This is a genomic window from Nocardioides sp. FY1077, assembly GCF_058681775.1.
This window is the reverse complement of record NZ_JBZWDB010000003.1, coordinates 905,732-961,559: the sequence shown is the minus strand read 5'-3', so window position 1 is coordinate 961,559 and position 55,828 is coordinate 905,732. Positions and strand designations below refer to the sequence as shown.

At 74.5% G+C, this 55,828-nt stretch carries 53 protein-coding genes, 1 tRNA gene and 2 pseudogenes (1 of these 56 only partly in view); 32 read left to right on the top strand and 24 right to left on the bottom strand.

Annotated features, from left to right (window positions below; genetic code table 11):
• Window positions 1-143: 143 nt before the first annotated feature.
• The 5 genes and pseudogenes from rpsM to rplQ all read left to right on the top strand — a co-directional run.
• Complete coding sequence (rpsM, locus tag AC4OR8_RS14160; protein ID WP_492166205.1) at window positions 144-518, top strand: 30S ribosomal protein S13; 375 nt, start codon at window positions 144-146, stop codon at window positions 516-518.
• 68 nt (window positions 519-586) lie between these two features.
• A complete protein-coding gene (gene rpsK / locus AC4OR8_RS14155; RefSeq protein WP_492166204.1) occupies window positions 587-994 on the top strand; it encodes a 30S ribosomal protein S11 in 408 nt (135 codons plus the stop codon).
• Window positions 995-1,020: 26 nt separating this feature from the next.
• Window positions 1,021-1,629 carry a 30S ribosomal protein S4 gene (gene rpsD / locus AC4OR8_RS14150; protein ID WP_492166203.1) on the top strand — a complete coding sequence of 203 codons (609 nt, stop codon included), beginning with the start codon at window positions 1,021-1,023 and terminating at the stop codon, window positions 1,627-1,629.
• 118 nt (window positions 1,630-1,747) lie between these two features.
• Window positions 1,748-2,764, top strand: a complete 1,017-nt coding sequence (locus tag AC4OR8_RS14145; RefSeq protein WP_492166202.1) for a DNA-directed RNA polymerase subunit alpha — start codon at window positions 1,748-1,750, stop codon at window positions 2,762-2,764.
• Between the two features lie 74 nt (window positions 2,765-2,838).
• Window positions 2,839-3,411 (top strand): annotated as a pseudogene (gene rplQ, locus AC4OR8_RS14140) (50S ribosomal protein L17); the annotation flags it as partial.
• Between the two features lie 423 nt (window positions 3,412-3,834).
• Here the strand turns inward: rplQ and AC4OR8_RS14135 are convergent.
• The 3 genes from AC4OR8_RS14135 to AC4OR8_RS14125 are packed head-to-tail and all read right to left on the bottom strand — an operon-like array spanning window position 3,835 to window position 5,439.
• Entirely contained in the window at window positions 3,835-4,800 is a 966-nt protein-coding gene (locus AC4OR8_RS14135) for a ketopantoate reductase family protein (protein WP_492166201.1), read from the bottom strand.
• Window positions 4,801-4,805: 5 nt separating this feature from the next.
• Window positions 4,806-5,039, bottom strand: a complete 234-nt coding sequence (locus AC4OR8_RS14130; protein WP_492166200.1) for a hypothetical protein — start codon at window positions 5,037-5,039, stop codon at window positions 4,806-4,808.
• A 37-nt stretch (window positions 5,040-5,076) separates the two neighbouring features.
• Complete coding sequence (locus tag AC4OR8_RS14125; protein ID WP_492166199.1) at window positions 5,077-5,439, bottom strand: GntR family transcriptional regulator; 363 nt, start codon at window positions 5,437-5,439, stop codon at window positions 5,077-5,079.
• A gap of 50 nt (window positions 5,440-5,489) precedes the next feature.
• On the opposite strand from AC4OR8_RS14125, the gene AC4OR8_RS14120 reads away from it, so the two are divergent.
• Window positions 5,490-6,389, top strand: a complete 900-nt coding sequence (locus AC4OR8_RS14120) for a PfkB family carbohydrate kinase (RefSeq protein ID WP_492166198.1) — start codon at window positions 5,490-5,492, stop codon at window positions 6,387-6,389.
• A 164-nt stretch (window positions 6,390-6,553) separates the two neighbouring features.
• On the opposite strand, the gene AC4OR8_RS14115 is transcribed toward AC4OR8_RS14120, so the two are convergent.
• Window positions 6,554-8,248, bottom strand: coding sequence for an NAD(P)/FAD-dependent oxidoreductase (locus tag AC4OR8_RS14115; protein WP_492166197.1), 1,695 nt, complete (start codon window positions 8,246-8,248; stop codon window positions 6,554-6,556).
• Between the two features lie 61 nt (window positions 8,249-8,309).
• On the opposite strand from AC4OR8_RS14115, the gene AC4OR8_RS14110 reads away from it, so the two are divergent.
• The 3 genes from AC4OR8_RS14110 to AC4OR8_RS14100 are packed head-to-tail and all read left to right on the top strand — an operon-like array spanning window position 8,310 to window position 10,478.
• A complete protein-coding gene (locus AC4OR8_RS14110) occupies window positions 8,310-9,026 on the top strand; it encodes a hypothetical protein (protein ID WP_492166196.1) in 717 nt (238 codons plus the stop codon).
• Between the two features lie 11 nt (window positions 9,027-9,037).
• Window positions 9,038-9,868 (top strand): tRNA pseudouridine(38-40) synthase TruA, encoded by an 831-nt coding sequence (gene truA / locus AC4OR8_RS14105; RefSeq protein WP_492166195.1) that lies wholly within the window; start codon window positions 9,038-9,040, stop codon window positions 9,866-9,868.
• Entirely contained in the window at window positions 9,861-10,478 is a 618-nt protein-coding gene (locus AC4OR8_RS14100; protein ID WP_492166194.1) for a class I SAM-dependent methyltransferase, read from the top strand. Before truA ends, AC4OR8_RS14100 begins: the two co-directional genes overlap by 8 nt.
• Window positions 10,479-10,572: 94 nt before the next feature.
• On the opposite strand, the gene AC4OR8_RS14095 is transcribed toward AC4OR8_RS14100, so the two are convergent.
• Genes AC4OR8_RS14095 through AC4OR8_RS14075 form a run of 5 tightly spaced genes read right to left on the bottom strand, consistent with a single transcriptional unit; the run spans window position 10,573 to window position 15,588 of the window.
• A complete protein-coding gene (locus tag AC4OR8_RS14095) occupies window positions 10,573-11,922 on the bottom strand; it encodes an ABC transporter substrate-binding protein (RefSeq protein ID WP_492166193.1) in 1,350 nt (449 codons plus the stop codon).
• A complete protein-coding gene (locus AC4OR8_RS14090) occupies window positions 11,919-13,121 on the bottom strand; it encodes a branched-chain amino acid ABC transporter permease (protein WP_492166192.1) in 1,203 nt (400 codons plus the stop codon). Before AC4OR8_RS14090 ends, AC4OR8_RS14095 begins: the two co-directional genes overlap by 4 nt.
• Complete coding sequence (locus AC4OR8_RS14085; protein ID WP_492166191.1) at window positions 13,121-13,999, bottom strand: branched-chain amino acid ABC transporter permease; 879 nt, start codon at window positions 13,997-13,999, stop codon at window positions 13,121-13,123. Before AC4OR8_RS14085 ends, AC4OR8_RS14090 begins: the two co-directional genes overlap by 1 nt.
• 31 nt (window positions 14,000-14,030) lie before the next feature.
• Window positions 14,031-14,735 carry an ABC transporter ATP-binding protein gene (locus AC4OR8_RS14080; RefSeq protein ID WP_492166190.1) on the bottom strand — a complete coding sequence of 235 codons (705 nt, stop codon included), beginning with the start codon at window positions 14,733-14,735 and terminating at the stop codon, window positions 14,031-14,033.
• Window position 14,736: 1 nt separating this feature from the next.
• Window positions 14,737-15,588, bottom strand: coding sequence for an ABC transporter ATP-binding protein (locus tag AC4OR8_RS14075; RefSeq protein WP_492166189.1), 852 nt, complete (start codon window positions 15,586-15,588; stop codon window positions 14,737-14,739).
• Between the two features lie 234 nt (window positions 15,589-15,822).
• Between AC4OR8_RS14075 and AC4OR8_RS14070 the strand changes: the two genes are divergently transcribed.
• Window positions 15,823-17,061, top strand: a complete 1,239-nt coding sequence (locus tag AC4OR8_RS14070) for a PucR family transcriptional regulator (RefSeq protein ID WP_492166188.1) — start codon at window positions 15,823-15,825, stop codon at window positions 17,059-17,061.
• A 44-nt stretch (window positions 17,062-17,105) separates the two neighbouring features.
• On the opposite strand, the gene AC4OR8_RS14065 is transcribed toward AC4OR8_RS14070, so the two are convergent.
• The 5 genes from AC4OR8_RS14065 to AC4OR8_RS14045 form a co-directional block, all read right to left on the bottom strand.
• Entirely contained in the window at window positions 17,106-18,044 is a 939-nt protein-coding gene (locus tag AC4OR8_RS14065; protein WP_492166187.1) for an alpha/beta hydrolase, read from the bottom strand.
• 68 nt (window positions 18,045-18,112) lie between these two features.
• Window positions 18,113-19,264: an acyl-CoA dehydrogenase family protein gene (locus AC4OR8_RS14060; protein WP_492166186.1), complete on the bottom strand. Its 1,152-nt coding sequence runs from the start codon at window positions 19,262-19,264 to the stop codon at window positions 18,113-18,115.
• A 41-nt stretch (window positions 19,265-19,305) separates the two neighbouring features.
• Complete coding sequence (locus tag AC4OR8_RS14055; RefSeq protein ID WP_492166185.1) at window positions 19,306-20,058, bottom strand: SDR family oxidoreductase; 753 nt, start codon at window positions 20,056-20,058, stop codon at window positions 19,306-19,308.
• Between the two features lie 677 nt (window positions 20,059-20,735).
• The gene (locus AC4OR8_RS14050; RefSeq protein WP_492166184.1) at window positions 20,736-21,875 is read right to left on the bottom strand and encodes an acyl-CoA dehydrogenase family protein; all 1,140 of its coding nucleotides are present in this window, start codon (window positions 21,873-21,875) and stop codon (window positions 20,736-20,738) included.
• Between the two features lie 18 nt (window positions 21,876-21,893).
• The gene (locus AC4OR8_RS14045) at window positions 21,894-23,045 is read right to left on the bottom strand and encodes an acyl-CoA dehydrogenase family protein (RefSeq protein ID WP_492166183.1); all 1,152 of its coding nucleotides are present in this window, start codon (window positions 23,043-23,045) and stop codon (window positions 21,894-21,896) included.
• Window positions 23,046-23,284: 239 nt separating this feature from the next.
• Here AC4OR8_RS14045 and mfd point away from each other — a divergent pair, with 239 nt between their 5' ends.
• The 3 genes from mfd to AC4OR8_RS14030 are packed head-to-tail and all read left to right on the top strand — an operon-like array spanning window position 23,285 to window position 28,314.
• Entirely contained in the window at window positions 23,285-26,875 is a 3,591-nt protein-coding gene (gene mfd / locus AC4OR8_RS14040; protein WP_492166182.1) for a transcription-repair coupling factor, read from the top strand.
• Between the two features lie 27 nt (window positions 26,876-26,902).
• Window positions 26,903-27,607 carry a SurA N-terminal domain-containing protein gene (locus tag AC4OR8_RS14035; RefSeq protein WP_492166181.1) on the top strand — a complete coding sequence of 235 codons (705 nt, stop codon included), beginning with the start codon at window positions 26,903-26,905 and terminating at the stop codon, window positions 27,605-27,607.
• Between the two features lie 26 nt (window positions 27,608-27,633).
• Window positions 27,634-28,314, top strand: a complete 681-nt coding sequence (locus AC4OR8_RS14030; protein WP_492166180.1) for a MazG nucleotide pyrophosphohydrolase domain-containing protein — start codon at window positions 27,634-27,636, stop codon at window positions 28,312-28,314.
• On the opposite strand, the gene AC4OR8_RS14025 is transcribed toward AC4OR8_RS14030, so the two are convergent.
• The 3 genes from AC4OR8_RS14025 to AC4OR8_RS14015 form a co-directional block, all read right to left on the bottom strand.
• Window positions 28,311-29,786 carry an amidase gene (locus tag AC4OR8_RS14025; protein ID WP_492166179.1) on the bottom strand — a complete coding sequence of 492 codons (1,476 nt, stop codon included), beginning with the start codon at window positions 29,784-29,786 and terminating at the stop codon, window positions 28,311-28,313. The genes AC4OR8_RS14030 and AC4OR8_RS14025 overlap by 4 nt on opposite strands.
• 92 nt (window positions 29,787-29,878) lie before the next feature.
• On the bottom strand, window positions 29,879-32,566 hold the full coding sequence (locus AC4OR8_RS14020; RefSeq protein ID WP_492166178.1) for an esterase-like activity of phytase family protein: 2,688 nt from the start codon (window positions 32,564-32,566) through the stop codon (window positions 29,879-29,881).
• Between the two features lie 97 nt (window positions 32,567-32,663).
• Complete coding sequence (locus AC4OR8_RS14015; RefSeq protein WP_492166177.1) at window positions 32,664-33,500, bottom strand: class I SAM-dependent methyltransferase; 837 nt, start codon at window positions 33,498-33,500, stop codon at window positions 32,664-32,666.
• 176 nt (window positions 33,501-33,676) lie between these two features.
• Here AC4OR8_RS14015 and eno point away from each other — a divergent pair, with 176 nt between their 5' ends.
• The 11 genes from eno to AC4OR8_RS13960 all read left to right on the top strand — a co-directional run bounded on the left by eno (window position 33,677) and on the right by AC4OR8_RS13960 (window position 41,182).
• On the top strand, window positions 33,677-34,954 hold the full coding sequence (eno, locus tag AC4OR8_RS14010) for a phosphopyruvate hydratase (RefSeq protein WP_492166176.1): 1,278 nt from the start codon (window positions 33,677-33,679) through the stop codon (window positions 34,952-34,954).
• Between the two features lie 15 nt (window positions 34,955-34,969).
• Window positions 34,970-35,614, top strand: a complete 645-nt coding sequence (locus AC4OR8_RS14005; protein WP_492166175.1) for an FtsB family cell division protein — start codon at window positions 34,970-34,972, stop codon at window positions 35,612-35,614.
• Window positions 35,611-36,096 (top strand): DUF501 domain-containing protein, encoded by a 486-nt coding sequence (locus AC4OR8_RS14000; protein ID WP_492166174.1) that lies wholly within the window; start codon window positions 35,611-35,613, stop codon window positions 36,094-36,096. The genes AC4OR8_RS14005 and AC4OR8_RS14000 overlap by 4 nt, the downstream gene beginning before the upstream one ends.
• Window positions 36,081-37,010, top strand: a complete 930-nt coding sequence (locus tag AC4OR8_RS13995) for a Ppx/GppA phosphatase family protein (protein WP_492166173.1) — start codon at window positions 36,081-36,083, stop codon at window positions 37,008-37,010. The genes AC4OR8_RS14000 and AC4OR8_RS13995 overlap by 16 nt, the downstream gene beginning before the upstream one ends.
• A gap of 151 nt (window positions 37,011-37,161) precedes the next feature.
• Complete coding sequence (locus AC4OR8_RS13990; RefSeq protein WP_492166172.1) at window positions 37,162-37,518, top strand: hypothetical protein; 357 nt, start codon at window positions 37,162-37,164, stop codon at window positions 37,516-37,518.
• 62 nt (window positions 37,519-37,580) lie between these two features.
• Complete coding sequence (locus tag AC4OR8_RS13985) at window positions 37,581-38,348, top strand: uracil-DNA glycosylase (RefSeq protein WP_492166171.1); 768 nt, start codon at window positions 37,581-37,583, stop codon at window positions 38,346-38,348.
• Window positions 38,345-38,872, top strand: coding sequence for a glycine cleavage system transcriptional repressor (locus AC4OR8_RS13980; RefSeq protein ID WP_492166170.1), 528 nt, complete (start codon window positions 38,345-38,347; stop codon window positions 38,870-38,872). The genes AC4OR8_RS13985 and AC4OR8_RS13980 overlap by 4 nt, the downstream gene beginning before the upstream one ends.
• The gene (locus AC4OR8_RS13975; protein WP_492166169.1) at window positions 38,869-39,453 is read left to right on the top strand and encodes a peptide deformylase; all 585 of its coding nucleotides are present in this window, start codon (window positions 38,869-38,871) and stop codon (window positions 39,451-39,453) included. Before AC4OR8_RS13980 ends, AC4OR8_RS13975 begins: the two co-directional genes overlap by 4 nt.
• A 34-nt stretch (window positions 39,454-39,487) precedes the next feature.
• Window positions 39,488-39,560, top strand: a tRNA-Leu gene (locus tag AC4OR8_RS13970).
• Window positions 39,561-39,655: 95 nt separating this feature from the next.
• On the top strand, window positions 39,656-40,039 hold the full coding sequence (locus AC4OR8_RS13965) for a VOC family protein (protein ID WP_492166168.1): 384 nt from the start codon (window positions 39,656-39,658) through the stop codon (window positions 40,037-40,039).
• Window positions 40,040-40,312: 273 nt separating this feature from the next.
• On the top strand, window positions 40,313-41,182 hold the full coding sequence (locus AC4OR8_RS13960; protein WP_492166167.1) for a Bax inhibitor-1/YccA family protein: 870 nt from the start codon (window positions 40,313-40,315) through the stop codon (window positions 41,180-41,182).
• 94 nt (window positions 41,183-41,276) lie between these two features.
• Here AC4OR8_RS13960 and AC4OR8_RS13955 read toward each other — a convergent pair whose 3' ends face one another.
• On the bottom strand, window positions 41,277-42,359 hold the full coding sequence (locus AC4OR8_RS13955) for an SGNH/GDSL hydrolase family protein (protein ID WP_492166166.1): 1,083 nt from the start codon (window positions 42,357-42,359) through the stop codon (window positions 41,277-41,279).
• A 70-nt stretch (window positions 42,360-42,429) separates the two neighbouring features.
• Here AC4OR8_RS13955 and AC4OR8_RS13950 point away from each other — a divergent pair, with 70 nt between their 5' ends.
• The 5 genes from AC4OR8_RS13950 (at window position 42,430) to AC4OR8_RS13930 (ending at window position 47,749) form a co-directional block, all read left to right on the top strand.
• A complete protein-coding gene (locus AC4OR8_RS13950) occupies window positions 42,430-43,839 on the top strand; it encodes a cystathionine beta-synthase (RefSeq protein ID WP_492166165.1) in 1,410 nt (469 codons plus the stop codon).
• Between the two features lie 201 nt (window positions 43,840-44,040).
• Entirely contained in the window at window positions 44,041-44,682 is a 642-nt protein-coding gene (locus AC4OR8_RS13945; RefSeq protein WP_492166164.1) for an ABC transporter permease, read from the top strand.
• A 1-nt stretch (window position 44,683) separates the two neighbouring features.
• Window positions 44,684-45,892, top strand: a complete 1,209-nt coding sequence (locus tag AC4OR8_RS13940) for a betaine/proline/choline family ABC transporter ATP-binding protein (protein ID WP_492166163.1) — start codon at window positions 44,684-44,686, stop codon at window positions 45,890-45,892.
• Window positions 45,889-46,740, top strand: a complete 852-nt coding sequence (locus tag AC4OR8_RS13935) for an ABC transporter permease (protein ID WP_492166162.1) — start codon at window positions 45,889-45,891, stop codon at window positions 46,738-46,740. Before AC4OR8_RS13940 ends, AC4OR8_RS13935 begins: the two co-directional genes overlap by 4 nt.
• A 1-nt stretch (window position 46,741) precedes the next feature.
• Complete coding sequence (locus tag AC4OR8_RS13930) at window positions 46,742-47,749, top strand: glycine betaine ABC transporter substrate-binding protein (RefSeq protein WP_492166161.1); 1,008 nt, start codon at window positions 46,742-46,744, stop codon at window positions 47,747-47,749.
• Here AC4OR8_RS13930 and AC4OR8_RS13925 read toward each other — a convergent pair.
• Window positions 47,746-48,252 carry a GNAT family N-acetyltransferase gene (locus tag AC4OR8_RS13925; protein WP_492166160.1) on the bottom strand — a complete coding sequence of 169 codons (507 nt, stop codon included), beginning with the start codon at window positions 48,250-48,252 and terminating at the stop codon, window positions 47,746-47,748. The genes AC4OR8_RS13930 and AC4OR8_RS13925 overlap by 4 nt on opposite strands.
• 41 nt (window positions 48,253-48,293) lie before the next feature.
• On the opposite strand from AC4OR8_RS13925, the gene AC4OR8_RS13920 reads away from it, so the two are divergent.
• A complete protein-coding gene (locus tag AC4OR8_RS13920) occupies window positions 48,294-49,163 on the top strand; it encodes a hypothetical protein (RefSeq protein ID WP_492166159.1) in 870 nt (289 codons plus the stop codon).
• On the opposite strand, the gene AC4OR8_RS13915 is transcribed toward AC4OR8_RS13920, so the two are convergent.
• Together AC4OR8_RS13915 and AC4OR8_RS13910 are read right to left on the bottom strand one after the other, a co-directional pair.
• Window positions 49,136-49,513 (bottom strand): YchJ family protein, encoded by a 378-nt coding sequence (locus tag AC4OR8_RS13915; RefSeq protein WP_492166158.1) that lies wholly within the window; start codon window positions 49,511-49,513, stop codon window positions 49,136-49,138. The two genes, AC4OR8_RS13920 and AC4OR8_RS13915, sit on opposite strands and share 28 nt — an antisense overlap.
• Window positions 49,510-50,346 carry an adenylate/guanylate cyclase domain-containing protein gene (locus AC4OR8_RS13910; protein ID WP_492166157.1) on the bottom strand — a complete coding sequence of 279 codons (837 nt, stop codon included), beginning with the start codon at window positions 50,344-50,346 and terminating at the stop codon, window positions 49,510-49,512. The genes AC4OR8_RS13915 and AC4OR8_RS13910 overlap by 4 nt, the downstream gene beginning before the upstream one ends.
• A gap of 52 nt (window positions 50,347-50,398) precedes the next feature.
• Here AC4OR8_RS13910 and AC4OR8_RS13905 point away from each other — a divergent pair, with 52 nt between their 5' ends.
• Both AC4OR8_RS13905 and AC4OR8_RS13900 read left to right on the top strand, forming a co-directional pair.
• Window positions 50,399-51,787, top strand: a complete 1,389-nt coding sequence (locus AC4OR8_RS13905; RefSeq protein WP_492166156.1) for a P-loop NTPase family protein — start codon at window positions 50,399-50,401, stop codon at window positions 51,785-51,787.
• Window positions 51,780-53,843, top strand: a complete 2,064-nt coding sequence (locus AC4OR8_RS13900) for a vWA domain-containing protein (protein ID WP_492166155.1) — start codon at window positions 51,780-51,782, stop codon at window positions 53,841-53,843. The genes AC4OR8_RS13905 and AC4OR8_RS13900 overlap by 8 nt, the downstream gene beginning before the upstream one ends.
• Window positions 53,844-54,026: 183 nt before the next feature.
• Here AC4OR8_RS13900 and AC4OR8_RS13895 read toward each other — a convergent pair.
• From AC4OR8_RS13895 to bla, 3 genes and pseudogenes are all read right to left on the bottom strand, one after another.
• Window positions 54,027-54,152, bottom strand: a pseudogene (locus AC4OR8_RS13895) (DUF2695 domain-containing protein); the annotation flags it as partial.
• A gap of 120 nt (window positions 54,153-54,272) precedes the next feature.
• Window positions 54,273-55,178 (bottom strand): cobalamin-binding protein, encoded by a 906-nt coding sequence (locus tag AC4OR8_RS13890; RefSeq protein ID WP_492166154.1) that lies wholly within the window; start codon window positions 55,176-55,178, stop codon window positions 54,273-54,275.
• Window positions 55,175-55,828, bottom strand: the 3' portion of a protein-coding gene (gene bla / locus AC4OR8_RS13885; protein WP_492166153.1) for a class A beta-lactamase. 315 nt of this gene lie beyond the right edge of the window; only the last 654 of its 969 coding nucleotides appear in the window; its start codon lies beyond the right edge, outside the window — the gene reads right to left on this strand; its stop codon occupies window positions 55,175-55,177. Before bla ends, AC4OR8_RS13890 begins: the two co-directional genes overlap by 4 nt.

The window sequence follows — 55,828 nt, the reverse complement described above, 5'->3', positions numbered from 1 at the left end:
ACGTGATCGCTCAACCGCCACCGCCGCGGTGAACCACCTCCGGAGCAGAGGCCGGAGCCCGGGACGACGTACGACGTCGTCACCCCACCGGGACGCGACACGACCGAAAACCCCTGTGGACCAACCGAAGGGACCGCCTGAGAATGGCACGCCTCGTTGGAGTCGACCTCCCGCGCGACAAGCGCATCGAGATCGCTCTCACCTACATCTACGGCATCGGCCGTACCCGCGCCCACCAGCTGCTCGCCGAGACCGGGGTCAGCCCCGACCTCCGCGTGCACCAGCTCGGTGACGAGGAGCTGGTCAAGCTCCGCGACGCCATCGAAGCCAACTTCAAGATCGAGGGTGACCTCCGTCGCGAGGTCCAGGCTGACATCCGTCGCAAGATCGAGATCGGCAGCTACCAGGGTCGCCGCCACCGCATGGGCCTCCCGGTCCGCGGCCAGCGCACCAAGACCAACGCGCGCACCCGCAAGGGCCCCAAGCGCACGGTTGCCGGCAAGAAGAAGGCCAAGTGAGCCGACGGCCCGCGCCGTCCCGCCTGCCCTTCCTCCCCTCCACGACCAGCTACCTCAGGAGTTAAGACATGCCTCCCAAGAGCCGCACCGCGGCCGGCGCCAAGAAGGTGCGCCGCAAGGAGAAGAAGAACATCGCTCAGGGCGAAGCCCACATCAAGAGCACGTTCAACAACACCATCGTCACCATCACCGACCCCACCGGGGCCGTGATCTCGTGGGCCTCCGCCGGCACCGTCGGCTTCAAGGGCTCGCGCAAGTCCACGCCGTACGCCGCGCAGATGGCTGCGGAGGCCGCCGGTCGCCGCGCCATGGACCACGGCATGAAGAAGATCGACGTCTTCGTCAAGGGCCCGGGCTCGGGTCGTGAGACCGCCATCCGGTCGCTGGGTGCCATCGGCCTCGAGGTCGGCACCATCCAGGACGTCACGCCCACCCCGCACAACGGCTGCCGCCCGCCCAAGCGCCGCCGCGTCTGACCCGAGACAGAAAAGGAGACTGAACCATGGCCCGTTACACCGGACCCATGACCCGGAAGTCGCGCCGTCTCGGTGTCGACCTCGTCGGTGGCGACCAGGCTTTCGAGCGTCGTCCCTACCCGCCCGGCGCCCACGGCCGCGGCCGCATCAAGGAGAGCGAGTACCTCCTCCAGCTGCGTGAGAAGCAGAAGGCCCGCTTCACGTACGGCGTGATGGAGAAGCAGTTCCTGAACTACTACAAGGAGGCCTCGCGCCGCCAGGGCAAGACGGGTGACAACCTGCTGCAGCTCTTGGAGTGCCGCCTCGACAACGTGGTCTACCGCGCCGGCTTCGCCCGCACGCGCCGCCACGCCCGCCAGCTGGTCTCGCACGGCCACTTCCTGGTGAACGGCCACAAGGTCGACATCCCGTCGTTCCAGGTGACCGCGCACGACATCATCGACGTGCGCGAGAAGTCGCTCGAGACCACGCCGTTCATCGTGGCTCGTGAGACCCACGGCGAGCGCGTCGTCCCGGCGTGGCTCCAGGCCCTGCCCGAGCGCATGCGGATCCTCGTGCACTCGGTGCCGGTCCGTGCGCAGATCGACCTCCCGGTGCAGGAACAGCTCATCGTCGAGTACTACTCGAAGAAGTGACCTCCGCGTGCTGCCCGTGGCCCCGGCCGCGGGCAGCACGCACCCGTACGACCTTCCTCGTCACACCTCGCAGTTCGGGCCCGTCATATAGCGGGTGGGCCCGGAAAGGAAAACACCAGTGCTCATCGCACAGCGCCCCACCCTCTCGGAAGAGTCCGTCGACGAGTTCCGCTCGCGCTTCGTCATCGAGCCCCTCGAGCCCGGCTTCGGCTACACGCTCGGCAACTCGCTGCGTCGCACCCTGCTCAGCTCCATCCCCGGCGCCTCGGTCACCAGCATCAAGATCGACAGCGTCCTGCACGAGTTCTCGACCATCGACGGCGTCCGCGAGGACGTCACCGAGCTGATCTTGAACCTCAAGGGCCTCGTGGTCTCCTCCGAGCACGACGAGCCGGTCACCATGTACCTGCGCAAGTCCGGTGCCGGCGACGTCACCGCCGCCGACATCGCGCCGCCCGCCGGCGTCGAGGTGCACAACCCCGACCTGAAGATCGCGACCCTGTCCGACAAGGGCAAGATCGAGATGGAGCTGGTCGTGGAGCGTGGCCGCGGCTACGTCTCGGCCGTGCTCAACAAGGGCGCCGACAACGAGATCGGCCGGATGCCGGTCGACTCGATCTACAGCCCCGTGCTGAAGGTGACCTACAAGGTCGAGGCCACCCGTGTCGAGCAGCGCACCGACTTCGACAAGCTCGTCATCGACGTCGAGACCAAGCCTTCGATCCGCCCGCGCGACGCCATCGCCTCGGCCGGCAAGACGCTGGTCGAGCTGTTCGGCCTGGCCCGTGAGCTGAACGTCGAGGCCGAGGGCATCGACATCGGCCCGTCGCCGGTCGACGAGCAGCTGGCCGCCGACCTCGCCCTCCCGGTCGAGGACCTGCAGCTGACCGTCCGGTCCTACAACTGCCTCAAGCGCGAGGGCATCCACACCGTGGGTGAGCTCATCAGCCGCTCGGAGCAGGACCTCCTCGACATCCGCAACTTCGGTGCGAAGTCGATCGACGAGGTCAAGGCCAAGCTCGTCGAGATGGGCCTGTCGCTCAAGGACAGCGCGCCCGGCTTCGACCCGCACGCCGCCCTCGCCGCCTACGGCGACGACGACGACGACGCGTTCGTCGAGGACGAGCAGTACTGATCCCCACCCGACCGGCACCCTGCCGGTCGACCTACCCGGGTACCTCGCACGGCTCGGGAGAATGAGAGAGAACCATGCCGAAGCCCAAGAAGGGCCCCCGCCTCGGCGGTAGCCCGGCCCACCAGCGCCTCATCCTGTCGAACCTGGCCACGGCCCTGTTCGAGCACGGCCGGATCACCACCACCGAGTCGCGGGCGCGCACGCTGCGCCCCTACGCGGAGAAGCTGATCACCAAGGCCAAGAAGGGCGACCTGCACAACCGCCGCGAGGTCCTCAAGACCATCCGCGACAAGGGCGTCGTGCACGTGCTGTTCACCGAGATCGCGCCGACCATGGCCGAGCGTCCCGGCGGCTACACGCGCATCACCAAGCTCGGCCCCCGCAAGGGCGACAACGCCCCCATGGCGGTCATCGAGCTCGTCACCGACGCCTACACGCCCACGGCGCCGCGCACCCAGGCGGCCCCGGCCGCCGCGGCTGCGCCCGTCGAGGCCGAGCCGGTCGAGGTCGAGGCCCCTGAGGCCGAGGTCGAGGCCGTCGAGGTCGAGGCCGTCGAGGAGGCGCCCGCCGAGGACGCCGCCGTCGACGACGCTCCTGTCGCGGAGGCCCCCGCGCCCGCCGCGGAGGAGACCGCCACCGAGGAGGCACCCGTCGAGCTCAGCGACGAGGCCTCGCCCGAGGGCAGCGTCATCGCCGAGGAGCAGGCCGAGGCGGCTGCCGCCGACGAGGCCCCTGCCGAGGCCGACACCACCGAGGACGACACCAAGGCCTGAGCCTGGTCCTCACCGCAGCACCTCGAGGCCCGTCACCCTGTCCGGGGTGGCGGGCCTCGTTGCGTGCGGGTTTCACCGGATATCCGGTGAAACCCTTGGTTGTCGACCGAGGCTTCGGCCGACAACCGAGGGTTTGGGCTGACAACCCCGGCCGGGAGCGGGTCCGGGCCGACAGGTACGCCGGGCGGGCGCGGCCGCGAGCGTCCGACGTCCGGGCGCAGCCCCAGGGGGCATGACCGCCGCGGACGGCGACCGCTCCCGGTCCGGCGGGGGCCGCGTCGAGAGGCCCGGACAGCCCTACGCAGGAGCGAGCCGCGCGAGCAGGTCGGCGGCGTCGAGGGAGCGAGGCGGGGCGCCGGTGCGGGCGAGGGCGGTGACGACCTCCTGCACCAGCGCGTTGGCCGGGGTCGGCACGCCGTGCAGGCGCCCGAGCAGCACCACCTCGCCGTTGAGGTGGTCGACCTCGACGGCGCCCGTGCCGCGGGCCAGGCTCTGCCAGGTGGAGCTGCCGGCCTCGTCCCGCCGTACCAGCGGGCGCAGCAGGTCGCCCCGGCGCTCGCGGTCGGCGGCCGCGCTGACCACCTCGACGCCCGCGGCGGCCAGCACCTGCTCGCCCTCACGGCGCACCCGCTCGACCAGCGCGTCGGCGGCGGGTGACTCAGCGCAGGCGGCGTCCACGCCGTTGCCGAGGTTCATCAGCAGCTTGCGGTGCTTCCAGGCCATCACGTCGGGGCGCACGACGCTGTCGAACCCCGCGGCGCGCAGGTCGGCCGACACCTCGTGGTCGACGTCGTCGGCGCCCAGCGGGTAGCGGCCCACGTCGAGCAGCCCCGGGCGGCCCAGCGAGTGCACCAGGACCTCGCCGGGGTCGAGGTGGCTGGCCGGCATCATCACGCACACCGCGTGCACGCGGGCGTGGCGCCGCAGCACCGTCCGCTCGTTCGAGACGCCGTTCTGCAGGCACACCACCGGCGTCGTCGCCGGGACGTGGGGGCGCAGGTCGTCGAGCGCGGCGAGGGTCTGGTGCGACTTCACCGCCAGCAGCACCACGCTGTCGTCGCGCCAGCGCACCTCGCCCGGGTGGGCCACCACCGGCACGGCGACGCGTCGCTCGTCGTGCCCCACCCACAGCCGCAGGCCGTCGCGCCGCAGCGTCTCGAGCGCGGCACCGCGGGCCACCAGCGTGACCGGACGACCCGCCTCGTGCAGGAGCGCGGCCACCACGGCACCGATCGCGCCCGCCCCGACGACGACGTGGTGCACGGCCGTCAGTCCCGGCCCGGGGTGCGCCGCAGCACCCGCGAGACGCCGAGCACGGCCAGGCCCATCACCAGCACGGCGGCGCCGACCACGGTCAGCACGGTGTTGTCCTGCGAGAGCCCGACCAGGAGCAGCACGACGCCCACCGCGGCGTCGGAGACCGACACGGCGGCCAGCGTGGTCGCGGTGCGGGCACGGCGCTCGGCGTCGGTGGGAGGAGGGCCTGCGTCGGGGGTGGTCATGTCCTCATCATGGCGCCGCCCCCCGGCCGGGGCGCGCTCACCCGGCGGGCCAGGCGCCCTCGAGCAGCCGCACCGCCTCGGGCAGCGACAGGCCCAGGCGGCGCGCCTCGGCGGCGTACGTCGCGGCGGCGGCGCGGGCGTCGGCCGAGGAGGCCGCCGACCCGGAGGCCACGAAGGTGCCGCGGCGGCCCTCGGTCACCACGACCCCGTCGGCCTCGAGCTCGCGGTAGGCGCGGGCCACGGTGCCGGCCGAGACCCCGAGGTCGGCGGCCAGGGCCCGCACGGTGGGCAGGCGGGTGCCGGCGGGCAGGTCGCCCGACGCGGCTCGGCGCGCGAGCTGGGTGCGCAGCTGCTCGAAGGGCGGGTCGGGGGCCCCGGGGTCGAGGGGCAGCACGGTCATGGCCGCACCGTAGCGCGCGGGGGACGGGCCGCGTCTGGTAGAGACGGGGCATGCAAGCACAGGTGCTGGTGGTGGGTGAGTCGCTGGTCGACGTGGTGCACCGCGCCGACGGCGAGACCGTCGAGTACGCCGGCGGGAGCGCGGCCAACGTCGCGGTGGCCCTGGCCCGGCTGGGCCGCCCGGTGCGCCTGGCCACGGCGTACGCCGACGACGCCCACGGGGCGCTGGTGCGCGCCTACCTCGACGCCGCCGGCGTCGGGCTGGCCGCCGACCCCGCCGCCGTCGACCGCACCGCCACGGCGGCCGCGACGATCGGTGCCGACGGGGCGGCGTCGTACGAGTTCGACCTGGAGTGGCGACTGCGCCCGGTCACCACCGACCCGGCGCCCACGGTGGTGCACGCCTGCTCGCTGGGCGCGGTGCTCGCCCCCGGCGCCGCCGACGTCGTCGCGCTGCTGGAGCGGCTGCGGCCCACCACCACCGTCACCTACGACGTGAACGCGCGCCCCGCCATCACCGGCACCGGGCCCGACGTGGTCGGCCAGGTGGAGCGCGTCGTGGGCCTCGCCGACCTGGTGCGCGCCAGCGACGAGGACCTCGAGGCGCTGTGGCCCGACCTCGACCTCGCCGAGGCCGTCGCCCACCTGCTGGGTCTCGGCCCCTCCGCGGTGGTGGTCACCCGCGGCGCCGACGGTGCGTCGTGGACGTCGGCCGCGGGCGAGGTGGCCGTGGCCTCGGTGCCGGTGGAGGTCGCCGACACCATCGCCGCCGGGGACACGTTCGGGGCGGCGCTGCTCGACGCGCTCGCCGAGCGCGGGCTGCTCGGCGGGCGGCTGGCCCCGGTGGACGACGACGTGGCGACCGCCGTCCTCGAGCGGGCCGCGCGCGCCGCGGCCGTCACGGTCTCCCGCCCCGGCGCCGACCCGCCCTGGCGCCACGAGCTCGGCTGACCGGCTCGTCGACCGCGTGGTGTCACCGCGGTCGACGGACGGCCGGCCGAGGCCGGGCTGGGACGTCGGACCCGCACCTGTCGGCCCGGACCCGCACCTGTCGGCCCACGCGACGGCCGACAGGTGCGGGTTTCGCCAGCCGGCTGGTGAAACCCGCCCCGAGGTCAGGTGGCGGTGAGCCACTGGTGCACCAGCGGCACCACCGAGGCGCCCTCGCCGCTGGCGGCGGCGACCCGCTTCATCGACCCCGAGCGGATGTCGCCGGCGGCGAAGACGCCGGGCACGGTGGTGGCCAGGTTGGCCGGGGGGACGCCGTCGGTCCACCACTCGCGGGGCACGTCGCGCCCGGTGAGCACGAAGCCGCGGCCGTCGCGGGCGACCTGGGGCGGCAGCCACTCGCAGTGCGGCTCGGCGCCGAGCAGCAGGAACAGCCCGCCGGCGGCCACCTCGACGCGCGAGCCGTCCTGGGTGTCCTCCAGGAGCAGCCACTGCAGCCGGCCCTCGCCGCCGCCGTCGGCGACCGCGGTGCAGGTGCGCACCGACACCCGGGGGTTGTGCTCGATCTCGCTGATCAGGTACTGCGACATGGTCTCGGCCAGGGCGGGGCGGCGTACCAGCACCGTGACCGACCGGGCGAAGCGGGAGAGGTGCACGGCCGCCTGGCCGGCGGAGTTGCCGCCACCGACGACGAAGACGTCCTGGCCCTCCATCTCGCGCGCGGCGGTGAGCGCGGCGCCGTAGTGGACCCCGCGCCCGACGAGCTGCTCCAGCGGCTCCACCCGCAGCTTGCGGTAGGCGACCCCGGTGGAGACCACGACGGAGCGGGCCCGCACGGCGCCGCCGTCGGTGCGCAGCAGGTGGGGCTCGCCGTCGTGCCCGGGCTCGAGGCTCTCCACCGACCAGCCGGTGTAGAACCGGGTGCCGAAGCGCAGCGCCTGGTTGCGGGCGCGCTGCGACAGCCGCATGCCGGAGATGCCGCGGGGGAAGCCCAGGTAGTTGCGGATCATCGAGCTGGTGCCGGCCTGGCCGCCGATCGCCTCGGCCTCCAGGACGACGGTCGACAGGCCCTCGGACGCGCCGTACACCGCCGCGGCCAGCCCTGCGGGGCCGCCACCGACCACGCACAGGTCGACGACGTCGGTCACGTCGACGTCGGCGGGGGAGCCGTACAGCGACAGCGCGACGTCGCGCACCGAGCGGGCCGCGACCACCTCGCGGCTCAGGGAGTAGACCAGCGGCAGCGCCGCGCCGGCCGGGGCCAGCTCGCGCACCTTCTGCCCCACCTCGCTGTCGGGGTGGTAGACGCGGGTGGGCATGCCCATGCGGTCGAGGTAGTCGCGGATGTCGAGGGTGAGCCGGTCCTGCTCGGCCGAGACGATCTTCACCGAGACGACCTCGGGGTCGGCGACCGTGGAGCCCCAGTCGGAGAGCAGGTCGGTGACCGCGTGGTGGAACTCCTCGTCGCGGGTGCCGCGCGGCATCAGCAGGTAGGCGTCGTACTTGCCCGTGGCCATGCCCGCGCGCAGCGGCGCGGCGTCGGGGACGAACCGCTCCCAGTGGGCGGCGATCATCCGGCGCGCGGTGGGGACGACGGCGCGCCAGCGGCTGAACGCCGCGAGCACCGGGGCGTCGGGAAGCACCGACTCGCTGACGAACAGCGCCACCGTGCCGCCGTCCTCGCGCACGCCGGCGGCGACCTCCTCGGCCTGGGCGCACGACGTGGCGGTGCGCAGGTCGTACTCGCTCTCGTAGCGGCCGAAGTGGCCGCGCAGCTCCTCGGCACGCGTCTCGGAGACCAGCACGATGACCGGCACGGTGGGGTGCTGCACGGGGACCACGGTCGCGGGGGACTCGCTCACGCGGGCAGCCTAGGCGTTCGGGGTGAACCGCTGGTGTCCCGGCGCGTGGTCGGGTGGTGCGATGGTCCTCTACGCCGACAACCCCGCCCGCCGGACCGTGCAGGTGGTCTGCGACCTCCTCGTCGTGCTGTGGGTCGTCCTCGCGATCTGGGTCGGCGCCCAGCTCACCGACGGCATCGGCGGGGTGGCCGACCAGGTGCGCTCCGTCGACACCGCGGGCACGAGCCTGGCCGACGGCCTGACCAGCGCCGGCGACACCCTCGACGGGACGCCGGTGGTGGGCGACGAGGCCGCGGCGCCGTTCGAGCGCGCTGCCGAGGCCGCCGCCGGCATCGCCCAAGCCGGCTCCGACGGCGCCGACGCCGTCGACCGGGTGGCGTTCTGGTCGGGCGTGGTGGTCGCGGTCCTGCTCGTGCTGGTGGTGCTGCCGTGGTGGCTCCCGCCGCGGCTGCGCTTCGTGGTCGCGGCCACGCTGGCCCGCCGCTACCTGCACGGCGGGGGCGACCCCGACCTGTTCGCGCTGCGCGCCCTGGCCCGCCAGCCGGTGCGGGTGCTGGCGCGGGTGCCGGACGCCGCCGCCGGCTGGCGCCGGGGTGACCCCGCCACCGTGCGGGCGCTCGCCGCGCTCGAGCTGCACGAGCTGGGCCTGCGGCTGCCCGGCGGGCCCCCTGCGGGCCCGCCCACGAGCCCGCCCACCGGCCCGCCGCCGGCGCCGCCGACCGGCCTGCCCGTGGCCCCGCCCCGGTCGCCGGGAGGACCGCCGCCCCCGGCGCCCTAGGATGACCCACCGTGCGGCTGCGGATGGACCTCTCCTACGACGGCACCGACTTCCACGGCTGGGCCCTGCAGCCGGGCCTGCGCACCGTGCAGGGTGAGGTGGAGGCGGCGCTGTCCACGGCGCTGCGCACCGGGCGGGTGCCGGTGGTCTGCGCGGGGCGCACCGACACCGGCGTGCACGCGCGCGCCCAGGTGCTGCACCTCGACGTCGACGAGGCGCTGGTGACCGGCTCGACGGGCCGCTCGCCGGAGCCGCCGCTCTCCGCGCTGGCGCGGCGGGTCAACGGCATCGTCGGCGACGACGTGCAGGTGCGGGGGCTCGTGGAGGCGCCGCCGGGGTTCGACGCCCGGTTCGGCGCGCTGTGGCGCCGCTACGCCTACCGGGTGGCCGACGACCCGGGGCTGGTCGACCCGCTGCGCCGCCGCGAGGTGCTGGCGTGGTCGCGCGAGCTCGACCTCGACGCGATGAACACCGCCGCCGAGGCGTTCCTGGGCCGCCACGACTTCGTCGCGTTCTGCCGGCGCCGTGCGGGCGCCACCACCATCCGCACGCTGATGGACCTGCGCTGGTCGCGCGACGAGGGCGGCCTGGCGGTGGCGCTGGTGCGCGCCGACGCGTTCTGCCACTCGATGGTGCGCTCGCTGGTGGGCTGCCTGCTGGCCATCGGCGACGGGCGCCAGGACGTGGGGTGGGCCGCCGACGTGCTGGGAGGCACCAGCCGCGACGGCGCCGTCAGCGTGGCCCAGCCCCACGGGCTGACCCTCGAGGAGGTCGTGTACGCCGCCGACGACGAGCTGGCCGCCCGTGCCGCGCAGACCCGCGCCAGGAGGACCTGTGACTGACCCGACCGGGCCCGACGACGAGCACTACTTCACCGCCGACCCCACCGTGGCGTTCACCCGCGCGCCCGTGGTGGCCCGCGTGTGGGGCCACGAGCTGCGCCTGCAGTCGGGCTCGGGGGTCTTCGCCCGCGGCCGGCTCGACGTCGGCACGGCGGCGCTGTTCCGCGAGACCGGGCCGCCGGACGCCGGTCGCGTGCTCGACCTCGGCTGCGGCTGGGGTGTCATCGGGCTCGCAGTGGCCCGCGTCGTGCCGGGCGCGGTGGTCACCGCCGTCGACGTCAACGAGCGCGCCCTGCTGCTGGCCCGGGAGAACGCCGCCGCCCTCGGCGTGGCCGACCGGTTCACCGCCACCACGCCCGACGGCGTGCCCGACGACGCGGCGTACGACGAGATCTGGTCGAACCCGCCCATCCGCATCGGCAAGCCGGCCCTGCACGACCTGCTGCTCACCTGGCTGCCCCGCCTCGCCCCCGACGGGCGCGCGGTGATGGTGGTCGGCAAGAACCTCGGTGCCGACTCGCTGCAGCGCTGGCTCGGCGAGCAGGGCTGGCCCACGACGCGCCTGGCCAGCAGCAAGGGCTTCCGCGTGCTGGAGAGCCGCCGCGGCTGACCCGGGCGCCTACGGGCGCCGACGGGCGCCGACGTGACGACGGGCCGCCCGCCCCGGGTGGGGTGGACGGCCCGTCGCAGGCAGGACCCGTGGGTCAGGGGGCCTCGGGGATGCCGTTCTCGGGCGGGGAGTCCTCGGCCTGGCCGGAGGAGTCCTCGGTGATCTCGGCCTCGCCGATGTCGGTGACGAGCACCGGGGTGACCGGCTCCGACTTGCCGCCCTGCAGCTCGACGATCTGCACGCCGGAGATGCCGAGGTGGCTGTCGGCGGTGTAGCGGAACGGGGCGAGCTGCGGGCCGTCGAGGCCCTCGCCGTTCTCCTCGAGCGCCTCCACGAGGCCGTCACGGGTGAGGTCCTCGCCGGCGGCGACCAGGCTCTGCACGAAGGCGTAGGCGCTGGACATGCCGTAGATGCGGTAGTTGGTCAGCTCGCCCTCCTCGCCCTGCTCGTCCCAGACCTGCTGCCACAGCTGGGTCCACGGGTCGTCCGGGTCGTCGATGCCGGGGATGTACTCCGAGGTCAGCACGCCGTCGAGCGAGCTGTCGGTGCCCTCCACCGCGCCCTCGGAGAACCGGGAGAGCAGCGAGCCGACCAGCTGGGGGTCGGAGCCGATGTTGGAGTAGAACCACTGCGGCTGGTAGCCCAGCTCGAGGGCGACCAGCTGGCTCAGCGCGGTGTACGACGGGGTGTTGAACGACAGCACCAGGTCGGCGCCGGAGGCCTGCAGGGCCGAGATCTGCGGGCCGACGTCGGTGTTGCCGGAGGTGTAGCGCTGCACCTCGACGATCTGCTCGTCGAGGTAGCGGCGCACGCCCACCTCGGCGTCCTCGCCGAGGTCGTCGTCCTGCAGGAACAGCCCGACCTTGGCGTCGGGCATGTTCTCGGCGACGTACTGGCCGATGATCTTGGCCTCGATCTCGTAGTCGGGCTGCCAGCCGAAGGTGTAGGGCCGGTTCTCCACGTCGTCGCCCCACTGCAGCGAGCCCGACGAGACGAACATGTCGGGCACGCCCTCGTCGTTGAGGAAGTCGACGACCGCGCTGTGGGTGGGCGTGCCGAGGCCGCCGACCATCGCGAAGATCTCGTCCTGCAGGACCAGCTCGTTGGTGACGGTGCTGGTGTTGGTGGGGTTGTAGCCGTCGTCCTTGACGATGTACTCGATCTGGCGCCCGTAGACGCCGCCGTTGGCGTTGACGTGGTCGAAGTACGCCGCGGCGCCGAGCGGGATCTCGCTGTAGCCCGGGGCCGCGACCCCGGTCAGCGGGAAGTGCGCGCCGATGGTGATGGAGTCGTCGGTGATGCCGACGTCCGTGGAGCCGCCCGAGCCGCCGTCGCTGCCGCCGCTCTCCTCCTCCCGGTCGCCTCCGGCGCCGCACGCTGCGAGCAGCGTGGACGCCGCGACCAGACCGGCCAACGGGCCGATGATCCTGGGTCGTCGATTCATGGTGATGGGGTTCCCTTCGAGGTGGTGGGGACGGAGGAGCGAGACGAGGACGACGCCGCAGTGGCGCCGGAGGCACCGGAGGCACCGGACGGACCGGCAGCGGGACCGGACGACGAGCCCGACGACGAGCCGGGCGGGACGGCGGTGCGGGCCCGGCGGCGGATGCGCCAGACCTGCAGCGAGCCGACGATGCCGGCCGGGGCCAGCAGCACGACGGCCATCATCACCAGGCCGTAGACCAGCGGTGCGAGCTCGGCGGCACGGATGTCGGTGAGGCCGGCACCCGACCCGAGGTCGGTGACCAGCGGCGGCAGGATGGTCAGCAGCGCCGCGCCCACGAGCGCCCCGGACAGCGAGCCGAGGCCGCCGAGCACGACCGCGGTGAGCAGCGTGAGGCTCAGGGTCAGCGTGAAACCGCTCGGGGCGGCCAGCCGCACCGACAGGGCGAGCATGGCGCCGGCGGCCCCCGCCGCGGCGGCGCTCACCACGAACGCCGAGACCCGGGCCCGGCCCAGCCGGATGCCGGCGAGCTCGGCGGAGACCTCGTCGTCGCGCACGGCGCGCCACCGGCGTCCGACCCGCCCGCGCGAGAGGTCGGCCAGCAGCACGAACGTCACGATCAGCACGAACCACGACAGCAGCGAGACCCACTGGCTGGTCGACATCTCGGTGCCGGTGAGGAAGTACTCGGCGTCGAGGGCCCACGTCGGCACGTCGGGCAGCACGACCCGCAGGCCCTGCTCACCCCCGAGGCGCTCGGCGTAGAACAGCGCGATGCCGGGCACGGCCACCGCCAGGGCCAGCGTGGCGCCGGCGAGGTAGGGGCCGTGCAGCCGCGCGGCGGCAGCGCCGACCGCGGCCCCCACCGCCAGTGTGACCAGCACGGCGGCCAGCACCACGAGCAGCAGCGGGGTGGAGGCGTCGCGGTCGGGCAGCAGCAGGGCGGTGGTGTAGGCGCCGATGGCCATCAGGGCGCCGTGGCCCAGGGAGATCTGGCCGTTGACGCCGGTGAGCACGGTGAGCCCGCCCGCGGCGATGCCGAGGTAGGCCATGGAGGAGAGCTGGATGGCGCGGTAGTCGCTGACGACCTCGAGCACCACCACCACGACCAGCAGCCCCAGCAGCGCCAGGAGCAGGTGGCGTCCGAGCACCGACTCGCGCCACCTGCGCAGCAGCGCGGGACCGGACAGCGCGCCCATCAGACCCTCCGCGCCGCGGCCTGGGAGAACAGGCCCCCGGGCCGCAGGGTGAGCACGGCCATCAGGATGACCAGCGAGGCCAGCGCCACCAGCTCGGAGCCGACGTACCCGCTGACGAAGCTGAGCGAGATGCCGAGCAGCAGCCCGCCGACCACCGCGCCGATCGGGCTCTCCAGCCCGCCGAGCACGGCCGCGACGAAGCCGTAGACGACGACCGAGTCCATGTAGCCGGGGTGCACGAGGCTGCCGCCGGCGATCAGGATGCCCGACAGCGAGCCCACCAGGGCCGCCAGCGCCCAGCCCAGGGTGAGCATGCGCCCGACCCGCACGCCGAGCAGCCGGGCGACCTCCTGGTTGTACGCCGCCGCGCGCATCCGCAGCCCGACGTCGGTGAACCGGAACAGCGCCACCAGCAGCAGCATCACCACCACCACCGCGAGGATCGTGAAGATGCCGAAGCCGGTCAGCGCGATCGTGGAGCCGCCGACCTCGAGGCCGCGGATGCCGAACGGCGCGGGGAACGAGCGGTAGCTGTTGCCGAAGACCACCGCGGCCAGCGCGTGCAGGGTGATGAACAGCCCCAGGGTGAGGATGACCGCGTTGATCTCGGGCTTGTCCTCCACCGGGCGGATCACCAGCCGCTCGACCAGGGCACCGAGCAGCAGGCCGGCGAGCAGGGCCACCACGAATCCGACCCAGTAGGAGTAGCCCTCGTCGATGAGGGTCAGGGCGATCAGCGTGGTGACCATGGCCATCGGGGCCTGGGCGAAGTTCACGATCCGGGTGGACCGGAAGATCAGCACCAGGGCCAGGGCGAACGCGGCGTACACCATGCCGAGCGTCAACCCGCCCAGGAAGGTGTTCAGCAGCTGTTGCACGGGGTTTCTCCCTCTCGTCGTGCGGGTCGCATCAGAACCCCAGGTAGGCGTGTCGGAGCTGGTCGTCGGCCGCCAGCGTGGCGGCGTCGTCGTCGGCGACGACGCGGCCCAGGTTGAGCACGACGCCGTGGTCGGCGACCGACAGCGCCGAGCGGGCGTTCTGCTCGACCAGGAGCACGCTGAGGCCCTCGGTGCGCACCAGCCCGCGCAGCAGGTCGAAGATCTGCGCCACGATCCGCGGGGCCAGGCCCAGCGACGGCTCGTCGAGCAGCAGCATGCGGGGGCCGGCCATCAGCGCCCGGCCGATGACGAGCATCTGGCGCTCACCGCCCGACAGCGTGTGGGCCAGCGCCGCGCGCCGGTCGCCGAGCACCTGGAAGAGCCCGTAGACGCGGTCGAGGTCGCCGGGCTGCACCCGTCGTCCGCGCCCGAGCCCGCCGAGGCGCAGGTTCTCCTCCACCGTGAGCTCGGTGATCACCCCGCGCCCCTCGGGCACGTGGGCCATGCCGAGCAGCGGCATCCGGTCGGCGGCCACCCGGCCCAGCGCCTTGCCGGCGAGCTCGACGGTGCCGGAGTCGGCGCGCTGCAGGCCCGAGATCGTGCGCAGCAGCGTGGTCTTGCCCGCGCCGTTGGCGCCGAGCACGGCGGTGATCTGGCCCTCGTGGGCGGTGAGGCTCACCTGCTGCAGCGCCTTGACGGGTCCGTAGCTGGTGCACAGGTCGTGGACGGCCAGCACGTCAGCGCCCGCCCGTCCGGGTCGTGGGGGCCGTCGACGACGCGGCGTCCTCGGGCAGCCGGCCCGGGGCCTCCTCGTCGCCGACCTCGTCGCCGAGGTAGGCGGCCAGCACGGCGGGGTCGTCGCGCACCTCGGCGGGGGTGCCGTGGGCGATGACCCGCCCGAAGTCGAGCACCGTGATGCGGTCGCACACCCGCATCACCAGGTCCATGTGGTGCTCGACGAGCATCACGGCCATCCGGTCGGTGAGCCGGCGCACCAGGTCGCCGAGCTCGTCCATCTCGTCCGACGACAGCCCGCTGGCCGGTTCGTCGAGCAGCAGCAGCGTGGGCTCCGCGGCCAGGGCCCGGGCCAGCGCCACCCGCTTGCGCACGGGGTAGGGCAGGCTCGGGGGGTAGCGCTCGGCGTACGCCGCGATGCCGAGCTCCTCGAGCACGGCGTGGGCCCGCTCGCGCAGCGCCCGCTCCTCGCGGGCGGCACGCGGCAGGGCCAGCAGCGAGCCGAGGAAGCCGACCCGGGCGTGCCGGTCGGCGCCGACCACGACGTTGTCGAGCACGCTCATCCGGTCGAACAGACCCAGGCCCTGCAGCGTGCGGGCCATCCCGAGGCCGGCGAGCTGGTGGGCGTGCAGGCCGTCGAGCTCGCGGCCCTCGCGCACGATTGTGCCGGTGTCGGGGGTGACGAAGCCACAGGCCACGTTGAACAAGGTGGTCTTGCCCGCGCCGTTGGGGCCGATCACGCCCAGCACCTCGCGGGGAGCCGCGACCAGGCCCACCTCAGACAGCGCGGTGATGCCGCCGAAGGTGACGGTGACGTCGCGCAGCTCCAGCGCGGCGGGGGAGGTGGCGGGCATCGCGCTCCTTCGTCGGGGCGTGCGGCACGGGACCGAGAGGGGGTCCGCCCCGTGCGTGGCGGGTGTGACGGGCACCACCTTGGTCGCAGCGCCCAAGTTGCGCATTGGTCGCCGCGCACAAAGATCCTTGGTCAGGACGCCGGGAACGGCCCTCGGGGCTGGTCAATCTTGTGCGATGAGTGCGAACGTCCTCCTGTGTCCCCCCACGGGCGACCCGGCGCCACCCCGGGACCGGTGCCGGGGTCCGCCGCGCAGCGACCTGCTGGCGCGGGCTTCTCCACCGCCTCGGCCGACGACGTGCGGGCGGCCTGGGGGCTGATCGTCGACCAGTCCGACCGCATCGCCGACAGCATCACCCTCACGCTGCTCGAGCGCGACGCGGAGGTCTACGACCGCATCGGCCCCGAGCTGCGCACCGACGTGCGCGAGAGCACCCGGGTGCACATCCGTCGTGGCCTGGAGATCCTCAGCGGATCGGTGCCGGCCGGGAGCAACGGCGCCACCGACGTGTGGCGCGAGACCGGACGACGCCGCGCGCGGCAGGGCGTGCCGCTCGAGATCGTGCTGAACGCCTACACGATGGGCGCCCGGGTGCTGTGGCAGGCGCTGGTGGAGCAGTCGTCGGCGTCCTCCGAGCACGCCCGCGTCGACGACGCCGTGCTGCTGCTGGCCGCGCGCTCGGTGTGGTCGGACCTCGACATCCAGAACGCCGTGCTCATCGACTCCTACCGGCGCGAGTCGCGGCGCATGCAGCGCCACGACCTGCAGCGCCAGCAGACGGTGCTCGACGCCCTGCTCGAGGGCCGCGGGGGCGACCCCGACTTCGCCCAGGAGGCCCTCGACCAGCTCGGCATCGGCGCCGACGACCGCCTGGCCTGCGTGGTGGCGCTGCAGGACGGCTCGCTCGACGTGACGCTGGCGCCGGCCGATGACCGCCTCGACCGGCTCGGGGTGTCCGTGCGCTGGCACGTGCGCGCCGGCGCCCACTTCGGGCTGCTGGCCGGCCCGCTGCCCGACGAGGCCGGGTTGGTGCAGGTCTTCGCGCCCCACGCGACCGGCCGCGTGGGCGTGGCCAGCTGTCCCGAGGGGATCGCGGCGTTCGCGGCGGCGTACCAGCTGGCCACCCGGGCCGCAGAGACGCTGCCGCGCGGGCTGCCGCAGGTGGTCTCGGTCTCCGAGCGGCTTCCGGAGGTGCTGCTGGCCGGCAGCCCGCAGGTGGCGCCGCTGCTGCTGCGCGAGACCCTCGGCGGGCTGCTCACCCAGCCCGAGGCGCAGGTGGCCACCCTGGTCGACACGCTGCGGGCGCTGCTGCGCCACGACGGGTCGCCCACCCACGCCGCCGAGGAGCTGTTCTGCCACCGCAACACCGTGATCTACCGGCTCAAGCAGATCGAGGCGCTCACCGGCCGCGACCTGGGCAGTCCGCGCGACAAGCTCATGCTCGAGCTCGCGCTGATGGCCTACGACCGCTGAGCCCCTGCCGGGCCCTGCTGGGCCCCGCTGGGCCCGGGGTCGGGTCAGGGGTGCAGCAGCGTGCGGAACAGCGCGAGGGTCTCGTCGAGCGCGGCCTGCGCCCCCGGGGAGTGCCGGCCCATGTCGACGAACCCGTGGATCATGCCGGGGAAGACCCGGTGCTCGACGCGTACGCCGGCGGCCTCCAGTGCCGCGGCGTAGGCGTTGCCGTCGTCGCGCAGCGGGTCGAACTCCGCGGTGACCACGACGGCCGGCGCGACGCCGGCGAGGTCGCCGTGCAGCGGGGAGAGCCGGGGGTCGGCCAGCAGCGAGGGGTCGGCGTCGCCGAGGTACTGCGCGCCGAACCAGGCCATCGTGTCGGCGTCGAGGAAGTAGCCCTCGGCGTTGTCGACCGCCGACGGGTAGGCGCCGCCCATGTCGGTGACGGGGTAGACCAGCAGCTGCGCCGCCGGCGCCCGTCCCTCCTCGCGCAGCACCTGCGCGGCCACGGCGGCCAGGTTGCCGCCCGCGGAGTCGCCCGCGACGGCGTAGCGGTCGGCGCCGCCGAGCTCGTCGAGGTGGTCGGCCACCCAGCGGGTGGCGGCGAGGGTGTCGTCGAGACCGGCGGGGAACGGGTGCTCGGGGGCCAGGCGGTAGTCGACCGAGACCACCACGGCCTCGGCGCCCACGGCGATGCAGCGGGCCAGCAGGTCGTGGGTGTCGAGGTCGCCGATGACGAACCCGCCGCCGTGCAGCAGCACGACCGTGGGCAGCGCGCCCGTCGCCTGCGGGCGGTAGACGCGGGCGGCGCGGGGGCCGTCGCCGCCGGGCACCTCGACGTCGCTGACCTCGGCCACCTCCGGCAGCACCGCGGGGTCGCGCAGGTCGACGGCGAGCGTGCGGAAGCCCCGGCGCGCCTCGTCGGCGGTGCCCTGGCTCATCGGCGGGGTGCCGGCGCTGGCCATGAACTGCAGCAGGGAGTCGAGCTGGGGGTCGAGCGGCACGGAGGTCTCCTGGGACGGGGGTGGTCGAGCTGGCGGGTGGGTGGGCTGGCCGCGGGTCGCGCGGCGGGTCAGACGAAGGCGTTGATGCCGGTCTCGGCGCGGCCGATGAGCAGCTTCTGGATCTGGCTGGTGCCCTCGTAGAGGGTCATCACGCGCGCGTCGCGCAGGTACTTGGCACCGGGGTACTCGTCGACGTACCCGGCCCCGCCGTGCACCTGGATGCAGTTGTTGGCGGCGCGCACGGCGGCCTCGGAGGCGTACAGCTTGGCCTTGCTGGCGGCAGTGCGGAACGGCTCGCCGCGGTCGATCAGGTCGGCGCAGCGCCACACCAGCAGGCGCGCGGCGTCGGCGTCGAGGGAGATGTCGGCGATCATGTCCTGCACCAGCTGGAAGCCGGCGATGGGCCGGCCGAACTGGGTGCGGTCGAGGGCGTAGGCCACCGACGTCTCCAGGCAGCCCTGCACGATGCCGACGCAGCCGGCGGCCACCGAGACGCGGCCCTTGTCGAGGGTGGTCATCGCGATCTTGAAGCCCTGGCCCTCCTCGCCGAGCATCGCGGACGCCGGCACCCGCACGTCGGCGAGGAACAGCTCGGCGGTGGCCTGGGCGCGCAGGCCGAGCTTGCCGGTGATCTCGCGCGCCTCGAAGCCGGGGGTGTCGGTCGGCACCAGGAACGCGCTGACCCCACGCGGACCGTCGCCGCCGGTGCGGGCGAAGACGAGCGCGACGTCGGCCCAGGTGCCGTTGGTGATGTAGAGCTTCTGGCCGTCGATGACCCAGTCGGTGCCGTCGCGACGGGCGCGGGTGGTGAGGTTGCCGGCGTCGGAGCCGGTGCCGGGCTCGGTGAGGCCGAAGCAGCCGAGCCGGGTGGCGGTGGCCAGGGCCGGTAGCCACTCCCGCTTCTGCTCCTCGGTGCCGAACCCGAGGATCGACTTGCCGACGAGGCCGTTGGAGACCGAGACGATGCCGCGCAGCGCCGAGTCGGCGCGGCCGAGCTCCTCCATGCCGAGCACGTAGGTGAGGTAGTCGCCGCCGAGCCCGCCGTACTCCTCGGGGATGGTCAGGCCGAAGAACCCGATCTCGGCCATCTTGGGGATGATGTCGAGGTCGACCGACTCGTCGCGGTCCCACCGCACGCGGTGCGGCACCGCCTCCTTGTCGAGGAAGGTGCGGGCGAGGTCGCGGAAGGCCTGCTGCTCGTCGGTGAGGGAGAGGTCCATGGGCTCATCCTGTCTCGTGGGTGGGTGCCGGCGGGGGTGTCTCAGCCGGCGCCGACGAGGGTGACGCCGCCGTCGAGCACCACGGTCTGCCCGGTCAGCCACGAGGCGTCGTCGGAGAGCAGGAACGCCACCGCGCCCGCGACGTCGTCAGGCACGCCGAGACGCCTGAGCGGGTACGTCGACGCCACGGCCTCCTCGCGGCCCTCGTAGAGCGCGCTCGCGAAGCGGGTCTTCACCACCGCGGGTGCCACCGCGTTGACCCGCACGTCGGGGCCGAGCTCGACGGCGAGGTCGCGGGTCAGGTGGATGAGCATGGCCTTGCTGGCGCCGTAGAGCGCGATGCCGGGGGCGGTGGCGACACCGGCCACCGAGGCGATGTTGACCACCGCGCCGCCGTGCTGGCCCATCCAGGCCCGGTGGGCCAGCTGCACCAGCCCGAGCGCCGCGACCACGTTGACGTCGACGATCTTGCGGGCGACGTCGAGGTCGAGCTCGAGCAGCGGGCCGTAGGCGGGGTTGATGCCGGTGTTGTTGACCAGCAGGTCGAGGCTGCCGTACGTCGCGACGGTGCGCTCGACCACCTCGGCGCGGTGGTCGGCGTCGCCGGCGTTGCCCGCCACCGCCATCGCGTGCTCGGGCCCGCCCAGGGCTGCCACGGCCTCCTCGAGGGCTTCCGCGCCGCGGCCCGTCACGCAGACGCGGGCGCCCTCGTGGACGAGCCGCTGCGCCACCCCGAGGCCGATGCCACGGCTGGCCCCGGTGACGATCGCGACCTTGCCCTGCAGTCCCCGCATGCGTTGCCTCCTGCGCTCCCGCGCCCACCCGGTGGCACGCGCGGCTCGACCCTGCCCGTCGTGGTGGACCTCGTCAACCGTTCGGTCCACCGGCGACGCTCGTTCCCACCCGACGGTGCCGAACTGGATGGGGGCGGGTCGCGGGGGTTTCGACACGGGCGCTGCGCGCCCTGCTCAACCAACGAGCGGATCAGTCTGCTGGGCGCCCTGCGCAAGCAGCGGACCTGGCCCCACTCGGTGGTCGAGTGCCGAGGAGCGCCAGCGACGAGGTGTATCGAGACCACGCAACGGTGCGCTGGGACTCGACAGGGGCGGGTTCCGATGCGGGTTGCGGGGGTTTCGACACGGGCGCTGCGCGCCCTGCTCAACCAACGAGGGGGGCACCATTCGCTGGACGAGGTGTGTCGAGACCTCGCAACGGTGCGCTGGTGCTCGATCGGGGCGGGTCTCGGCGTGGGTTGCGGGGGTTTCGACACGGGCGCAGCGCGCCCTGCGAAAGCAGCGGACCTGGCCCCACCCGGTGGTCGAGTGCCGAGGAGCGCCAGCGACGAGGTGTATCGAGACCACGCAACGGTGTGCTGGTGCTCGATCGGCGCGGGTTGCGGGGGTTTCGACACGGGCGCTAGCGCGCCCTGCTCGACCGGCGACCGGCCGCCCCGCCCGACCGGCGAGGGAGGTCAGGCGAGGGGGTCGAGGGCGCCGTGGTCGCCGATGCGGCCGGCGAGCTCGGCGAGGTGGTGCTGGCCGTCGCCGAGGAGCCGCTCCAGGGCGGTCAGCACGGAGACGTAGCTGCCCACGGAGTACTCCGCGGTCATGCCGATGCCGCCGTGCAGCTGGATGGCCTCCTGGCCGACGTGGCGCGAGGCCCGGCTGACCTGGAGGCCGGCGCGGGTGGCGGCGTCGTGCGCGGCGGCGGGGTCGCCGGTGGCGAGCACCATCGTGGCCCACTGGGTGAGGCTGGTGGCCAGCTCGAGGGAGACGTACATGTCGGCGGCACGGAAGTTCAGGGCCTGGAAGGTGTTCAGCGGGACGCCGAACTGCTTGCGGCTCTTGAGGTACTCGGTGGTCGTGCGCAGCGCGACCTCCATCGCCCCGATCGCCTGGTTGCACGCCATGATCCGACCGATGTCCTGCACGGTCGCGATGCTGGCGGTGAGGTCGCGGCCCGGCTCGCCCAGCGGCGTGGCGGCGGTGCCGGCCAGGACGACCTTGGCCGCGCGGCCGCCGTCGTAGGTGGAGTAGCCAGTGCGCTCGGCGGCGCCGCCCTCGACGAGGAACAGGCCGGTGCCGCCGTCGGGCAGCGCCGCGCTGACCACGAGGACGTCGGCGCGCGCGCCGTGCACGACGGGCTCCTTGACGCCGTCGAGGGTCCAGGCGCCGTCGGTGACCGACGCGGTCACGCCGGACGCCGAGGGGCTCCAGCGCGACCCGGGCTCGTCGTGGGCGAAGGCCAGCACGCTCTCGCCGGCGCTGAGCGCGCCGAGCACCTCGCCGCGCTGCTCGGCGGTGCCGCACGCCGAGACCAGCCCGCCGGCCAGCACCACGCTGGTGAGGAACGGCTCGGGAGCGATGACGCGGCCGAGCTCCTGGGCCACGATCGCGATCTCCACGGGGCCGGCGCCCACGCCGCCGTCGTCCTCGCTGAACGGGAGCCCGAGCACGCCCATCTCGGCGAGCTGCGTCCACACCTTCTCGCTGAAGCCCGGCTCGCTCTTCGTGGTCTGGCGGCGCTGCTCGAAGTCGGAGTAGGCCCGCCCGACCAGTCCGCGCACCGCGTCGCGCAGGGCGTCCTGCTCGTCGTCGTAGGTGAAGTCCATGGTGTGCCTCCTACCGGCTCAGAGGCCGAGGATCGTGCGAGAGATGATCTGGCGCTGGATCTCGTTGGAGCCGCCGTAGATGGAGGCCTTGCGCAGGTTCAGGTACGACGGGGTCGCGTGGCGCGTCCAGTCGGGCAGGTCGCTGTCGTCGCCGGCGCCGGAGGCCAGCGAGGCGGGCCCGGCGAGGTCGACGTACAGCTCGCTGACGGCCTGCTGCAGCTCGGTGCCCTTCAGCTTCAGCACCGAGCTGGCGGGGTGGGGCTCGGAGCCCTCGGAGTGCGCGACCACCCGCAGGGCGGTCAGCTCGAGGGCCAGCAGCTCGTTCTCGAGCTCGGCGATGCGCGCAGCGGTCAGCGGGTCGTGGGCCAGGTCGCCGGCGAGCTCCTTGACGCGGGCGAGGCGGCGCTTGGTGGAGCCCACCGGGGCGACCCCGACGCGCTCGTTGCCGAGCAGGTACTTGGCCATGGTCCAGCCCTGGCCGGCCTCGCCGACGAGGTTCTCGCCGGGCACGCGCACGTCGGTGAACCAGACCTCGTTGACCTCGTAGCCGCCGTCGATGAGCTCGATGGGGCGCACCTCGAGCCCGGGGGAGGTCATGTCGATGAGCAGCATCGAGATGCCCTGCTGCTTCTTCACCTCGGGGTCGGTGCGCACGAGGGTGAAGATCCAGTCGCCGTACTGGCCCAGCGTGGTCCAGGTCTTCTGGCCGTTGACCACCCAGTCGTCGCCGTCGCGCACGGCGGTGGTGCGCAGGCTGGCGAGGTCGGAGCCGGCGTCGGGCTCGGAGAACCCCTGGCTCCACCAGATGTCGAGGTTGGCGGTGGCCGGGAGGAAGCGCTCCTTCATCTCCTGGCTGCCGAACTGCGCGATGACCGGCCCGATCATCGAGGCGTTGAACGCCAGCGGCGGCGGTACGGCGGCGGCCTGCATCTCCTCGTTCCAGATGTGGCGCTGCAGCGACGACCAGCCGCGCCCGCCCCACTCCTCGGGCCAGTGCGGCACGGCGAGACCGGCCGCGTGGAGGGTCTGCTGGGCCTCCACGATCTGCTCGCGGGACAGCTCGTGCCCGGCCGCCACCGCCTCGCGGATCTCCTCGGAGACCTTGGTGGTGAAGAAGTCGCGCATCTCCGCGCGGAACTCCTGCTCCTCGGCCGTCAGCTGCAGCTCCATGTCACGCCTTCCGTCCCGGCCTGCCGGCCGTGCCTGTGGTGCCGATCTCATCATGGCGGTCCCCTGGTTGTCCCGGCCCCCCGACCCCGCGCCCGGCCCGCGACCGACGGCGCGGCAGCCCGGCCCCGGCGCCACCGGTGGTGTCGGTGCCGCGACCTAGACTGGAGCGGTCGCCACCCCCTGTCGTCCCGACCGGGGGCGATCGTGGTGCGACGACCCGTGTCCTGCCGAGGAGCCCCGTGCCTGCCACCCTCACCGTCCGCCCCACCGACGCCAGCCCGGCCGTCACCGCCCTGGCCGAGGCGGTGCTGGCCGACCCGGCGCTCTCCGGTGTCCTCGACGACGCCGCCGGCGGCGCCGTGCGGGCCCTCGACCTCACCGGTCCCGAGGCGCTGCGCCCGTTCGTGGTCGCCGGTCTGGTGGGGCGCGGCCGCACCGTGCTGGCCGTGACCGCGACCGCCCGCGAGGCCGAGGACCTGGTCACCGCGCTCGGCGACCTGGTCGACCCCGCCACGGTGGCCTACTACCCCAGCTGGGAGACGCTGCCCCACGAGCGGCTCAGCCCCCGCAGCGACACCGTCGGACGCCGCCTGGCCGTGCTGCGCCGCCTGCGCCACCCCGGCGACGACGCCTCCAACGGCCCGCTGCAGGTGGTCGTGGCGCCGGTGCGCTCGGTGCTGCAGCCGCAGGTGCGGGGCCTGGCCGACCTGGAGCCCGTCGAGCTGGTGACCGGTGCCGGTGCGGGTCTCGACGACGTCGTGCAGCGCCTCGCCGACGCCGCCTACAGCCGGGTCGACCTGGTCGAGAAGCGCGGCGAGTTCGCCGTGCGCGGTGGCATCGTCGACGTGTTCCCGCCCACCGAGGAGCACCCCCTGCGCGTGGAGTTCTGGGGCGACGACGTGGAGGAGATCCGCAGCTTCTCGGTGGCCGACCAGCGCACGCTGGAGAAGGTCGAGCGGCTGTGGGCCCCGCCGTGCCGCGAGCTGCTGCTCACCGACGAGGTGCGCGCCCGCGCCGCCGAGCTCGGCCGCACCCACCCGCAGCTGCTCGAGCTCACCGACAAGATCGCCGCCGGCATCGCCACCGAGGGCATGGAGTCGCTGGCACCCGTGCTGGTCGACGAGATGGAGCTGCTGGTCGACCTGATGCCGGTCGACACCCACGTGCTGGTGCTCGACCCCGAGCGGGCGCGGCGCCGGGCCCAGGACCTGGTCGCGACCAGCGAGGAGTTCCTCGGCGCGAGCTGGGCCGCGGCCGCCGGTGGCGGCACCGCCCCCGTCGACCTGGGCGCCGCGTCGTACCAGGACCTCGCCGAGGTGCGCCTGAGCGCGCTGGAGCAGCGCAAGCCGTGGTGGACGATGAGCCCCTTCGGCATCGCCGACGACGCCGACGCCGACGCCGCGGCCCTGAGCGGGATGAGCGCCAGCGACGTCGGGGTGCCCACCCGGGCGCTCTCGGCGCGCCCGGTCGACGCCTACCGCGGCGACGTGGAGAAGGCGATCACCGACCTCGAGGCGTGGCGCTCCGCGGGCTACCGCACGGTCGTGGTGCACACCGGTCACGGCCCGGCGACCCGCATGGTCGAGGCGCTCGGCGAGCACGACGTGCCGGCCCGCCTCGACGGCGCGCTCGGCCCCGACGTGGTGGCGGTGACCTGCGGCACCCTCACCCAGGGCTTCGTCGACGAGGCCAACCGCGTGGTGCTGCTGACCGGTGAGGACATCTCGGGGCAGAAGTCGTCGACGCGCGACATGCGCAAGATGCCCGCGCGCCGCAAGAAGCAGATCGACCCCCTCGAGCTCAAGGCCGGCGACTTCGTCGTCCACGAGCAGCACGGCGTGGGCCGCTTCGTGGAGATGAAGCAGCGCGAGGCCGGGGGAGCGGTGCGCGAGTACCTCGTGCTCGAGTACGGCGCCTCGAAGCGCGGCGGGCCCGCCGACCGGCTCTACGTGCCGGCCGACGCCCTCGACCAGGTCACCCGCTACGTCGGCGGCGAGCAGCCCAGCCTCGACCGGCTCGGCGGCGCCGACTGGGCCAAGCGCAAGGGCCGCGCGCGCCGCGCCGTGCGCGAGATCGCCGCCGAGCTGATCAAGCTGTACGCCGCCCGGCAGGCCACCAAGGGCCACGCGTTCGGCCCCGACACCCCCTGGCAGCGCGAGCTGGAGGACGCCTTCCCGTTCCAGGAGACCGCCGACCAGCTCACCACCGTCGACGAGGTCAAGGCCGACATGCGCCAGGTCGTGCCGATGGACCGCCTGGTGTGCGGCGACGTCGGCTACGGCAAGACCGAGATCGCGGTGCGCGCGGCGTTCAAGGCCGTGCAGGACGGCAAGCAGGTCGCGGTGCTTGTGCCGACCACGCTGCTGGTCACCCAGCACCTCTCGACGTTCGCGGAGCGGATGAGCGGGTTCCCGGTCGTGCTGCGGGCGCTGAGCCGCTTCCAGAGCGACAAGGAGGCCGCCGAGGTGATGGCCGGGATGACCGACGGCTCGATCGACGTCGTGGTCGGCACCCACCGCCTGCTCAACCGCGACGTGCGGTTCAAGGACCTCGGGCTGATCATCGTCGACGAGGAGCAGCGCTTCGGCGTGGAGCACAAGGAGCAGATGAAGCGGCTGCGCACCTCCGTCGACGTGCTGTCGATGTCGGCCACGCCGATTCCGCGCACGCTGGAGATGGCGATCACCGGCATCCGCGAGATGTCGACCATCACCACCCCGCCCGAGGAGCGCCACCCGGTGCTCACCTACGTGGGCGCCTACGAGGACCGGCAGGTGGTCGCGGCGGTGCGCCGCGAGCTGCTGCGCGAGGGCCAGGTGTTCTACATCCACAACCGCGTGCAGTCGATCGAGAAGGCCGCGGCCCGCCTGCGCGAGCTGGTGCCGGAGGCGCGGGTGGCCACCGCCCACGGCCAGATGGGCGAGAAGCAGCTCGAGCAGGTCATGCTCGACTTCTGGGAGAAGCGCTTCGACGTGCTGGTCTGCACGACGCTGGTGGAGTCCGGGCTCGACGTCTCCAACGCCAACACCATGATCATCGAGCGCTCCGACACCCTCGGGCTCTCCCAGCTCCACCAGCTGCGCGGGCGGGTGGGCCGCTCCCGCGAGCGGGCCTACGCCTACTTCCTCTACCCGGGCGAGAAGCCGCTGACCGAGACCGCCCACGAGCGGCTGGCGACCCTGGCCCAGCACTCCGACCTGGGCGGCGGCATGGCGATCGCGATGAAGGACCTCGAGATCCGCGGCGCCGGCAACCTGCTGGGCGGCGAGCAGTCGGGCCACATCGCCGACGTGGGCTTCGACCTCTACGTGCGCCTGGTCGGCGAGGCCGTCCACGAGTTCAAGGGCGGCGGCGAGCCCGAGCTCAACGAGGTCCGCATCGAGCTCCCCGTCGACGCCCACCTGCCCCACGACTACATCCCCAGCGAGCGGCTGCGCCTGGAGATCTACAAGCGCCTGGCCGAGGTGCGCTCCGACGAGGACGTCGACGCGATCGTCGAGGAGCTGATGGACCGGTACGGCGAGCCGCCGCAGGTCGTCACGTCGCTGCTGCTGGTGGCCCGGTTCCGGGCCCGTGCGCGCCAGGCCGGGGTCGGCGAGGTGACCACCGCCGGCAAGAACGTGCGCTTCGCCCCGGTGAGCCTGCCGGAGTCGAAGGTGGTGCGGCTGATGCGGATGTACCCCAAGTCGATCGTGAAGACCGGGGTCGACACGATCCTGGTGCCGCGGCCGCAGACCGCGGTCGTGGGGGGCAAGCCCATCGACGGCATCGCCCTGCTTCAATGGGCCCGCGGTGTGATCGACGCCATCATCGACCCGCCGCAGCAGTAGCCGACCGCACCTGCCTGGGGAGCCCCCGTGAAGCTCGTCCGTCCTGTCGCCGCACTGGCGGCCGCCGTCCTCGCCTCGGGCCTCAGCGGCTGCGGCGTCTCCGAGATCGACCTGCACCCCGGGGTGGCCGCGGAGGTCGGTGACGACGACATCTCGCTGGCCGAGGTGGACGCCGCCGCGGCCGACACCTGCGCGGTGCTGCGCTCCGACCCCGAGCAGCTCGGCGAGGGCCTCGAGGGCGCGGCGTTCCGCGACCAGGTGCTCTACAGCCTGGTGATCAGCTCGATGGCCGACCAGATCGGTGCGGAGAACGACCTCCCCGTCGACGACCTGCGCCGCCAGGCCGAGACCACCGCGCGCGACAACCTCGTCGGCGCCGGGCTCGACGCCGACCTCGTCGACGAGGCGCTGCCGGTGTTCGCCGCCGCCGACTACTTCAACGGCGTGCTCGCCGGCGTGCTGCCCACCGAGGAGGGCGCCACCGAGGAGGAGGCCCGCTCGGCGGCCACCGAGGTCGTGACGCAGTGGCAGGAGGCCAACGGCGTGGAGACCAACCCCCGCTTCGCCGCCATCGACGTCGCCGGCCAGGAGCAGGGCGGCGTGCCGCAGCTGTCCGTGGCCGTCAGCGACCTCGCCACCTCCGAGACCGAGCCCGCGGAGGCCGCGCCGGAGGCCCCGGCCGACCCGGCCAGCACGCCCACCGCAGCCCCCGCCTCCCAGCGCTGCGGCTGAGCCCGTGGTGACCCCGTGGTGACCCCGTGACGACCCCGTCGGGCCCGGTGCAGGACGGGGAGCCGGAGCCGCTGCTGGTCTTCCGCGAGGTGGTGGCTCGACTGCGCGCGGAGTGCCCGTGGAAGCGGGCGCAGACCCACCGGTCCCTGGCGCGCTACCTGCTCGAGGAGACCCACGAGACGCTGGAGGCCATCGACGGCCACGAGGCGCCGGGGGGAGGGGCGCACCTGCGCGAGGAGCTCGGCGACCTGCTGCTGCAGGTCTACCTGCACGCCGCCATCGCCGCGGAGGCCGGCGAGTTCACCGTGGACGACGTGGCCCGCGAGGTCACCGAGAAGATGGTGCGGCGCAACCCCCACGTGCTCGGGCCCGACGCCGGGACCGGGGAGCCGCAGGACGCCGCCGCCGTGAACGAGACGTGGCAGGCGGTCAAGGCCGCGGAGAAGCAGCGGGACCACGTGCTCGACGGCGTGCCGCCCACGCTGCCGGCGCTCCTGCTCGCCGACAAGGCCCTTGACCGGCTGGCGCGCGCCGGACGGCCGGTGGTCGACCTCGACCCCGACGACCTCGGCGACCGGCTGCTGGCGCTGGTGGCCGAGGCCCACGAGGCCGGGGACGACGCCGAGCAGGCGCTGCGCGACGCCGTGCGCCGGCGCGCCGACCTGCCCTCGGTCGGCTCGGTCCGCGGCGACCGGCCGTCGACCTAGAGCGGCGGGCGGCGGTCCCACCACGGTGCGGCCTGCTCCAGCTGGGCGGCCAGGCGCAGCAGCAGCGCGTCGGCGCCCAGGCGGCCGACCAGCTGCACGCCCAGCGGCAGGCCGTCGGGCGTCCAGTGCAGCGGCACGCTCATCGCGGGCCGGCCGGTGAGGTTGGCCAGCTGGGTGTAGGGCACCCAGCCGAGGTTCTCGCTGATCAGCTGCTCCACGACGGGGGTGAACCGCAGCACCCCGCCCGCCCGGGCACCCAGCAGCAGGCGCTGGAGCCGCGCGACGCGTGCGGACACCTCGAAGGCGCCGACCCGGGGCGGCGGCGTGGCGGTCGTCGGCGTGAGCAGCAGGTCGTGGTCGGCGTGGAAGGCCGCGAGGCGGCGCACGTGCTCGTGGCGACCGTCGATCGCCCGCACCAGGTCGACGGGGCTGGTGGCGCGACCCAGGGCGGCCATCACCCGGGTGTCGGGCTCGAAGGCGTCCTCGCCAGCGCCGCTGGCGGCCCGGGCCTCGGCGACCGAGGCGGCGCAGTAGACGAACCAGCTGGTGAGGAAGTCGCGGGCCAGGCGGGCGTCGTCGACCGGCATGTCGACCTCCACGACCTCGTGGCCGAGGTCGGTGAGCAGGTCGGCCGCGGCCCGCACCGCGGCGCGGGCCTCCGGGTGGGGGTCGGGGTTGATCGCGCTCTGCCACGTCATCCCGATGCGCAGGCGTCCCGGGTGACGGCCGACCTCGGCGGCGAAGCCGGCTGCGGGGAGCCCGCCGGGCAGGTACGGCGACACGTCGGTCGGGCCGGCCAGCACGTCGAGCATCGCCGCGGTGTCGCGCACGCTGCGGGAGACGACGCCGTCGGTCGCCGTGCCGCCCATCGGCTCGCCATGGGCGGGGCCGTGCGGCAGCAGGCCGCGGCTGGTCTTGAGGCCGAAGAGTCCGCAGGCCGAGGCGGGGATGCGGATCGACCCCCCGCCGTCGCTGGCCGCGGCCACCGGCACGATGCCCGCGGCCACCGCCGCGGCGCTGCCGCCCGACGAGCCGCCCGGCGTGTGGTCGAGGTGCCAGGGGTTGCGGGTGGGGCCGAACAGGCGGGGCTCGGTGATGCCCTTGGCACCGAACTCGGGGGTGTTGGTCTTGCCGAAGACGACCAGGCCGGCCTCGACCCACCGCTCCACGACGGCGGCGGTCTCGGGGGCCGGCACGTCGCGCAGCGCCCGGCTGCCGCCGCTGGTCGGCACTCCGGCGAGGTCCTGGTGGAGGTCCTTGAGCAGGAACGGCACCCCGGCGAACGGGCGGCCGCCCTCGGGCTCCGGGCCGCTGGGCCGCGGCGGCTCCACCTCGCGCACGATCGCGTTGATCCGTGGGCCGACCTCCGCCGCGCGGGCGCGCGCGGCGGCCAGCAGGTCGGCGGGGGTCGTCGCGCCCGTGCGGACGAGCTCGGCGAGGGAGGTGGCGTCGTGGTCGCGGTAGTCCAGCACCCGCCGCACCCTAGGGCCGCGGAGGGGGAGGGGCCAGGCCCGTCCCCCTCCGCGGTCGTCAGCCGGCGTCTGCCGGCGTCAGCCGACGGGGCTCAGCGGCGCACGACGCGCACGGTCACCGGCTCCGAGCGGGACCCGCCGGCGTCGACGGCACCGGGGTAGAGCGCGACCAGCCGGTGGGCGCCGGTGCCGCGCAGGCGCAGCCGCACCGCGGCGCGGCCGTCGACGAGGGTGGCGCGGCGCACCACCTCACCGCCGTCGAGGAAGCGCACCCGACCCGTGGCGGAGCGGGGGTCGAGCGTCGCGACCAGGCGGACGCCGCCGCCGGTCGGCACCGTGCGTCGCGAGGCGCGCAGGCGGGTGTCGGTGGCCAGGGCGTCGGCGAAGGCCCGGCGCAGGGCACCGAGGCGGAACAGCTGGGTCTCGCCGGTGGCGTCGTCGAGGCCGTCGTTGTCGGTGACCGCGAAGACCTGGCCGGCGGTGGTGACCCCGAGGCCCTCGAGCTTCTCCTGGGTCCATCCGTCACGGGCCTCCATCCGCGGCAGCAGGTCGACGGCCAGCCGCTTGCGCACGGGGGTCAGCTCGCCGGTGGTGCGCTTCGGCAGGTCGACGGTGTAGACGCGCTTGACCGCCGCGCCCGGACCGGCCTGCTTGTCGCGCTCGATGACGGCCAGGGTGTCGTCGTCGACCCGGGTCACCTCGGACAGGCCGATCCAGTCGCCCGGGGTGGTGGTCGCCGCGAGCGGGTAGGCGAACCAGGTCCAGGAGCCGTTGGCGACGTCGTAGCGACCGATGCGGGCGACGTCGCCCTCCAGCGGCTCGAGCTCGGCGGCCGGTGCGGTGGGGTCGACCCACAGCGGACGCTGCAGCACGACGTACACCTGCTCGGCCGAGCCGCGGCCGCTGGTGGTCACGCCCTCGAGGCCCCAGCTGCGCACGTGGTCGGCGACCTCGGCGGGGAGCGGGACGCTCTCGGTGACGACGCCGTCGGCGGTGGTGCGCACCAGGCGGTTCTCCGGGCCGGAGGTGCCCTCGGCGGCCAGCCAGAAGCCGTCGCCGCCTCGCACGCCGGGACGGGCGGCGAGGCCCTCCACGTCGATCTCCGGGGCCGAGCCGTCAGGATCGGTGACGGTCAGCACGTCGTCGATGACGGCCGGTCGGCTGCTGGTGTCGACGGAGTAGATGCGGCCGGTGGCGTACGCCGCGTCGCTGGCGGCGTAGAGCCGCTGCGGGCGGCCGGGCACGCCGGACAGCGCGCCGAGCGCGCCCCACCCGATCGGGGAGGCGTCGCCCGGCGCGCCGGGCGCCGGCACCGAGACCAGCGAGGGGAACGCCGGTCGCGCCCCACCGAGGCGGTAGACCCCGACGGTCGCGCGCACCATGGCCTCGGCGTCGTCGGTCTCCGACGACACGACGAACAGGTCGCGGCCCGGGACGGGGAGCAGGCCCTCCGGGCCGTTGGTCGTCGGCAGCACCTGGCGCAGCGCGGGGCTGGTGGGGTCGGTCATGTCGTAGACGGCGACGAAGTTGCTGCGCTCGGAGCCGACGAACGCGGTGGGCACGCCGTCGACCTCCGCGAAGGCCAGGCCCTCGGGCTCGACGCCCTTGTTGTCGGCGCGGCCCTCGTTGTGCAGGCCGTGGGCGAGGGCGATGTCCTCGAAGGAGCGACCGGCCTCCCACACGGGCTCGCCGGTGGTCACGTCGAAGACGGTCCAGCCGCGGGTGCCACCGCGCAGGTCGCCCTCGTCGGCGGTGGCGACGAGGCCCTCGCCGACCCACTGCACGGAGTCGGGCTCGCGGGGCGCGGTGACGGTGTCGGTGGGGTCGAACAGGCCGTCGTCCTCGGTGTCGACGCCCTCCACGGTGGCCTCGCCCGCGCTGAACCCCTCGACGACCTCCTGCGTGGGCAGGTCGATGACGAGCAGGCCGTTGTTCTCCTGCAGGGTCAGCACGTACTGGTTGTCGGCGTTGATGTCGCCGTACTCGGGCTCCGGGTCCTCCGGGGCGTACAGGTCGGCGAGCGCGGGAAGCGCCGAGCCGTCCTCGGCCACCAGGTCGACGGGCGTCGTCGTCCACTCCTGGGGCGAGCCGCCGAGGTCGACGACCTGCACGAAGCCGGCGGGGCGCTGGGGCAGGTCGCCCTCCTCGCTGCCGGCGGGCGCACCGTCGGGCAGGGCGTCCTCGTCGCGCTGGTTCTCCATCGCGATGCCGGCCCAGTCGCCGTCGGGGCTGACGGCGATCGAGTCGGGCTGGCCGCCCAGGTCGATCGACCGCAGCCGCTCGCGGGTGTCGAGGTCGAACAGGTCGAGGCGGCCCGACGGGGCGGTGAACTCCCCGCCGGTGGTGTCGACGACGACCATCACGACGTCGCCGACCACGGCCACCGAGGTCGGCTGGTCGTCGGCGTTGCCGAGCTCGGCCAGGTCGATCGAGCCCTCGCCCTTCGGCTGCGACGGGTCGGTGAGGTCGAGGAACCCGATCCGCTTGCCGGCGGCGTCGGTGTAGACCAGCGTGCGCCCGTCCTCGCTGACCGCCGAGATCTCGGCGACGGTCTCGTCGGCCGGGTTGACGCCGGCCGGCACGTTCTGGAAGACCGGGTAGGTCGCCACCCGGTCGAACAGGCGGGCGTCGGCACGCCCGGAGGGCTGCGGCTGCGCCGGGCCCGACCGCGACGGGGTCGGATCGTCGGCGAGCCCGGCGGCGGGCAGGGCGGGTGCCAGGAGGCACAGCGAGAAGGGGAGGGCGACGGCGGTGAGCGCCAGCCCGGGGCGTGAGGCCACGGAGGTTCCTTTCGAGCGGCTGTCAGCGCGAACTGTCGCCGCACGCGGTGGATCCTCGGTGTCCGGCCGGGGTGCAGCCGGTGAACACGACCTGGGGTCAGGGACGGGCGAGGGTGTGGCGCACCTGCAGCTCGAGGTGGCAGCGACCGTCGGCACCGCGGGTGGTCTCGAGCACCTCGGCCACCCGCTCCAGGATCCTGGGGTGGCTCTCCACGGGGCTGCGCATCCACACGTCGGTGATCCAGGTGGTCAGCGACCAGCGCCGCCAGTGCTCGACGTCGTCGAAGGCGAGGTCGTAGGTCAGGGTCTCGTGGCGGACGTCGTGCCAGCCGGTGTGCTCGAGGAACTCGGTGACCTCGGCGTCCTTGTCGACCTCGGGGGCGTCGGTCATGCTGCGCCGCCCCGTGCGGCGGGCGTGCTCCTCGAACACGTCGAGCACCTCCTGCCAGGCACGGGGCCACGGGGCGAAGGTGGTGATCCCGGCACGGCCCCCCGGCGCGAGCAGGGCGCGCCACTGCCCCAGGGCGGCCTCCGGCTCGGGCAGGAAGAACAGCAGCAAGGACGACGCGACGACGTCGTAGGAGCCGGGCTCGCCGGGCGGGTCGGTGGCGTCGCCGACCACCGCGTGCACCTGGGGCAGGCCGCGCTCGACGGCCTCCGCCGAAGTGAGCTCGACCATGCGCGCGGCGGTGTCGACGGCGTCGACGCGGCCCTGCGGCCCGACCGCCTCGGCGAGGGGGAAGGTGACGGCGCCGCGGGCGGCGCCGAGGTCGACGGCGCGCTCGCCGGGCTGCGGGGCGAGCCGGGCGACGAGGTCGCGGGCCACCAGCGCGGCGAACGGCACGTCACCGTGGTCGTAGGTGTCGGCCAGGCCCTCGAACAGGGCGGTCACCTGGCCGACCCGGGTGGAGGGGGGAGGCGAGGGGAGGTCCATGACGCGCGAGTGTGGTCGAGCCGGGCCGCCCTGCGCTTCACCCCGGGTGACGAAGCCGGTCGACGGAGCCGGCCGACGGGCCGACCGACGGAGCCGCCCGACGGGGCCGGCCGCGCAGGTCCCCTAGGCTGGCGGGGCACGGACCCCCACCCGACGTACCGCACCAGGAGCAGCCAGTGGCATCCATCGAAGCAGTCGGCGCCCGCGAGATCCTCGACTCCCGCGGCAACCCCACCGTCGAGGTCGAGGTCCTCCTCGACGACGGCACCTTCTCCCGCGCCATGGTGCCCAGCGGCGCCTCCACCGGTGCCTTCGAGGCGGTGGAGCTGCGCGACGGCGGCGAGCGCTACCTCGGCAAGGGCGTGCTGCAGGCCGTCGAGGGCGTGGTCACCCGCATCGGCCCGGCCGTCGAGGGCCTCGACGCCGACGACCAGCGCCTCGTCGACCAGGTCATGCTCGACCTCGACGCCACGCCCAACAAGGCCGAGCTCGGCGCCAACGCGATCCTCGGGGTGTCGCTGGCCGTCGCCCGCGCCGCGGCCGACTCTGCCGGGCTCCCGCTCTACCGCTACCTCGGCGGCCCCAACGCCCACCTGCTGCCGGTGCCGATGATGAACATCCTCAACGGCGGCTCCCACGCCGACTCCAACGTCGACGTGCAGGAGTTCATGGTGGCCCCCGTCGGTGCGCCCAGCTTCCGCGAGGCGCTGCGCCAGGGCGCGGAGGTCTACCACGCGCTGAAGTCGGTGCTGAAGAAGCGCGGCCTGGCCACGGGCCTGGGCGACGAGGGCGGCTTCGCGCCCGACCTCGCCTCCAACCGTGCCGCGCTCGACCTGATCGCCGAGGCCGTCGAGGTCACCGGCCTCACCCTCGGCACCGACATCGCGTTGGCCATGGACGTCGCCGCCAGCGAGTTCCACACCGACGGCGCGTACGCCTTCGAGGGCGGGTCGAAGACCTCGGCGCAGATGCTCGACTACTACACCGAGCTCTGCGCGGCCTACCCCATCGTCTCCATCGAGGACCCCCTCGACGAGGAGGACTGGGACGGCTGGAAGGCGATGACCACCGCGCTCGGCGACAAGATCCAGATCGTCGGCGACGACCTGTTCGTCACCAACGTCGAGCGCCTGCAGCGCGGCATCTCCGGCGGGCAGGCCAACGCGCTGCTGGTGAAGGTCAACCAGATCGGCTCGCTCACCGAGACCCTCGACTCCGTCGAGCTCGCCCACCGCAACGGCTTCCGCTGCATGATGAGCCACCGCTCGGGCGAGACCGAGGACACCACGATCGCCGACCTCGCCGTGGCCACCAACTGCGGCCAGATCAAGACCGGTGCCCCGGCCCGCTCCGAGCGCGTCGCGAAGTACAACCAGCTCCTGCGCATCGAGGACCAGCTCGGTGACGCGGCGCGGTACGCCGGTGTGTCGGCGTTCCCGCGCGCCCGGGCGTAAGGGACCCTGTCAGGCATGGCCGACGACCGACGCTCCCCTGCCCGGGGGTCCGCCTCCCGGCCGGGGGCCCGGGGCCGCACCGGCCCCGGGCGGCGTCCGTCGGCCCGCCCTGGCTCCACGGCCTCCACCGGCTCCACGGGGGCCGTCGGGTCGTCGGGGTCGGGCTCCACGGCCGTCGGGCCGCGCCGTCCGCGGCTGACCGGGCGGGCGGTCCTGCTCGTGCTGGTGCTCGCGGTGCTGGCGGTGTCGTACGCCTCCTCGGCGCGGGCCTACCTCCAGCAGCGCGCCCACCTCGACGACCTGCGCCAGGAGATCGCCCAGCGCCAGGGCGACATCGCCGGTCTCGAGCGGGAGAAGCGGCGCTGGGAGGACCCGGCCTACGTCGAGCAGCAGGCCCGTGAGCGGATGGGCTACGTCGCGCCGGGAGAGCGCTCCTACGTCGTGCTCGACGAGGACGGCGAGGCCCTCGAGCCGGAGGCCACGCTCACCGACCCCTCCGACGTCGCCCCGAGCGAGCCCACCGCCTGGTGGGACGACACCTGGGCCTCGGTGGAGACCGCCGGACGCCCGCCGCAGGACGTCGGCACCCCGCCCCTGACCGAGATCGACGGCGCCCGCGACGACTCGTCGGACGGCGCCCAGGAGGACCGCACGCCGTGATCGACCCCGCCGACCGGGCGGCAGTCGGGGAGCAGCTCGGCCGGGAGCCGCGCGCCATCCACGAGGTGGGCCACCGCTGCCCCTGCGGCAACCCCGACGTCGTCACCACCGAGCCGCGGCTACCCTCCGGCACCCCGTTCCCGACGACCTACTACCTCACCTGTCCCCGCGCGGCCTCCCGCATCGGCACCCTGGAGGGCTCGGGGCTGATGAAGGAGATGGAGGCGCGGCTCGGCGAGGACACCGAGCTCGCCGCGGCGTACGCCGCCGCCCACGAGCGCTACCTCGCGGCGCGTGCCGAGCTCGGTGACGTGCCCGAGATCGAGGGCATCTCGGCCGGGGGCATGCCGACCCGGGTGAAGTGCCTGCACGTGCTGGCCGGGCAGGCGCTCGCCCAGGGCCGGGGCGTCAACCCGCTGGGCGACGAGGTGCTCGACCTGCTCGGCCCGTGGTGGGAGCAGGGTCCGTGCGTCGGCCGGTAGCGGCGATCGACTGCGGCACCAACACGATCAAGCTGCTCGTCGGGGTGCTGCCCGACGTCGCCGTGCGCGAGGCGCGGGTGGTGCGCCTGGGCCAGGACGTCGACCGCGCCGGCCGGCTCGCGCCCGAGGCCGTGGCCCGCACGCTGGCCGCGGTGGAGGAGTTCGCCGAGATCATCGCCGCGCACGACGTGGCCGTCGACGACGTGCGGTTCTGCGCCACCTCCGCCACCCGCGACGCCGCCGACGCCGAGGCGTTCCGCGAGGGCGTGCGCGCGCGCCTCGGGGTGCTGCCGGAGGTGCTCAGCGGCGAGGAGGAGGCCGCGCTCGCCTTCGCCGGCGCCGTGCGGGGTCTGCGGGTGGCGCCGGCGGCCCCGGTGCTGGTGGTCGACGTGGGCGGCGGGTCCACCGAGCTGGTGCTCGGCACCACCCGTCCCGAGGCGGCGCACTCGATGGACGTCGGCTCGGTGCGGCTCCACGAGCGCCACCTGCGCTCCGACCCGCCCACCTCCGCCGAGCTGGCCGCCTGCGCCGCCGACGTCGACGCCGCCCTCGACGCCTGCCCCGTCGACCCGCGCGAGGCCCGCACCGTGGTGTGCGTGGCCGGCACCGCCACGTCGGTGGCCGCCGGCGTGCTGGGCCTCGAGGCCTACGACCGCGACGCGGTCGACCAGGCCGAGCTGCCGCTGTCCGCCGTGCACGACCTGGCCCGTCGGCTGCTGGGGATGACGGTGGCGCAGCGGCTCGCGCTGCCGTGGATGCACCCCGGGCGCGCCGACGTGATCGGCGCCGGGGCCCTGGTGCTCTCCCGCGTGCTGGCGCGCCTCGACCCCGCCCGGGTGAGCGGCGTGGTGGCCTCGGAGACCGACATCCTCGACGGCATCGCCTGGTCGCTCGCCGAGCGCGGCGGCTCCTGACAGGCCGGTCGGCACACCCGCCTGCACGTCGGTCCGCACGCCGGTCCGTACGCCGGCCGGTGGTGCCCCCGCAGGGGTGTGGCCGCCCGCGCGGCCCGGGCGCCAGGATGGGTGGTTCGCACGATCGACCCCCCACAGGAGGAGCAGACACATGAGCAAGATCTCCATGCTGGCCGCCGGAGCGATCGGCTACGTCCTCGGCGCCCGCGCGGGCCAGGGCCGCTACGAGCAGATCAAGGCCCAGGCGCAGCGCGTCGCCAGCGACCCCCGGGTGCGCTCGGCCACCGACAAGGCCACCGAGGCCGTCACCACCCAGGCCGCCTCGGCCGCCGACGTCGCCAAGGCCAAGGTCTCGGGCGTCGCCTCCAGCGCCGCCGACAAGGTGCGCAGCGACAGCACCGCGACCGACGCCGCCCCGAGCACCACCGACGCCGCGGCCGAGCCCGCCTTCCCGGCCACTCCGCCGGTGAGCCCCGCGCCGGGCACCACCACGCACACGGCGCTCTGAGCCCGACCCCGGGCCCCCAGGGCCTGCCGCACCCGGTCACCGGGGAGGTCTTCGCCTCCCCGGTGCCGCCGGGCACCGGGTGGCCCGACGACCCCGCCGCGCCGGCCACCCCGCTCGACCGCCTCGCTCGTGACGTCACCACCTGCCGGGCCTGCCCGCGGCTCGTGACCTGGCGCGAGGACGTCGCCGCCATGAAGCGCGCCGCCTTCGTCGACCAGCCCTACTGGGGCCGTCCGGTCGCCGGGTGGGGTGCCACCGACCCGGCCGTGCTGGTCGTCGGCCTCGCCCCGGCCGCGCACGGCGCCAACCGCACCGGGCGCATCTTCACCGGTGACCGCTCGGGCGACTGGCTCTTCGCCTCGCTGCACCGCGTCGGCCTGGCCCGCCTGCCCACCAGCGTGCACGCCGGCGACGGCCAGGCGCTGGTCGGCACCCGGATGGTGGCGGCGGTGCGCTGCGCCCCGCCGCAGAACCGGCCCACCCCCGCCGAGCGCGACACCTGCGCCCCGTGGCTCGACCAGGAGCTGGCGCTCGTGGGCGGCGGCGTACGGGTGGTGGTCGCGCTGGGCGCCTTCGGCTGGGACGCCGCGCTGGGCGCCGTGCGCCGCGCGGGCTGGCAGGTGCCGCGGCCCAAGCCGCGGTTCGGGCACGGCGCGGAGGCGCTGCTGCGCCGTCCGGTGGCCGACGGTGGTGCGGACGCGACGGCCGAGGTGGTGCTGCTCGGCTGCTACCACCCCAGCCAGCAGAACACCTTCACCGGCCGGCTCACCGAGGCGATGCTGGACGACGTGCTCGGCCGGGCGGCCGGGCTTGCGACAATGGGCCGGTGACCACGCCGAGCCTGCACGCCATCACCGTCCTGGGCCACGACCGCCCCGGCATCATCGCGGAGACCACCGGTCGGCTCGCCGAGCTCGGGGTCAACCTCGAGGACTCCACGATGACGCTGCTGCGCGGCCACTTCGCCATGGTGCTCGTCACCGCGGGCGCGGCGTCCACCGACGCCGTCGTCGAGGCGCTGGCCCCGCTGGGCGCCGACGGGTCGCTGACCGTGACGGTGCGCGAGCTGCCCCGCGAGGAGCCGGCCGGTGCGACCGGCAGCTCGTGGGTGCTGACCGTGCACGGCGGCGACCGCGCCGGCATCGTGTCGTCGGTCGTGGGCCGGGTCGCCGAGGCCGGCGGCAACATCACCGACCTCACCACCCGCCTGGTCGGCGACCTCTACCTGCTGGTGGCCGAGCTCGACCTGCCGGCCGGTGCCGACGTCGACGCCCTGGAGGCCGCCGTGCGCACCGCCGCCACCGCCCTGGGCGTCGGCGCCACGCTGCGTCGCGCCGAGGCCGACGACCTGTGAGCGACGGCGCGGCACCGGCCGCCGCAGGGGTCGACCCACGGGTGGCGGCGTGGAGCGAGGACGAGCTGGGGGTGGCCGGCGTCGTGCGGCCGGTGGTCACCGCTCCGGACGCCGTGCTGGCCACGGCGGGGGAGCGGGTCGATCCCGCCGACCCTGCGACCGTGCAGCTGGCCGCCGACCTGGTGGCGACCATGCGGGTCAGCCCCGGCTGCGTGGGGCTGGCCGCCCCGCAGGTGGGCGTCGGCGCGCAGGTCTTCTGCGTCGACGTCTCGGCCCACCCCAAGACCCGCGAGCACCACGGCACGTTCGTGCTGTGCAACGCCGAGGTCGTCGCCGCCAGCCGCAACGAGAAGGCACGCGAGGGCTGCATGAGCGTGCCCGACCTGACCGGCGACGTGAAGCGCGCGAGCCGGGTCACCGTGCGTGGGCAGCTGCCCGGCACCGGCGAGGACGTCGAGGTCGTGGCCACGGCGTTCGAGGCACGCGCCCTGCAGCACGAGGTCGACCACTGCGCGGGCCTGCTGTTCCTCGACCGGGCCGCCGGTGCCCATGCGATCCACGCCCGCAAGACCTACCTGTGACGCGCCTGTGACGCGCTGAGCGGTGCAGGCCCTCGCCCCCGTATCCCAACGGCAGAGGAAGCCGCCTTAAAAGCGGCGCAGTGTGGGTTCGAGTCCCACCGGGGGCACGCGGCGCCGGGGCGACGATGACTCCAGGGGCCGTCGACGGTCTGACCCTGCGAGCCGGCGCCGTGCCGGCGTACCCGTGTGGAAGAGGACCCCGATGACCCGCATGCTCTTCGTCAACCTGCCGGTCGCCGACGTGGCGGCCACCCGCGCCTTCTGGACCGGCCTGGGGTTCGCGTTCAACGACACCTACAGCAACGACGACGGCGCCTGCCTGGTGGTCAACGACCAGGCCTGCGTGATGCTGCTGCGCAGCGACTACTTCCACTCCTTCCACGCCACGACCACCCCGCCGTCGGGCGACCAGGTGCTGGTGGCGATCACCGCCGACAGCGCCGCCGCGGTCGACGAGCTGTGCGAGAAGGCGTTCGCCGCGGGCGCCGGCCGCGCGGGTGACAAGCAGGACCACCCCGGCATGCACGGCTGGTCCTTCCGCGACCTCGACGGCCACATCTGGGAGATCGCCGCGATGGAGGGCTGAGCCCCTCCCGTGGCGCGGGCCGCTCGCCGGGCTCCCTGACCGGCCTCGTCGCGCCCGACCGGCGCGATCGCGCCGGTCGAGCAGCCCGCAGCAGCAGCCGGCACCAGCCCGACGACCACACCGCGCAGACACCGGCGCAGGCTCACAGCCAGTCCTCAGGTTCTCGGGAACGAGACAGGACGTCGCGGCGTTGGACACGGTGAGGCCCGTAGAGTGGGATCCTCACCAGTGAGCCGTCAGGGAGACGGTCACACCGGCCTCCTAGGAGAGACCATGCAGAGCAACAACCCGGTGTTCCGCCGGTCGGAGGAGTTCAACCGCTCCGGCGCGAACACCTACGGCAACCAGTCCTACGCGGGTGGCTCGGCGTACCCGGGCCACGGGTCCGACCCCTCCCAGTGGGGCGTCGGCACCCCCGGCGGCCCGGCGCAGCAGGCCCCCGCCTCCACCGGCCCGATGACCATCGACTCGGTGGTGCAGAAGACGGCGATCACGCTCGGTGTCGTCATCCTCACCGCCCTCGCCACCTGGATCGCGCTCCCGGAGGTCTCCGAGACCACCGCCGACACCGCGCTCCCGGCCGTCGGTGCCGCCGCCACGATCGGTGCGCTCGGCGCCTTCGCGCTGTCGATGGTGAACTCGTTCAAGCGGGTCGTCAGCCCGGCGCTGGTGCTCGTGTTCGCCGCCTTCGAGGGCGTCGCGCTCGGTGCGCTCAGCCTGCTGTTCAACGTCATGTACCCCGGCGTCGTCCAGGGCGCGGTCATCGGCACCTTCGCCGCGTTCGCCGGCACGCTCGCGGCCTACAAGGTCCTCAACATCACCGTCACCCCGAAGTTCCGGATGATGGTCACCGCCGCCGTGCTCGGCATGGTCGGCCTGGCCGTCATGGAGCTCGTGCTGGGCATGTTCGGCGCCCAGATCGGCTTCTTCGGCGTCGGCACCGGCCTCAGCCTGGTGTTCGCGATCGTCGGCCTCGTGCTCGGTGTGTTCATGCTGATCATGGACTTCGACTTCGTCGAGCAGGGCATCGCCAACGGCCTGCCCGAGCGTGAGTCGTGGCGCGCGGCGTTCGCGATGACCGTGAGCCTGGTCTGGATCTACACCAACCTGCTGCGCATCCTGGCGTTCTTCCAGCAGGACTGACCCCCACCTGTCCGGCCCCGCTAGGTCGGTCGCGGAAAGACGAGGGCCCCCCGGAGCGATCCGGGGGGCCCTCGTTCCGTTCCTGCCGACGGCCTCAGCCCTGGGAGCCCTGGGCGGCCTCGTGGTCGGTCTCCTGTTCGGGCCCGGGCGCGCTGACCGGGTCGCCGGTGTGGTCTCCGGACACGTCGGGGGTCTCCCCGCGGGTCTCGGGACGGCGGCGGCGGTGGCGCAGCTCCACCCACAGCCCACGGACGCCGAGGCGGTTGCCGCCCACCTCGGTGCCGCCGAGCTCGGTGCCGGGGGTGTTCACGGCCTGCAGGGCCGCGGTGGTGATCGGCAGGACGCCCTCGCCGCGCATGGCCTCCAGCCCGGCCTCGCCGGCCTGCACGACCCCGAGGGCCGCCAGCGTCGAGGGCAGCAGCACCGCGGCCAGCGACCGGTAGCCGGCCACCGACGGGTGGAACTGGTCGGGACCGAACAGCAGCGCCGGGGCCGCGGCGAACTCGGGGCCGAGCACCGAGGCCAGCGACACCGTGCGCCCGCCCTCCTCGACGACGGCGATGGTCTGCCCGGCGGCCAGGCGGCGTGACCAGGCGCGCGCGACCTGCTTGAGCGGCGGGGCGATCGGCTTGAGGGTGCCGAGGTCGGGACAGGTGCCGACGACCACGGCCACCCCGGCCTCGCGCAGCCGGCGCACGCCCTCGGACAGGTGGCGCACCGACACCGCGGGGCTCACCACGTGGGTGACGTCGTTGGCGCCGATCAGGATCACCGCGACGTGCGGCTCGATGGGCAGCGCCCGGTCGATCTGGTCGTCGAGGTCGGAGGACTTGGCGCCGACGACGGCGAAGTCGCGCAGGTAGACACGTCGGTCGGCGTGTTCGGCCACGCCGGAGGCGACCAGCGCGCCCGGGGTCTCCTCCACGCGCGACACGCCGTACCCGGCGGCGCTGGAGTCGCCGAGCAGCACGACCTTGAGCGCCGGGCCGGGCCGGCCGCGGCCGTACCAGCCGGTGGGGTCGGGGGTGGGCTCCTCCATGATGGGGCCGATCGCGCGGCGCGCCAGCCGGGCCTCGGCGGTCAGGACGCCGTACAGCCCCGCACCGAGCACGGAGAGACCGCCGCCGCCGAACGCAGCGGCGGAGGCGAGCTTGCGTGCCGCTGCTGCTTTCCCCACGGCCCCGATTCTACGGAGCACAGGTGTCCAGACTTCCCCGGGGAGGGTGGAACGGCCCTACATTGGCCGGGTGCAGTACGTCGACTCCCTCCTGGACCTGATCGGCAACACCCCGCTCGTGCGGCTGGGCCGCACCCTCGACCTGCCCGGAGGCGGGGGAGAGGGGCCGGGCGACGGCCCGCTGGTGCTCGCCAAGGTGGAGTACCTCAACCCCGGCGGGTCGGTGAAGGACCGCATCGCGACGCGGATGATCGAGGCCGCGGAGGCCTCCGGCGAGCTGCAGCCCGGCGGCACGATCGTCGAGCCCACCTCGGGCAACACCGGCGTCGGGCTGGCGATGGTCGCCCAGGCCAGGGGCTACTCCTGCGTCTTCGTGTGCCCCGACAAGGTCAGCGAGGACAAGCGCAACGTCCTCAAGGCGTACGGCGCGCAGGTCGTGGTGTGCCCGACCGCGGTGGCCCCCGAGCACCCCGACTCCTACTACAACGTCTCCGACCGGCTGGCCTCCCAGCCCGGTGCGTGGAAGCCCGACCAGTACTCCAACCCGCACAACCCGCGCTCGCACTACGAGACCACCGGCCCCGAGATCTGGGAGCAGACCGAGGGCCGGATCACCCACCTCGTGTGCGGCGTCGGCACCGGCGGCACGATCAGCGGAACCGGGCGCTACCTGAAGGAGCGCAACCCCGACATCCAGGTCGTGGGTGCCGACCCGGCCGGCTCGGTCTACTCCGGCGGCACCGGTCGGCCCTACCTGGTCGAGGGGGTGGGCGAGGACTTCTGGCCCGACACCTACGACCGGGGCATCGCCGACCGCATCATCGAGGTCAGCGACGCCGACTCCTTCGCCTTCACCCGGCGCCTGGCCCGCGAGGAGGCGCTGCTGGTGGGCGGCTCCTGCGGCATGGCGGCGTACGCCGCACGACAGCTGGCCCACGAGCTGGCCGGCACGCCCGAGGGCCGCGACGCGGTGGTCGTGGTGATCCTGCCGGACTCCGGTCGCGGCTACCTCACCAAGATCTTCAACGACGAGTGGCTGGCCCGCTACGGCTTCCCGTCCGGGGGCTCCCAGGCCGCGCAGACCGTCGGCGAGGTGCTGCGGGGCAAGTCGGGGGTGCTGCCCGACCTGGTGCACACCCACCCCGCCGAGACCATCGCTCAGGCCGTCGCGATCCTGCAGGAGTACGGCGTCTCGCAGATGCCGGTCGTGCGCGCCGAGCCCCCGATCGTCGCGGCGGAGGTCGCCGGCTCGGTCTCCGACCGCGCCCTGCTCGACGCCCTGTACGCCGGGACCGCCCGGCTGGCCGACCAGGTGGAGGCGCACATGTCGGCGCCGCTGCCGACGATCGGGTCGAGCGAGGACGCCCGCGACGCCGTGCGCCTGCTCGAGTCGGCCGACGCCGTGCTCGTGCAGGAGGACGGCAAGCCGGTCGGCGTGCTGACCCGGCAGGACCTGCTGACGTTCCTGGCCAGCGCCTGACCGGCGCCTGACCGGCGCCTGACCGCCGCCTGGCTGGCGGCGACCACCACCGGACCCGCGGCGCGAGGGCCGGACGATCCCACCCCACGCCGGTGACGACACGTCACCCGGTGGGGTGAGTCTGCCGTCACACGCGTCACACCTGTGCAAATGTTACCCACGGGTCGCTGACCGCCGGCGTCCCCGGGAGGTGACGCACACGTGTGGGAGTTCATCAGGGAGCGGCAGGACCAGATCCTGTACAACGCCTTCCAGCACTTCAACCTGGTCGTGCAGGCGGTGCTGCTCGCGAGCGTCGTCGCCGTGCTGCTCGCCGTGGTGGTGGTGCGGCTCGGCTGGCTCGACGGCGTGGCCAACGCCGTCAGCGCGATCGCCCTGACCATCCCGGCCCTGGCCCTGGTCGGGCTGATGCTGGCCTTCACCGGCATCCAGCCGCTCTCGGCCTTCTTCGCCGTGGCCTTCTACGCCGTGCCCGTGGTGCTGCGCAACGCCGTCGTCGGGCTCCAGGGCGTCGAACCGGCACTGGTGGAGTCGGCGCGCGGGATGGGCATGAGCCCGCTGGGCGTGCTGTGGCGGGTGCGCCTGCCGCTGGCCTGGCCGGTCATCCACGCCGGGGTGCGCACCTCGACCCAGATGTCGATGGGCATCGCCGCGATCGCGGCGTTCATCCTCGGGCCCGGCCTCGGCACCTACATCTTCACCGGCCTCGCGCAGACCGGCGGTGCCAACGCGACCAACTACGCCCTGGTCGGCACCATCGGCATCATCCTGGTCGCGATCGTGGCCGACCTCCTGCTGCTCCTCCTGGGGCGGCTCACCATCTCGAAGGGAATCCGGGCCTGACATGAGCACCGAGACCAGCAGGAGCCCCCAGCACGCCGACGGCGGCACGACCACGATCAGCGGTGCGGAGATCCGCCTCGTCGACGTGGTCAAGCAGTACCCCGGCCAGAAGACGCCGGCCGTGGAGTCGCTGTCGCTGACCATCCCCGCCGGCGAGATCGTGATGTTCGTCGGTCCCTCGGGCTGCGGCAAGACCACGTCGCTGAAGATGATCAACCGGCTGATCGAGCCCACGTCGGGCACGATCCTCATCGACGGCGAGGACGTGCGCCAGAGCAGCGCCGACCAGCTGCGCCGCAAGGTCGGCTACGTCATCCAGGGCGGCAGCCTCTTCCCCCACATGACGGTGGAGAAGAACATCGCCGTCGTGCCCAAGCTGCTCGGCTGGGACCGCAGCCGCATCGCCGAGCGGGTGCAGGAGCTGCTCGACCTCGTCGGGCTCGACCCCGCCAAGTACCGCGACCGCTACCCGCGCGAGCTCTCCGGTGGCCAGCAGCAGCGCGTCGGCGTGGCCCGCGGCCTGGCCGCCGACCCGCCGGTGATCCTGATGGACGAGCCGTTCGGCGCCGTCGACCCGATCACCCGCCAGCGGCTCCAGGACGAGCTGCTCTCGATCCAGCGCGAGCTGCGCAAGACCATCGTCTGCGTCACCCACGACATCGACGAGGCCATCAAGCTGGGCGACCGCATCGTGATCCTGCGCGAGGGCGGCCACATCGCCCAGTACGACGCCCCGGAGGTCGTGCTCGCCTCGCCCGCCGACGACTTCGTCAGCGACTTCGTGGGCTCCGGCTCCACGCTCAAGCAGCTGAGCCTGGCCCGGGTCAACGAGGTCGAGCTGCGCCAGGTGGTGACCGCGCGGATCGGCGAGCCCACCGCCGAGGTGGTGCGCCGCGCCGGGCAGGCCGGCGAGCGCTCGGTGATCGTGCTCGACGACCGCGACCGCCCCCGCGGCTGGCCGTGGCTGCGCCAGCTCAAGGGCGACACCATCGTCGAGCCGACCGAGGACCTGGTCACCATCGACCAGCGGGCCACCCTCAACGACGCCCTCGACACCATGCTCACCAGCAGCCACGGCGGCGCCGTGGTCACCGGTGACCGCGACCGCTACGTCGGCATCGTCACCTTCGACACCGTCACCGACCACATGCGGATGCTCGAGGACAAGGCCGCCGACCAGGTGGCCGCGCAGCCGGTGGCGGGTCGATGACCGACACCCGCCCCTCGGGCGCGCAGGTCGCCGGCGCGCAGCCCCCGTCGGTCGGTGCCGGGCCCACGCCGGGCCCGGTGGCCGACCCCGAGCCCACCGTCCGCCGCGGCGGGCGTCGCCTCGACAGCGAGACACTCATCCTGCTGGTGGTCCCGCCGGTTCTGGTCGCGCTGGTCTTCGGCGCGTGGGTCGTCTGGCGCCAGACCGCCGACCTCGACTCGGTCGAGCAGAGCCAGCTGGCGTGGGCCACCGTGCGCTCCCTGCTGGTCGAGCACGTCAAGCTCACCGCGGTGGCCGGCGCCCTCGTCGTGGCGATCGCGGTACCGCTCGGCGTCGCGCTGACCCGCGGCCGGCTCCGGGCGGCCTCCCCGGTGGTCGTGGGCTTCGCCAACGCCGGTCAGGCCGCGCCCGCCGTGGGCCTGGTCGTGCTGCTCGCCCTGTGGCTCGGCTTCGGCTTCTTCACCGCCGTCGTCGCGCTGGTGGTGTACGGCCTGCTGCCGGTGCTGCGCAACACCATCGTCGGCCTCCAGGGGGTCGACCCGACCCTGGTCGAGGCCGGTCGAGGCATCGGCATGACCTCACGCTCGGTGCTGCTGCGCATCGAGCTGCCGCTGGCGCTGCCGGTGATCATGTCGGGGGTGCGCACCGCGCTGGTGCTCATCGTCGGCACCGCGGCGCTCGCGACGTTCATCAACGCCGGCGGGCTCGGCGCGATGATCGTCTCCGGCACCAACCTGTTCCGCACCTCGCTGATCGTCTCCGGTGCCCTGCTCGTCGCCCTGCTCGCCCTCCTCGTGGAGTGGCTGGGCCGGGTCCTCGAGTTCGTCGCCCGACCGAAGGGGGTCTGAGGTGTCCCGCACCCGAACCCGTCCGACCCGTCGTCCCGCCCGCCTGCTCGCCGCGGGCCTCGCCGTCGCCGCGCTCGCCGTGCCCGCCGGCTGCGGTCTCGGCACCGCCGGTGGCTACGTGCCCGACGCCACGCTCGACGGACCGCTGGCCGACGTGTCGCTGGAGGGCACCGAGATCGCGGTGGGCTCGAAGAACTTCACCGAGAACATCCTGCTCGGCAAGATCACGCTGATCCTGTTCAAGGCCGCCGGGGCCGAGGTCACCGACCTCACCAACATCCCGGGCAGCAACTCCGCGCGCCAGGCGCAGATCCAGGGCGACATCGACGTCATGTGGGAGTACACCGGCACCGGCTGGATCAGCTACCTGGGCCAGGACAAGCCCGTGAAGGGCACCGAGGAGCAGTACGAGGCGGTGCGCGAGCTCGACCTGGAGGAGAACGGCCTGGTGTGGCTGCCGCCGACCCCGGCCAACAACACCTACGGGTTCGCGATGAACCCCGAGACCGCCGAGCGGCTGGGCATCACCAAGCTCTCCGAGATCCAGGACGTCCCGGTCGAGGACCGCACGTTCTGCGTCGAGTCGGAGTTCGAGAACCGGCCCGACGGGCTGCCGGGCATGCTCAAGACCTACGACGTCCCGCGCGGCGAGGCCCAGGGCACCCCCGACGACAACATCGGGCTCTACCAGACCGGCGCCATCTACGAGGCGACGTCGGAGGGCGACTGCAGCTTCGGCGAGGTGTTCACCACCGACGGGCGCATCCTGGCCCTCGACCTCACCGTGCTCGAGGACGACCGGTCGTATTTCCCGAACTACAACATCTCGCTGGTCGCGGGGGAGCAGCTGCTGAAGGACCACCCGGAGGTGGCCGAGCTGGTCGAGCCGGTGGCCGAGGCGCTCACCGACGAGGTCCTGCTCGAGCTCAACGCGCAGGTCGACGTGGAGGGTCGCGAGGCCGCCGACGTGGCCGAGGAGTGGCTGCGCGAGGAGGGCTTCGTCGCCTAGCCGACGTCCGGCAGCTCCATGAGCAGCAGCGGGGGCTCCCCGGCCGGCAGCCAGGCCGGCCGGGTGGCGCCCACCTCGCGCCAGCCACGGCGCCGGTAGACCGCGAGCGCCCTCGCGTGCGCGGGGGCGACGTCGAGCACGGGCCGGTCGCCGGCGGCGCGGATCGCGTCGACGGCGGTGTCGAGCAGCAGCCCGCCGGTGCCGCGTCCCTGCTCGGAGACGTCGGCGAAGAGCACCGCCACCATGGCCGCGGGCCGGTCGACCGCGCCGAAGGCCGCCGCCAGGTCGTCGGGCACCTCGGTGACCGCGACGTGGCCCACGACCACCCCGTCGCGCTCGGCCACCCAGGCCGTGCGCTCACCGGCGCGCACGACGAACCGCTCCACGGGGAACGGCAGCGGCCAGCGCATCGGGTAGCGCGAGGTCGGCTGCTGGGCGGCGAGCACCTCGGCCAGGCGCGGCAGGTCGGCGGCGTCGCGGGGACGCAGGCTCACGGCGGTCACCGGCCCATCCTGCCCGGCGCCCGCCCGCTAGCCTCCGTGCGGTGCCCACCCCACCCCCGGCCGAGGTGCTCGACCTGTTCGCCGTGCCCGACGCCGTCGAGCCGCTGCCGGGCGGGCGCTCCCGGGTCGTCGCGGGCGACCTGGTGCTGGCGCCGGGCCGCGACCCCGAGGTGCAGGCATGGCTGAGCCCGCTGGTGGCGCGCCTCGCCGTACGCCTCGACGAGCGTCCCGACCGGGAGCCCCACGACCTGCGCCTGGCCGTGCCGGTGCCGGCCCGCGACGGGTCGTGGGTGGTCGACGGCTGGGCCGCTTGCCGCTGGGAGCCGGGCAGCGCTGTCGTCACCCACCCGGCGCTCACGCTGGCCGCGGGCCGGCTGCTGCACGCACGGCTGGCCGCGGAGGTCGCGCAGGCGCCCCCGGCGGTGACCGGGCGCGGGGGCCGCTGGGCCGCCGCGGAGCGCCTGGTGCACGGTCCGCGGGCGGCGCTCGACGCCGCCGTCGGGACCCTCGCGCCCGCACGCCGTGACCTGCTCGCCCGCGCCGCCGCCCTCCTCGACGGGTCCGCGCCGGGCGCCGACCAGCTGGTGCACGTCGACCTCGCCGGCAGCGTGCTTGTCGACCCCGCGGGTGCGCCGGTGGTGCTCGACGTCGTGCCGGCCTGGCGGGCGCCGCGCTGGGCCGAGGCCGTGGCCGAGGTCGACCTCGCCGCGTGGCCCGGCGGCGACCGACGTCGCCTCGCGCGCCGTATCGACGGGGCGGACGGCCAGGCGCTGCTGCGGGCCGCGCTGCTGCGGGCGATCGGGTCGCGTCGTGGTGACGAGGTGGGTCCGGCCGAGTGGGACGACGTGCTCGCCGACGTGCTCGCGGTGACGGATGAGCGGGGTCAGGGCCCGGGCGTGCCGTCGACGTAGACCCAGCGCCCGGCCCGCCGGGTGAAGCGGCTGCGCTCGTGCTGCGTGCCGGCGCGTCCGCCCCGCTCGTGGTGGGCCACGAACTCCACCCAGTCGTCGCCGTGGCCGACCACGTCGAGGCGCGTCCACCGGGTGGCGGGGTCGGGGGTGACGTCGTCGGGGCGCGTGCGGGGGTGCCAGGTGCGGAAGAGGTAGTCGGCGTCGCCCACCGCGAAGGCGGAGTAGCGCGCCCGCATCAGCTCCAGCGCGGTCGCGGCGCGCTCCGCCCCGCGGTGCAGGCGGCCGCAGCAGGCGTCGTACGGCGTGCCGCTGCCGCAGGGGCACGGCGAGCGCAGCGGGGCCGGGCTCATCCGGCGTCCGTGCGGGCGAGCACCCGCCAGAGGGCGTGGGGTCCGGGCAGGCCCTTGAGCTCCGCCTCGCCCGCCGCGACGAGGCGCACGGCGGCGTCGTCGTCGAGGGCGGCCCGCACGGCGCCGCTGGCCAGCACCTCCCCGCCCTCGGCGGTGTCGGCGATGCGGGCGGCCAGCGCGACGTTGCGGCCGAAGTAGTCGCCGTCGCGGGCCACGACCACGCCGGTGTGCACCCCGATGCGCACCCGCACCGGCGCCACCAGGCGCAGCCGTGGGTCGAGCGAGCGCCCCAGCTCGCGCTGCACGCGCACCGCGGCCCGGCAGGCCGCCTCGGGGTCGCGGAAGGCGACCATGAAGCCGTCGCCGGCGGTCTTGACGACCTGGCCCCGGTAGCGCGCGACCTGGTCGCGCAGCACGGTGTCGTGGGCGGCGAGCACGCGCACCCAGGTGGCGTCGCCGAGGCGCTCGTTGAGCCGCGTGGAGCCCTCGATGTCGGAGAAGAACAGCGTGACCCGGCCCTCGGCGTCGGCCATGCTGGCGATGCTCTGCCGCTGCTCGGTGGCCCAGGTCGTCAGGTCCTCCAACGACGACTGGAGCAGCCCGGCGACGCCCTGCTCGCGCAGCCGGGTGGTCGTGCGGACGACGCGGCGCACGGCGCGCTCGGCGGGGCTGGCGGCCGGCCGGGGGCGCAGGGCGGCCGCGAGGTCGGCCTCGAGCACCGCCACCCGGGCACGGGCGTCGTCCCTCGCGCGGCGGGCCCGGGCCAGGAGCACGGCGAGCACGCCGACCGCGACCGCGAGGGCCCCGACGAGGATCACCAGGGCCGTGGTCACCCGGGCAGGCTAGCGGCCCCGACCGGTTGCGGCTCGTCAGTAGCGTGGCGACGTGACGTCTGCACCCACCTCCACCACCGTCGGCGAGCTCCGGGCCTCGGGCCACGAGCACCGCACCCTGCGCGCCGAGATCCGCGACAACCTCCTCGCAGCCCTCCGCGAGGGCCGCGACCCGTGGCCGGGCCTGCACGGCTTCGAGTCGACCGTGATCCCCCAGCTCGAGCGGGCGCTGATCGCCGGCCACGACATCGTCCTGCTCGGCGAGCGGGGCCAGGGCAAGACCCGCCTGCTGCGCACCATGGTGGGCCTGCTCGACGAGTGGACACCGGTCATCGCTGGCTCCGAGCTCGGCGAGCACCCCTTCGAGCCGATCACCGTGGGCTCGCGGCGCCGGGCCGCCGAGCTCGGCGACGACCTGCCCATCGCCTGGCGCCACCGCGACGAGCGGTACGCCGAGAAGCTGGCCACCCCCGACACCAGCGTCGCCGACCTGATCGGCGACGTCGACCCGATGAAGGTCGCCGAGGGCCGCTCGCTGGGCGACCCCGAGACCATCCACTTCGGGCTCATCCCGCGCAGCCACCGCGGCATCGTGGCCATCAACGAGCTGCCCGACCTCGCCGAGCGCATCCAGGTCGCGATGCTCAACGTGATGGAGGAGCGCGACATCCAGATCCGCGGCTACGTGCTGCGCCTGCCGCTCGACACCCTCGTCGTGGCCAGCGCCAACCCCGAGGACTACACCAACCGCGGGCGCATCATCACCCCGCTCAAGGACCGCTTCGGCGCCGAGATCCGCACCCACTACCCGACCGAGCTGGTCGACGAGGTGGCGGTGATCCGCCAGGAGGCCGAGCTGGTGGCCGAGGTGCCCGACCACCTGGTCGAGATCCTGGCCCGTTTCACCCGCCACCTGCGCGGCTCCACCTCGGTGGACCAGCGCTCCGGCGTCTCGGCCCGCTTCGCCATCGCCGGCGCCGAGACCATCGCCGCCGCGGCCATCCACCGCGCGGTGTCGCAGGGCGAGGACGACGCCGTCGCCCGCCCGGTCGACCTGGAGACCGCCGTCGACGTGCTCGGCGGCAAGATCGAGTTCGAGTCGGGCGAGGAGGGCCGCGAGGACGAGGTCCTCACCCACCTGCTGCGCACCGCCACCGCCGAGACCGTGCGGGCGCACTTCCGCGGTCTCGACCTCACCGTGCTCGTCGACGCCCTCGAGCGCGGCGTGATGGTGACCACCGGCGAGCAGGTCACCGCGCGCGACTTCCTCACCGGCCTGCCGTCGCTGGGGGAGTCGGAGCTCTACGACGACATCTGCGCCCGGCTCGACGCCACCACCGACGGCCAGCGGGCCGGCGCGATCGAGCTGGCCCTCGAGGGGCTCTACCTCGCCCGCAAGGTGAGCAAGGAGTCCGGCGGCGGGGAGACCGTCTATGGCTGACCGGTGGACCCAGCGGCGGGCGTCGCGCTACGCCCGCTACGACGGCGGCCCCGACCCGCTCGCGCCGCCCGTCGACCTCGCCGAGGCCCTCGACGCCATCGGCGAGGACGTGATGGCCGGTTACTCCCCGGAGCGCGCGATGCGCGAGTTCCTGCGCCGCGGCGGGCAGGACCAGCAGGGTCTCGACGACCTCGCGCGCCAGGTGGCGGAGAAGCGCCGCGACCTGCTCTCGCGCCACTCCCTCGACGGCACCATGCAGGAGGTGCGCGAGCTGCTCGACCGCGCCGTGCTCGCCGAGCGCGGCCAGCTGGCCCGCGACGTCACGATGGACGACGCCGACCGCGCGTTCCGCGAGATGCAGCTGGAGAACCTGCCGCCCAGCCCGGCCGCCGCGGTGAGCGAGCTGGCGTCGTACGACTGGCAGTCGCGCGAGGCGCGGGAGGCCTACGAGTCGATCAAGGACCTGCTCGGGCGCGAGCTGCTCGACCAGCGCTTCGCCGGCATGAAGCAGGCCCTGGAGAACGCCACCGACGACGACCGGGCGGCGGTGGCCCGGATGCTGGCCGACCTCAACGAGCTGCTCGACAAGCACCGCCGCGGGGTCGACACCGACGAGGACTTCGCCGAGTTCATGGCCGACCACGGCGAGTTCTTCCCCGAGGGCCCGCGCGACGTCGACGAGCTGCTCGACTCCCTGGCCCAGCGCGCGGCCGCCGCCCAGCGGATGCGCAACTCAATGACCCAGGAGCAGCGCGACGAGCTCGACGCGCTGGCCGCGCAGGCGTTCGGCTCGCCCGAGCTCACCGAGCAGCTCGCCCAGCTCGACGGCGCGCTGCAGGCGCTGCGACCCGGCGAGGACTGGGGCGGCTCGGAGCAGCTCGACGGCCAGGAGGGCCTCGGCCTCGGCGACGGGACCGGTGCGTTCCAGGACCTCGCCGACCTCGACGCGCTGGCCGAGCAGCTCGCGCAGTCCTACGGCGGCGCCCGGATGGACGACCTCGACCTCGACCTGCTGGCCAAGCAGCTCGGGGACGCCGCCGCGGTCGACGCCCGCACGCTCACCGAGCTCGAGCGCGCGCTGCGCGACTCCGGCACCCTGCAGCGCGGCTCCGACGGCCAGCTGAAGCTCACCCCCAAGGCGATGCGGCAGCTCGGCAAGGCGCTGCTGCGCGACGTCGCAGCGCGGATGTCGGGGCGCCAGGGCCAGCGCGACATGGACCGCGCCGGTGCCTCCGGCGAGCGCTCCGGCGCCACCCGCGAGTGGGCCTTCGGCGACACCGAGCCGTGGGACGTGACCCGCACGGTCACCAACGCCGTGCTGCGCACCGTGGCCGAGGGCGGGTCGACGGCCGACGGGGTGCGGCTGAGCATCGACGACGTGGAGGTGCAGGAGACCGAGGCCCGCACCCAGGCGGCGGTGGCGCTGCTGGTCGACACGTCGTTCTCGATGGCGATGGACGGGCGGTGGGTGCCGATGAAGCGCACCGCGCTGGCGCTGCACACGCTGATCCGCAGCCGCTTCCGCGGCGACCACCTGCAGCTCATCGGCTTCGGGCGCAGCGCGCGGGTGATGGACATCGAGGAGCTCACCGCGCTCGACGCGATGTGGGACAAGGGCACCAACCTGCACCACGCGCTGCTGCTGGCCAACCGGCACTTCCGCAAGCACCCCAACGCCCAGCCGGTGCTGCTGATCGTCACCGACGGCGAGCCGACCTCCCACCTCGAGGCCGACGGCGAGGTGTTCTTCAGCTACCCGCCGCACCCGCTGACGGTGGCGCACGCCGTGCGTGAGCTCGACGGGTCGCTGCGCCTGGGCGCGCAGACCACGTTCTTCCGCCTCGGCGAGGACCCCGGCCTGGCCCACTTCATCGACCAGATGGCGCGCCGAGTCGGCGGACGGGTGGTGGCCCCCGAGCTCGACGACCTCGGCGCTGCCGTGGTCGGCTCCTACCTCGGTGACCGCCGCGGCGACCGGGGCGCCGGCGGGTCGGGCGGGTCCGGCGGCTACGGCGGGCTGTTCGGCGGCGGCCGCGGGTCGTGGGTGGGCGACTAGGCCGCACCCCCCCTCGCGCCGCCACTGCGAGGCCCGTACCCAGTTGGTGCACGGGCGCGTCGACGTAAGCCGCACGCCGGCGCAGTCGGGAGGCTCGTCGGGCAGCTCGAGCTCGTCGGTGTGCAGGTCGCGCACCCGCACGTGGCGGGCCAGCACGTAGCCGCCACCGCCGACCTCGCAGTCGCAGCCACCACCGAGGTCGGCGAGACGGCGCTCCAGGCTCGAGGCGGTGGGCGAGCGCAGCTCGCGGAACAGCGCCGCCCAGCGCCGGGTGTGGTCGCAGCCGCGCTCGTCGACCATGCGCGCCACGAAGCACACCACGCACTCGCCGCGGCGGGTGTGGGTCGGCAGGTCGGGCGCGGGGTCGGGCGCGGGGTCGGGCGCGGTCACGGGGTCTCCCGGGGACGGTGCGGTGGCAGGGGGCCAGTCCTACCCGGCGCCACCGACACCGGTCCCCGTGCCGTCGACCACCCCGTCGAGCACCGCGGCCAGCTCCTCGACGCCGTCGAGCAGACGCGGCCCGGGCCGGGCCCAGTGGGCGTCGGCGTCCACGGCGTGCACCACCACCCCGTCGGGCAGCAGGCCGGCGTCGACGAGCAGGTCGGCCTGGGCCTGGGCCCCGGCGCGGTCGTAGCCGCACGGGGCCACCACCACGACGTCCGGGCGGGCCGCGCGGACGTCGTCCCAGGTCGTGCGGACCGACACCTGGCCGGCGGCGCCCAGCACCGGGTCGCCGCCGGCGAGCGCCACCATCTCGGGGATCCAGTGCCCGGGGGCGTACGGCGGGTCGGTCCACTCCAGCACCACCACCCGCGGACGCCGCCCGGCGGGCCGTAGCGCCGCCCGGTCGGCGAGGCCGGCGAGGCGGGCGCGCAGCCGGGCGGTGAGCTCGGCGGCCTCCGCGGGCCGGCCGGTGGCCCGCCCCAGCTGCTCGACGGTGGCCACCACGTCGGCCAGCGTGCGGGGGTCGAGGGTGACCACGTCGGCGCGGCAGCCGAGGTGGTCGAGGGCCGCGCCGACGCTGGCGACGTCGACGGCGCAGACGGCGCAGAGGTCCTGGGTGACCACGAGGTCGGGGTCGAGGTCGGCCAGCGCGCCCGCGTCGAGGCGGTAGAGGTCCTCGCCGCGGGCGGCCGCGGCGGCGACGTGGGCGTCGATCCCGGCGGGGTCGAGGCCCTCCGGCAGCGCCGTCGACGACACGACCCGGCGGCTGCGGGCCTCGGCGGGGTGGTCGCACTCGAAGGTGACGCCGACGACCTGCTCGCCGGCGCCCAGGGCGAAGAGGATCTCGGTGGCCGACGGCAGCAGCGACACCACCCGGCGCGGGGCGCTCACGCCAGCGCCCCGGCCACCACGGCGGCGGCCTGCGCGACCAGCCGGTCGTCGTGCTCGGCCGCGGGGTCGTCGCTGCGGGTCATCACGACCACGACCAGGGGCGCGCGACCTGGCGGGGTGACCACGGCGACGTCGTTGCGGGTGGCGTGGTCGGCGCCGCCGCCGGACTTGTCGGCCACCTGCCAGTCCTGCGGCACCCCGGCGCGCACGAGCGTGTCGCCGGTGGCGTTGCCCGACATCCAGCGCAGCAGCAGCCGCCGGTCGGCGGGCGCGAGGGCGTCGTCGACGGCGTACGCCTGCAGGGTGGCGGCCATCGCCCGGGGCGTGGTGGTGTCGCGGCTGCGGCCGGGGCTGAACGTGTTGAGCGCCGGCTCGCGGCGGCGCGGGTCGGTCACCTCGTCGCCGACCTCGCGCAGCGCCCGGCGCAGCCCGGCGGGCCCACCGACCGCGTCGAGCACCAGGTTGGCCGCGGTGTTGTCGCTCTCGCGCAGTGCCGCCTCGGCGGCCCGGCGCAGGCTGATGTCCCGCCCGACGTGCTGCTCGGTGACGGGGGAGTGGTCGACGAGGTCGGCGGCGTCCACCGCCACCTCCTCCTCCAGCGCGGCGTCGTCGTTCTGGTCCAGGAGCACCGCCACCGCCAGCGCCTTGAT

Excerpts from the sequence above, each read along its gene's own strand:
- rpsM (WP_492166205.1), top strand. The coding sequence starts at position 144 with ATGGCACGCCTCGTTGGAGTCGACCTCCCGCGCGACAAGCGCATCGAG.
- rpsK (WP_492166204.1), top strand. The coding sequence starts at position 587 with ATGCCTCCCAAGAGCCGCACCGCGGCCGGCGCCAAGAAGGTGCGCCGC.
- rpsD (WP_492166203.1), top strand. The coding sequence starts at position 1,021 with ATGGCCCGTTACACCGGACCCATGACCCGGAAGTCGCGCCGTCTCGGT.
- AC4OR8_RS14130 (WP_492166200.1), bottom strand. The coding sequence starts at position 5,039 with ATGACCACCCCCGACGCAGGCCCTCCTCCCACCGACGCCGAGCGCCGT.
- AC4OR8_RS14125 (WP_492166199.1), bottom strand. The coding sequence starts at position 5,439 with ATGACCGTGCTGCCCCTCGACCCCGGGGCCCCCGACCCGCCCTTCGAG.
- AC4OR8_RS14120 (WP_492166198.1), top strand. The coding sequence starts at position 5,490 with ATGCAAGCACAGGTGCTGGTGGTGGGTGAGTCGCTGGTCGACGTGGTG.
- AC4OR8_RS14110 (WP_492166196.1), top strand. The coding sequence starts at position 8,310 with ATGGTCCTCTACGCCGACAACCCCGCCCGCCGGACCGTGCAGGTGGTC.
- AC4OR8_RS14095 (WP_492166193.1), bottom strand. The coding sequence starts at position 11,922 with ATGAATCGACGACCCAGGATCATCGGCCCGTTGGCCGGTCTGGTCGCG.
- AC4OR8_RS14090 (WP_492166192.1), bottom strand. The coding sequence starts at position 13,121 with ATGGGCGCGCTGTCCGGTCCCGCGCTGCTGCGCAGGTGGCGCGAGTCG.
- AC4OR8_RS14075 (WP_492166189.1), bottom strand. The coding sequence starts at position 15,588 with ATGCCCGCCACCTCCCCCGCCGCGCTGGAGCTGCGCGACGTCACCGTC.
- AC4OR8_RS14060 (WP_492166186.1), bottom strand. The coding sequence starts at position 19,264 with ATGGACCTCTCCCTCACCGACGAGCAGCAGGCCTTCCGCGACCTCGCC.
- AC4OR8_RS14055 (WP_492166185.1), bottom strand. The coding sequence starts at position 20,058 with ATGCGGGGACTGCAGGGCAAGGTCGCGATCGTCACCGGGGCCAGCCGT.
- AC4OR8_RS14050 (WP_492166184.1), bottom strand. The coding sequence starts at position 21,875 with ATGGACTTCACCTACGACGACGAGCAGGACGCCCTGCGCGACGCGGTG.
- AC4OR8_RS14045 (WP_492166183.1), bottom strand. The coding sequence starts at position 23,045 with ATGGAGCTGCAGCTGACGGCCGAGGAGCAGGAGTTCCGCGCGGAGATG.
- AC4OR8_RS14015 (WP_492166177.1), bottom strand. The coding sequence starts at position 33,500 with ATGGACCTCCCCTCGCCTCCCCCCTCCACCCGGGTCGGCCAGGTGACC.
- AC4OR8_RS14005 (WP_492166175.1), top strand. The coding sequence starts at position 34,970 with ATGGCCGACGACCGACGCTCCCCTGCCCGGGGGTCCGCCTCCCGGCCG.
- AC4OR8_RS13990 (WP_492166172.1), top strand. The coding sequence starts at position 37,162 with ATGAGCAAGATCTCCATGCTGGCCGCCGGAGCGATCGGCTACGTCCTC.
- AC4OR8_RS13965 (WP_492166168.1), top strand. The coding sequence starts at position 39,656 with ATGACCCGCATGCTCTTCGTCAACCTGCCGGTCGCCGACGTGGCGGCC.
- AC4OR8_RS13960 (WP_492166167.1), top strand. The coding sequence starts at position 40,313 with ATGCAGAGCAACAACCCGGTGTTCCGCCGGTCGGAGGAGTTCAACCGC.
- AC4OR8_RS13940 (WP_492166163.1), top strand. The coding sequence starts at position 44,684 with ATGAGCACCGAGACCAGCAGGAGCCCCCAGCACGCCGACGGCGGCACG.
- AC4OR8_RS13935 (WP_492166162.1), top strand. The coding sequence starts at position 45,889 with ATGACCGACACCCGCCCCTCGGGCGCGCAGGTCGCCGGCGCGCAGCCC.
- AC4OR8_RS13915 (WP_492166158.1), bottom strand. The coding sequence starts at position 49,513 with ATGAGCCCGGCCCCGCTGCGCTCGCCGTGCCCCTGCGGCAGCGGCACG.
- AC4OR8_RS13900 (WP_492166155.1), top strand. The coding sequence starts at position 51,780 with ATGGCTGACCGGTGGACCCAGCGGCGGGCGTCGCGCTACGCCCGCTAC.